We start from the raw sequence: 56,395 nt of genomic DNA, 5'->3' as shown, positions 1-56,395 counted from the left end.
CGCCGCTCACGATCATCATGCTCGCCAACATCGCGAGCGCGCGCCTCGCCGTGCGCCACGGATTCCGCGCGACCGTCATCGTCGGGCTTGCGGTATCGCTCGCGGGCTACGTGTGGCTGTGGCGGACCCTCGGTGCGCATACCCCGTATGCGCTGCTCGCGCCGGGGCTCGCGGCAATGGCGATCGGCGGCGGCATCGCGATTCCCGCGCTGACGTCGACACTGCTCGGCAGCGTCGAGGCCGGCCGCTCGGCCACCGCGTCGGCGATCCTCAATACCGCGCGCCAGGTGGGTGCTGCCGTCGGCGTCGCGGCGCTCGGCGCGCTGGTCGCGGGCCAGGGCGCCGCGATCGTGGCCGGCGCGGCACGCGCATTCGCCGTCGCGGCCGTGCTTGTGGCCGTCTGCATCGTGCTGGCCGTACGCTGGCCCGGCGATGCGCCCGAACCCGGCACGCGGGCCTGAACCCGCACCGGTCGCCTCCTTCAACCGATCCCACAGCCCAGCGAGGAATCCATGCAGCATCGTTTCATCGATACCGTCCTGATCGTCGACGGCGCGTCGACAGCCGCCTATCTGGCGCCCGCGTTTCGCGCCTACGGCATCCGTTGCGCGCACGTGATCAGCGACCCCGACCTGCCGGAGATCTACCGGAACCAGTTCGTTCCGTCCGACTACATCCGCCAGGTCCAGCATCGCGGCGACCTCGACGCGACGCTCGCGCAGCTGGCCGACCTGCGGATCGGCGCGGTGCTGCACGGCCTCGACGCGGCGCTGGAACTGGCCGACACGCTGGCCGAGCGGCTCGACGTGCCGTACCGCAATCCGCTCGCAACGTCGGCCGCGCGCCGCGACAAGTACGCGATGAACGAGCGCATCCGTCAGGCCGGCCTGCGCGCACCGGCCCACTTCCACAGCACGTCGGTCGACGCCACGCTCGAATGGGCGCGCGCGCACGGCAGGCTGCCGCTCGTGGTGAAGCCGGCCCGCAGCGCGGGCGTGGCCGGCGTGAAGATCTGCCGGACGCTCGACCAGGTCGAGGCCGCCGCACGCGACGTGCTCGCCACCCGCTCGCTCTACAACCAGCCGAACGACGACATCGTGATCCAGAGTTATTCGGAGGGGCAGGAATACATCGTCGATTCGGTGTCCTTCGAAGGCCGCCATCGGGTGGTCAGCCTGTGGGAAGTGCACCGCGACCGCACGCATGCACCGCGGCTCGACAAGATGCTGGTGCTGAATCACGCCGACCCGCGTTACGCGCCGCTGCTCGACTACGCGGCCGACGTGCTCGACGCGCTGGAAGTCCGCTTCGGGCCGACCCATCTCGAACTGTTCGATACGGCCGACGGCCCGACGATCGTCGAGCTGAACGCGCGGCTGCACGGCAGCCTCGATCCGCGGCTGACGAGCGCGGTCAGCGGCGAGAACCATGTATCGGCCGCCGTCGAGACCGTGCTGCATCCGGAGCGGCTGTTCGGCGAAGCCGCCGCGGCGACGGATTTCCGCGGCTACTGCGGGCACGTGCTGCTGCTGTCGTCGCGCAACGGCGTGCTCCGGCAGGACTTCACCTGGCAGGCGATACAGGCGCTGCCGTCGTTCGTCGGGCTCAAGCAATGGGCCAAGGTGGGCGACACGCTGCGCGTGACGACCGACCTGCAGACGGCGCTCGGCACGGTCGGCCTCTACAGCCCGACGTTCGAGCGCCTGCTCGAGGATTGCCGGCGCATCCGCGAGATCGAGGCCGATTTCTTCGCGGACGGACGGGCGGTCGAGTCCGCCTAGTGCCTCCGCGTGGTGCGATCGGCGCCGCGCATACGGTGCGGTGCGCTTGCGTTGTACTCCGCTAACGCGCGAGCAGCGCGCCCGCCTGCCGGCCGAGCACCGCGCGCAATGCGTCGAGCTCGGGCAGCGCGGGGGCTTCTTCGGGCGTGACGAGATAGGTCGTCACGTTGTCGAGATCGTCGAACGCGTGCGTCCGCAGCTCCTTGCGCGCCACGTGCTCGGTCGTGATCCGCTTCGGCAGGATCGCGACGCCCATGCCGGCCGCCACGCAGCCGAGGATCGCGCCGAACGTGCCGAACGACGCCACCGACCCGATCGCGATGCCGCGCGCCTTCAGCCAGTGCTCCGCGACCGCGCGATACGGGCAGCCGTCGTGAAACGCGAGCAGCCGTACCGTGTTGTCGGCCAGTACCTGCCGGCGCGTGACGGTGGCCGCGCTCACCAGCACCATCTCTTCGGCGAACGCCGGCTCGTAGCGCAACCCGGGCCGGACGACCGCGCGCGCGGTCAGTGCGGCGTCGATCCGGCCGCGCAGTAGCGCGTCGGCCAGATCCGGCTCGCTGCCGATCTGCACCGTGAGGCCGAGCGCCGGATCGTGCGCCTTCAACGCGGCGGCGAGCGCTGGCAGCCGCGTGGCCGCCGTGCTTTCCATCGAACCGAGCCGGAAGCTGCGCGCGACCGGCGTCTCGCGCACCACCTGCGTCGCTTCGTCGACGAGGCGCAGGATGCGGTCGCAATACGGAATCAGCCGGCGCCCCGCGTCGTTCAGCACCAGCCGCTTGCCGTGCCGGTCGAACAGCGGCGCGTCGAGCGACTCCTCGAGCTGGCGCAGGCGCGCGGTGACGTTCGACTGCGTGCAGCCGAGCCGTTCGGCCGCACGCAGCGCGCTGCCTTCCTGAACGACGGCCCGGAAGGTTTCGAGCAGAGGAATGTTCATATCACTATCTCTTGTTACCGATGCAGTTTATATCATTTTACTTCGCCAATAATCAGGAATAGCCTGACGGATATCCCGTACCGGCCCGCCCCCTTTCGAGGAAACCGCATGCCATCCGCCGCCTGCCCCGGCTTCGCCGCCGTTGACCACCGGCCCGAGGCGCCCCCGTGCGCACGCTGATTGCCGCGCTGGTGCGGCGCGGCCCGACGGTGCTCGCGGGCGGCGTCGGCCTCGGGCTGCTGGTGCCGCCGCTCGCGGACCTCGCGCGGCCGCTGATGCCCGTCACCGTGTTCCTGTTCGTGCTCGGCACGTTGCTGCGCGTCGAGCCGAGCGCCGTGCGCGCGGTCGCGCGGCGGCCGGCCGTGTCACTGCTGCTGCCCGCCGCGACGATGATCCTGTGCCCGGTCGCGCTCGGCATCGCCGCGCGGCTCGCCGGCATGCCGTACGACTGGGTGGTCGCGCTCGTGATCGCGTACTGCGCGCCGCCGTCGAGCGGCACGTCGACGATCGCGCGGATGCTGTCGCTCGACGCCAGCGTCGCGCTCGTCGCGACCCTCGCGTCGATGGTGTTCGTCCCGCTCACCGCGCCGCTGCTGACGGCCTGGTTCAGCCACGATGCGGCCGTGTCGATCTCGCCGTTGAATCTCGCGTTGCGGCTCGCGCTGCTGATCGGCAGCGCCGAGGGCGTTGCGCTGCTCGTGCGGCGGTTCGCGGGGTCCCGGCTCGACCGCTATGCGACGCCGATCGATGCGACCGTCGTCGCCGCGCTGCTGGTGTTCGCGCTCGGCACGATGGCCGGCATGCAGCAATCGATCATCGACGCGCCGCACCGCGCGTTGACGGCCATCGCACTCGCGTTCGCCGTCAACGCGGGCTTCCAGATCATCGCGTACGGGCTCACGCCCGGCGACGTCCGCACACGGCTCAATGTCGCGCTGATCGTCGCCAATCGCAACGTCGGCCTGATGTGGGCCGCGCTCGGGCTCGCCGCGACGCCCACCATGGCGCTCGTGTTCACGTGCGCGCAGCTGCCGATCTACACGCTCCCGCGCGTCGTCCAGCATCTGCTGCCGCGCCTCGAGGCACAGCGCCTGCGCCGGCGCGCACGTTGACCGGCACGCAATGCCCCCTTCTTCACCGATCAAGGATCCAGCATGAAGCGACTCATCGTGATCGGCGCACGCGCCACCGGCAGCAGCCTCGCGCTCGTGCGCGGCGCGCTCGCCCGCCAGGCGGCCGTGACCGTCATCACCGCGCCCGGTCACAGTCTGGACGGCGTCTTTCCGGACGGCGTCGAGACGGTCAATCTCGAACCCGATGCCGCACTGCTCGCCGGCTGGCTGCGCGCGCGTTATCCGGACGAGATCGACACGCTGCGCGTGACGACCGCGCACGACACCTATGCGCGCACCGCCGCATCGGTCGCCTACGCGCTCGGCCTGCCCGGCCCCGATGCGCGCCACGTCGCGCACGCGGTGTCGAAGTCGAACCAGAAGGCACTGCTCGCCGCGCACGGCATCCCGGCCGCGCAATTCGTCACGGGCACGCTGGCCGCGCCGGCGGCACTCGCAGCCGCGGCCGCTCCGCTGCGTTTCCCGGTCGTCGTCAAGCCGTCGGAAGGCTCGGCGAGCGACGGCGTGCGGCGCTGCGAGGACATCGCCGAAGTGCGCGCTCAACTCGACGCGCTCGCCGCCGCGCAAGCCGCCGCTCGAGCCGATGCACAGGCGCTTGCGACCGAGCGCATCGTGATCGAGGAATTCCTGGGCGGCAGCGAATATTGCGTCGAGTATTTCGACGGGCGCTATGTCGGCGCGATGCGCAAGCTAAAGCGGCACGGCGCCGGCTTTCTCGAACGCGGCTATACGTCCGAACTCGATCTCGACACGCCGACGCTGCGCGCGCTGATCGACGTCGGTACGCGCGCAACGGCAGCCGCCGGGCTGACGTGGGGGCCGGTGCACCTCGACTGCATCGTGCACGACGGCGTGCCGCACGTGATCGAACTCAATCCGCGCATCGCCGGCAGCTTCATCTGCGACATCGTGCGCGACGGCTACGGCTTCGACGTGGCCGAAGCGTTGCTCGACAAGCTCGACGGGCGCCCGGTCGCGATTCCCGAGCGGTTCGAACCGCTCGCGTATGCGCGCGCCGAATTCCTGCTCGACAGCGACCCCGGCGCATGGCGTTTCGCGCAGGCGGGCGAGATCCGCGACGGCACGGTCACGATCAGCTACGGGCCGCAGGTGTTGCCCGATCGCGAGCGGCGTGCGTTTCTTTATGTGCGGGTTGCGCTGCCGGTTGCGCACGATGTGCACGAGACGCCCGCGCATCCCGGCTCGTCGGCCCACCGGGCGTCTGTCGCACCACCGGCCGTTTCCGGCTGACCGGCTGACCGGCACGCGCGTTCAAACCGTCATCACACTGGAAACCGGGGGCGGCAAAGCGGAATCGGCCACCCGTCCACATCACGCCGCGCGGAAACGGGCGAATACCACGTGGCGGATTCGGCAAAGCTACACTGCCGACCGGTACCGCAGCCTTTTCACTGGCGGCGCATCGAGCGTCGGCTGATGCGTCGCATGCGAAGCGGCTGACCCGCACCGTTACAGATTGCGCCCCAACAACTGCCCCGGCCACCCGTCCACGTCGAAGGTCGACAGCCGCTCATACCCGCAGGACTCGTAGAAGCGCACCAGCGCGCCAGTCCCGCCCCCATAACAATCCACCCGCAAGCGCTGCACCCCGGCAGCCCGGGCGCGCTCATCCGCAAAGGCCATGAGCCGCCGGCCGACACCGCGCGCCCGCGCGTCGCGCGACGCAACCAGCACCCTCACGTAGATTTCCGGCTCGGTCGCGGGCGGCACGTAGGGCATCGATTCGCCCAGGATCAAGGCGCCCAGGATGCGGCCGTCGGGCGATTCCGCCACCCACGCGTCAGGCAGCGCACAGGCTTCCGTCACGAGCGCAATCCGCTTCGGTTGCGTTGACCAGGGCTCGCGCCCCCATTGCCCGTCGTTGCCGATGTCGACGAACCACGCAATCACTTCATCGAAGATCTCCAGCACGGCCGGCGCATCCAGCGCGCTGGCACGTCGGATCACCCGCTCGTCCGTTCCTGTCACCGTCACGTTCAACACTCCTTCGCCGGATTCGACGACCGGCGCATGGTTGGATGTCACGCCGGGCTACCCGGGGAGGCGCGATGGGAGCCTGGCGATCAAGCCTGCTACGGTACTGAAATTCCACCCTGTTGATCAAGGCGTGACGGCCCACGATCCAACGTGACGGGTTGGCTTCGTCGCACGCCCCGGAGGTCGGCGTCAGGCGAGGGGTCGAGCGACGATGACGCGCATGGAGGTTGCCGACGGACTGCAACGCGTCGCGGCATTGCGGACGGATCGGCACAGTAAAAGCGGTTCGATTCCGTGGCGAGGGTGCCGAAAGATCATGCTGCGGCGCATTACACCTGGCCATCACGTGATGACGGCAGGCCGACGCGCCGCATCGAAACGAAACGATTCCCGCGCGAATGTCGCCCTTCGCGCCAAAAATATACAATCGTCGCGACGCATCGAAGGCATGAAGCGCCGGCCGCCCACTCTCGCTCGCCACCATGAACGCACCCGCTGACCCCACTCCCTCCGCCCCGTCGGTACTCGGCGTCTATCGGCAACTGGCGGACCCGTCCGCCGGGCAATGGATTGTCAGCCGCTCCGAACGCGCGCACATGTACCGCATCCAGCATCATCGTCCCGACGGCAGCACGTCGGTCGATACGGTCGTCGACGCGGACAACCTCGATGCGAAGCTGCACAGGTGGATCCAGGAAGGTTACGTCCGGCGCGAAACGGGCGACCATGCGGCCCCCGTGCATCGCGACCGGTTCATGCGGGACCTCCGACACGCGCACGCATCGCGACCGGCGGCCACCGGCGATGCGGCGCACGTCGTGCAGGTGGGCGGCGTGCCGATGCCGCGCGGCCCGGGCGGGCCGCTCGTGCCGCCCCGGAACCCCGCCTACCTGTTCACCGCGCGCGCGACGGACGTGCTGGAAGACATCGTCGAGAACCGCCGCATCCTGTTGATCGGCCACACCGGCACCGGCAAGACGAGCCTGATCGAGCAGGCCGCCGCGCTGGCCGGCCACGGCGTGCTGCGCTCGAACATGAACGGGCAGACGACGGTCGGCGACTTCGTCGGGTTCTGGACCGTCAAGGGCGGCGAGACCCGCTGGGTCGACGGCGTGCTGCCGACCGCGATGCGCGAAGGGCTGTGGCTCATCGTCGACGAGATCGACTTCGCGGAACCGGCCATCCTCGCGGTGCTCACCGCCGTGCTCGAACCGGCCGGACGCCTGTTGCTGAAGGAGAAAGGCAACGAGATCGTCGTCCCGCATCCGTCGTTCCGGCTGTTCGCGACCGCCAACGCGGCGGGCGCGATGGGGCAGTTCCGCCACCTGTACCAGGGCGCCAACGTGATGAACGAGGCGTTTCTCGACCGCTGGCGCGTGTACCGCCTCGACTACCTGCCGCCGTCCGACGAGGCGCGCGTGCTGCAGCGCACGTTCGGCGCGGCCATGACCGAGGCGATGGCCGGCACGCTCGCGGCGATCGCGGCGGACTGCCGCGCCGCGTTCGTCCGCGAGGATCTGGCCAGCGCGTTCTCGACGCGGCGCCTGATCGACTGGGCCGACCTGATGCTGCGCACCGGCGATCCCGAAGCGGCCGCCGGCCCGACGATCTATGCGAAAGTCGGCGCGGAAGACGCCGACCTGATCCGCAGCATCATTCGCCACTACATCGACGTCGGGGCCTGACGCGATGGACCGCGACGACGATGCGCGCGCGCTCCACCTGACCCGGCTGGCCCGCACGCTCGCGCAACGACACGGCATCGAGGTACGGTTCGCGCGCCACGGCCCGCTCGCGCAGCGCGACCTGCTGGTGCTGCCCGACACGCTGCTCGCGGGCGACGTCGACGACGACGCGATCGTCGGCCTCGTCGATCTCTATGCGGCGCGTGTCCGCTTCGGCGCGATCGATGCCGTTGCCGCGCTGGCGTCGCCCGCGGTGCGCGCGATTGCGCAGGCGATCGACGACCGGCGCGCGGCCGGCCGCCTCGTTGCGCGCTATCCCGGCGCGATGACGTTCCTGCGGCAAATGCGGGTGGCGTCGGCCGCCGATACGCTTCGACGTTGGCCACGGATGGCGTGGCGCGACAGGCTCGTATGGCGCATCGAGCGTGCGCTGTGGGACGAACCGCCAGCCACGATCGAGCGCATCCCGTCGCTCGACGCGACGCTCGCCGCGTCGGACGATCTCGTCGACGAAGCGCGCGCCGCGACTTCGACGGCCGACAGCATCCGCGCCGCGCACCGGATCGTCGAGCGCGTCCGCGCGCTGGCCTCGGCCGGTGCGAACAACATGATGTTCACGGCCGATCCGGGCAGCACGATCGACAGCGACAGCGTCGCCGCCGAATTCGAATCGGACGGACCGGGCGCGCCGGACGATGCACGTGCGCCGGTTTCGGCCGAATCGGGCGCGGGCGCAATCGCCGACACGGAATCGTCCACGGCATCACCGACGCCAGGCGATGCGACACCCGGCACGATCCGCCTGTCCGCGGACCATCGGCCGCTGCTGTCGGTCCCGCTGACCACCGCATTCGACACGGTGACGGACTTCACCGGCAAGGGCGACGCGGCGCGCTGGCACCGCCTGCGAAGCGCGGCCCGCGCGCAGACCGAGCCGCTCAAGCTGCGACTCGAACGCGCGTTGAAAGTGGACGAACAGACGCGCTGGAAGCGCGAACAGGAGCGCGGCAAACTCGACCGGATGGCGCTCGCCCGCCTCGTCACGTCGCCCGGCTACCGCACGCCGTTCCGTGTCCGGCGCGCCGCGCCCGGGCGCGACGCGGCCGTCGGCCTGCTGATCGATTGCAGCGGGTCGATGGCCGGCAGGAAGATCGAGCTCGCCCGCCTGTGCGCGGCGGCGCTGTGCGATGCGCTGATGCAGCTCGGCTTCGCGTGTGAGGCGCTCGGCTACAGCTCCGTCGAAGACGCCGCGATGCGCGCGCACTACCAGCGCTGGATCGACGCCGGCCGCGACACGTTCGGCTATAACCGCTTCGTCGAACGGCTCGACCTGCGCGTCTACAAGCGCTTCGATTCCGACAACCCGAGCGGCCTCGCGTGCATCGAATGCGGCCACGAGAATCCCGACGGCGAGGCGTTGAGCTGGGCCGCCGAACGGCTGCTGGCGCAGCGTGCGCGGCGGCGGATCCTGATGGTGCTGTCGGACGGCTATCCGGCAACCGGCGACGGCAATCCGGCGATCCTGCGCACCGACCTGCGCGCACGCGTCGATGCGCTGCGCGAGCGGCGCGTCGAACTGATCGGCGTCGGGATTCTCGACGATTCGGTCGAAGCGTTCTATCCGGTCAGCAGCGTGGTGGAGCATCTGCACGAGCTGCCGGCCGCGGCGTTCAGTGTCCTGAGCGATACGCTGCTGGACCGGCGCTAACCTCCGCCACGGCCGCAGTCTCGTTCACGCTTTCGTTCGCGTTTCCGCCGGCCCGCCGGATCGGCAGCCGAACGCAGAACGTCGTGCCGCGCCCGGGTTCGCTCGTCACGTCGATGGTGCCGCGATGGCGCTCGACGATCCCGTGCGACACCGACAAGCCGAGCCCCGTGCCCTGCCCGACCGGCTTCGTCGTGAAGAACGGATCGAAGATCCGCCGGACGACATCGGGCGTCATGCCCGTGCCGGTGTCGCTGATCGCAATCGACACCTGCTCGCCGTCGCTCGACGTGCGGATCGTGATCACGCCGCGCTCGGGAATCGCTTGCGCCGCGTTCACCAGCAGGTTCATGAAGACCTGGTTCAATTGCGACGGCAGGCATTCGACCTGCGGCACGTCGCCGTAGTCGCGCACGATCTCGGCCTTGTACTTGAGTTCGTTGTGGACGACGTTGAGCGTGCTTTCCAGCCCTGCACGAAGGTCGACCACGCTCCACTCGTCGCTGGCCGGGCGCGAGAAATCGCGCAGGTCCTGCACGATGCGCCGCACGCGCAACGCGCCGTCGATCGACTCGTCGATCAGCGTCGCGATCTCGCCGCGCACGTAGTCGAGGTCCGCCGCGCGGCCCAGTGCCGTCAGCGCATCGCGCGCGGCCGGATCGAGCTGCGGCAGCGCGGCTTCATGCGCGGCGATCACGTCGAGCAGGCTGCGCACCCACGTCTTCAACGTATTGAGGTTCGCGCTGACGAACCCGATCGGATTGTTGATCTCGTGCGCGACACCGGCCGCGAGCTGACCGATCGACGCGAGCTTTTCCGACTGCAGCAGCTGCACGTGGGTTTCCTCGAGCGCATGCAACAGGCGCCGCTGCTCCTCCTTCTCCTGTTCGAGCCGCGCCTGTGCGGCCTTGCGTTCGTCGATCTCGGTCGCCATGTTCTCGCGTGTCCGTTGCAGCATCGCCGTCGTCTGTTCGTAGCGGTGCAGCGCGCGTTCCAGTTCGACGGTGCGCAAGCGCACGAGCCGCTCGAGCGTATCGGTCATCCCGCGCAGGAAGGTTGTGCGCGCATCGAATCGGCTGAGCAACAGCGTGACGACCAGGGTTCCCGTCGTAAACAGCGCGACGGTCGTCGCGAGCCACGGCGTGTCGACTCCGTTCGCGGCCCCGCATCGCGCGTCCGGCGCGAAATGCGCGGCCGCCATCGCCGTGTAGTGCATGCCGGTAATCGCGACGCCCATGACGACGGCCGCGCCGACGCGCTGGGCGGTCGCATGGCGCGCCTGCCGCGCGCGCAGCGCCTGCGCGATCCACAGCGCGGCGGTCGACGCGATCACCGCGATGCCGATCGACGCGGCGAACAGCACGGCATCGTAGCGAATGCCGGGCGCCATGCGCATCGCGGCCATCCCCGCGTAATGCATGCCGGCGATCCCGCCGCCCATCAGCACGCCGCCCGCGAGCAGCCGCCGCCAGCCCAGCCGCGCGCGCGTGACGACATACAGCGCGAAGTACGACACGAGCACGGCAATCGCCAGCGACGCGCCCGTATCCGGCAACGCGTAGCCGAGCGGAATCGGCAGTGAAAACGCGAGCATGCCGACGAAATGCATCGACCAGATGCCCGTCCCCATCGCCGCCGCGCCGCCACCCAGCCACATGCGCCTGAGCTTCGGGTTGTCGAGCAGCGAAATGAAGGCGGCGAGGTCGAGTGTCGTATAGGAGGCCAGCGTCGCGATCGCGACCGACAGCAGGACGAGCGGAAGATTGTAGGTGCCGTGCATGATCGAGCGCCCGAATCGAGGTGAGTGCGTTGCCGCGGCGCGCGTGCGCACCGCGGCCGTCAGGCCGCGCGTCCGGGCTCAGGCAGGCGCCGCGCCAGCATTCGGCACGCCCTGCGCCGGCTTCGCCGCCTGGCCGGCCAGCACGAGGATGTCGAACGCCGTCCCCTCGCGTGTCTCGAAGCGGCGCACGAGCTCGATCTGGTGTGCGGACATCACGCTGCCCTTGGTCATCAGCAGCACGCCGCGATGCGTGCGCAGATCGTCGGCGAGCTGCATCCCCTCGCGCAGCTGCGCGGACTTGATCTCCGCGACGGACGCCGCGATGCCGAGGCTCGCCGGGTCCCGCATCAGTTCGGCGAGGTTTTCGACGATGCGCGGGTCGTAACGCACGCCGGCCTGCGAACGCATTGCGTCGAGCGCCTGCTCGACCGAATGCGGCGCACCGATGTCGCCATTGCGCAGCCCCTCGAAATCGCGTGCGATCGCGACGATCCGCGAGCCCGGCGGGATCGAGTCGCCGGCCAGCCCGTCCGGCGTGCCGCGCCCGTTGAAGCGCTCGTACTGGTGCAGCACGATCGACGCGACCTTGTGCAATTGCGCGACCGGCGTCAGCACCATCTGCGCGCGCAGCGGATGCTGCTGGAACAGGCCGTGCTCTTCCGCCGTCATCCGCGTGAGCGGCTTGTGCAGCAATTCGTCCGGCAGCGACAGCTTGCCGATGCCATGCAGCAGCCCCGCGAAGTAGACGTCCTGCGCATGCAGCTCGCTCATCCCGGAGGCCAGCGCGAGCCGTCGCGCAATCTCGCCGACCCGCATCGCGTGACCGCTGGCCGACCCGCAACGCATCTCGATCATGCTCGCGCACACCTGGACCATCGCGGTGAAGCTGCTTTTCAGATCGCGTTGTGCGGCTTCGAGGAACATCACGGTCTGCCCGAGTTCCTCGGTGCGCGCGCGAACCTGCGTTTCGAGTTCCGTGTTGAAACGGCGCAGCGCTTCGTTCTGCGCTTCCGTCAGCGCGGCGAGCCGCGCCGCCTCGTGCCGCAAACGGCGCTGCTCCAGCGCCTGTTCGATGGTCAGCAGCAGGTCGTGATCGTCCCACGGCTTGTTCAGGTAGCGATAGACGCCGCCCTCGTTGACGGCCTGCATGACCGACGCGATCTCCGCATAACCGGTCAGCAGGATACGCATCGTGTCCGGGTAGAGCGCCCGGGCACGGGCCAGGAACTCCGCGCCGCTCATGCCGGGCATCCGCATGTCGGACACGATCAGGTCGACTTCGGTCGACGCCAGCACCTCGAGGGCGGCCTCGCCGCTTTCCGCGGTCAGGATCTCGTAGCCGGCGGGCCGGAACACGCGCCGGAGCGCCGACAGCACGCTCGGCTCGTCGTCAACCAGCAGGATCGACGGCACGCCATCCGCGTCGTCGGATGTCGCTGCCGCCCCGGTCGTTTCAGGCGATACCGCATTCGGTCCGTTTGTTGCAGATGTCGTCATGATTGGCCTCGGATCATGTAGTTATATTCTCTCTGCATCATCGGCATGCGCCGCGCATTCGATATCCGGGAAAACGCTGATGCGCTCACCTGGATCACACCCCGCATGCGTCGTCACGACGCGCGGGCATGTGCGATCTACGCCGTCGCCGAACCCGGTTCGCGCACGTAGTAGATGTCCCACTCCGCTTCGTCGGCCTGCATGAAGCCGTGCCGCGCATAGAAACGGTTCGAATCGCTGCCGCGCAGTGCGCCGACACGCACGGGCACGCGCTGCGCGTCGGCCTCGGCAAAGATCCGCTGCAGCACGGCCGCGCCGATGCCCTTTCCCTGGTGCGCGGGCACGATGTACAGATGGTCGAGCAACCAGTGGTCTTCCTGCGGCCGAACCACGAAGAAACCCGCGTTCACGCCATCGGCTTCGATGAAGCGGCATAGCGCCGGGTCGAACGACGCGAGAAAGCGTTCGCGCGCACGCCGCGGATCGAAGCGGCCGATGCGCTCGAGGCTGTCGCGCATCGCGGCGATGCGAATCGCGACCAGCGTTTCGGCATCGGATTGGGCGGCGAGGGGAAAGGTCAGGTTCATGGGCAGGTCGTGCACACGTGGAGAAAACGCCAGAAATCGCATCGCATCGCGGCGCGGCGCGGCCGCCAAAGCCTGCTCGCGATTCCGGCCGCCAGCCGGCACGCACGGCGCGCGTCAGGGCGTCTCGATGCCTTCCGCACGCGTGGCAAGGAATCGCAAGTACCTGGCATCCTCGTCCTCGAACAGCTCCGGCCCGCCCGCCATGTATGCGCGCATCAGTTCGTCGGCCGCGCGGTCGAGATTGCCCAGTTCGAACTGGCACTGGCCGAGCCGCAGGTGCAGGAACGGGTTGCCGATCGCGTTGGGGAAGTGCATCGCCTGGCCGAGATTCTCGCACCCGGCCGCGTAGTCCGCTTGAAGGAAATTCGCGTCGCCGATCGCGGCCATCAACCACGTTCCGGCCTCCCAGTTGGTCTTCGGTTCGGGAAGCAGGTCGAATCCTGCCCGGAATTTCTCCAGTGCGCCTTCGTAGTCGCCGTCTTCCATCAACGCATCGCCCGCGTCGCTCAGCGCGCCGATGCGCTCATACAGCTCGTTGTCCAGTTCCGCCATGTCGAATCCCTGTTCCTGAGTTGAAATCGGCCCGGTGCGGCCGGTGGTTGCGATGCGATCGCGTGTGGTGTGGCGTGCCGTGTTGCGGTCCTGCCCGTTCATCCGCCCGGCATTCGTCCAGCATACCCGAGCCGTATGACGCGCGTGTCGCGACTTGCCGCGCACCTGTCCCGCATCTGCCGAACGATCCGCGTCGGCGTCGTGCGCGTGAATCCGCTACGCTGACGGATACCTCGTGCCACCGTGCCCCGCCCGCCGACGCGGCGATTCGCAGCATCGGTTTCTCATGCGGCACAGTGATCTCGTGCGTGCCGCCCCGGCCGCCAAAGGCGGGGATGGTTGTGCCGCGGCGACCACCGTGGCAGGATGCCGGGTTCGTTTGCACCGTGAAAGGGAGCTGGAAGCGATGTTGTCTTGCCGACTGAGGTGGTACGCACTCGCGACGTCGAACCTGGTGCGCAGGCATTGGCAGGCGCTGCTCCTGCTGGCCATGCTGTTGCTGCCGGCGATGCCGGTGTTTTCGCAGACGCGAATTCTGGGTGCGCCGGTACTCGCGGCGCTGGCGCCGTCGCATGGCATCGAATGGCGGTTCGCGTGGGTGCACCTGCTCGAAGCCGTGGGCATCCTGTGGGTGCTGGCGCAGCGTCGTGCCATCACCGGGGGGCCGTTCGCCACCTTCCTCGCGTCCTTGCCCGTCTCCAGCGGCCGCCGTCGCGCCATCGACACGATCGTCGTGATCGTCGCGAGTACGCCGCTGCTGCTGCCCGTGCTCGCCGCCGCCATCGCGCTCGCCTTCCTGCCGCAAAAGGCGATCAACTACCTGTTCGTTCTCGACCTGTTCCTGATCACGCTCGGATGGCAATTGACCGCGCTGTCGCGCAACCTGCGCAATGCAATCGCGTTGATCGTTGCCAATGTCTTCCTGATCGGCGGCTTTCACGCCGAGGGGGCGTTACGTCCCGCGTGGCTGACCGTGGCATTGTTGCTCGCGGCTTTCACGATTGCGCATACGGCCCCTGCGCGGGCCGCCCGTTCGGAAATGCCGGGGGCATTCTCGCGTCGCATCGCGGATGCGATCCGCGTCCGTGTCCGGAACGGGCTGCCGCCCATCGCGAGGCTGCAGATCGGCATCCTGCGGGATCGCGCCGCGAGCACCGCCGGGCACTGCCTGATGATGGGTGCGGTCACCGCTTCGACATGCTTCCTGCTTGCGCTCTGGGGGTTCGACCACCGCGCCGTTCCGCTGACGCTGATCGCGCAGGCCGTCATCGCGCTGATCGCGGCGACGACGTATCGCGATTTGCAGGCGGCGCACCTGCATGCATCGCACTTCATGCAGTCGTTGCCGCTATCGACCTTCGAGAAGCGCCGGGCCGACTGGCTGACCGTTGCCGCGCTGGCGCTGCCGTTCGCCGCCATCGCCCCGCTGTTGCTGGTGACGCACGGCGTGCTGTCATCGCGGATGGCGGCGGCGCTCGTGTGCTCGGGCGCACCGCTCGTCGCATTACACTATCTGCCGCAACGCTACGCGTCCCGACAATCCGTGTTGCTGGGCATCGCGCTGACCGTGGTCTGGGTCACGCTGGCCTGGCAAGTTTTCGTTTGATTACCCGATCCATGCTCCGCTTCGACAATCTCGGCAAGCGCTTCGACAAGCGCGTCATCTTCCAAGGGCTCAACTTCGCATCCGGCGCCGGGTGCGTGGCGCTGTGCGACGAAAACGGCAGCGGCAAATCGACGTTGCTCGGCATTCTCGCCGGCACGATCGACGCGGACGAAGGCGAAGTCTGGCTCGGCGGCCATTCCCTGCGCACCGCGCCGCTCGCGGCGAAATCCGCGCTGGCGTACGTACCCGACGATTGCCTGACGTATCCGTTCCAGACCGGACGCGCGTTTCTCGATCTCGTGGCGGCCGCCAAGAAAACCGTCGTCGACACCCGCACGCTCGAGCTGGCCGATCGATTCGGGCTCGCCCCGCATATGGACAAGCGCTTCGAGCAGATGTCGCTCGGCACGCGCAAGAAACTGTTCCTGACGGCGACGACACTCGGCGCGCCCACCGTCGTGATCGCCGACGAACCGGGCAACGGGCTCGACGCCGCGTCGCGTGCGGTGCTCGTCGACCTGTTCAGGACGTTGGCGGCGGACCGTGCCGTCTTTTTTTCGAGTCACGACCTGGCGCTGGCGCGCGCATGCGACGCAAGGATCACCGGTTTCGCGGAACTGGGAGCGGCTGGATAGGCGACATCGTCACGCGCAGTCGTGTGGGAACCACCGGCGCGGCTGCGTGACATGCGGAACGGAGAGGAGAGGCGCCGGTACCGTTTGCGGCAAGCTGCGGCATCGACGGCTGGCGAGGATCTGGTGCCTGATTCGTGCGGATAGGCGCGATAGCACGTTCACACGGGACAGCGGTCGACCAGCATCATTCCGGCGGCCGGCCAGGCTTCGGCAATCGTCACGCCGATGATGGAACCGCCGCCCGCTCCAACGGCATCATTCGCATGGTTCGTCGATCCGCGCACCGACGATCGATCGCGCTCTTTTCCCGGAAGTGCGAAACATCCGATCCCGTCTCGCACTTCCGTGATCTTCCCGATACGCATGGCGGGCGCGCCGGGCCCCGATCAACCCGCCGTTCGACACCACGGCCGCTGAGCGCTCGCCCCGAACACGCACCCGCCCGTGCGCCCCGACCGTCAGGCTTTCAACGCCCCGAAAACCTCGTCCAGCATCTTCTTGGCATCGCCGAACAGCATCCGGTTGTTGTCCTTGTAAAACAGCGGATTGTCGACGCCCGCGTAGCCGGACGCCATGCTGCGCTTCATCACGATCGACGTCTTGGCCTTCCACACCTCGAGCACCGGCATGCCGGCGATCGGGCTGGCCGGATCTTCCTGCGCGGCCGGGTTCACGATGTCGTTCGCACCGATCACCATCGACACGTCGGCTTCCGGGAAATCGCCGTTGATCTCGTCCATCTCCATCACGATGTCGTAAGGCACCTTCGCCTCGGCGAGCAGCACGTTCATGTGCCCCGGCATGCGGCCGGCCACCGGATGGATCGCGAAACGCACGTCGACGCCCTTCTCGCGCAGCACCTTCGTGAGTTCATGCACCGTGTGCTGGGCCTGCGCCACCGCCATCCCGTACCCGGGCACGATGATCACGCTCTTGGCATCGCGCAGCAGTTCGGCCGTCTCCAGCGCGCTCACCGCCACCACCTCGCCGGCCGGCTGCGCACCGGCGCCTGCCGCCGCGGGCGCACCGCTGCCGGTGCCGAAGCCGCCCGCGATCACGCTGATGAAGTTGCGGTTCATCGCGCGGCACATGATGTACGACAGGATCGCACCCGACGAGCCCACCAGCGCGCCGATCACGATCAGCAGGTCGTTGCCGAGCATGAAGCCGGTGGCCGCCGCCGCCCAGCCCGAGTAGCTGTTGAGCATCGACACCACGACGGGCATGTCCGCGCCGCCGATCGCCATCACCATGTGCACGCCGAACAGCAGCGACACCACCGTCATCACGATGAGCGGCGTCATGCCGTCCTGGATCGTCTCCGCATGCAGGAACGCACGACCGTAATAGATCACGATCAGCAGCGCGGCGAGGTTGAGCCAGTGCCGCGCCGGCAGCAGCAGCGGCTTGCCGCCGATCTTGCCGGAGAGCTTGCCGAACGCGATGACCGAGCCCGCGAAGGTCACCGCGCCGATCAGGATGCCGACGTAGATCTCCACTTCGTGGATGGCCTTCTCCGCGCCGCTGAACTGCACCGACGTATCGATGTAGCTGGCGAAGCCCACCAGGCAGGCCGCGAGACCGACCAGGCTGTGCATCAGCGCAACCAGCTCGGGCATCTGCGTCATCTGCACCTTCTTCGCGGCGACGAGGCCGACGGCGCCGCCGACGACCAGCGCGGCCACGACATACGGAATGCCTTCGGCCGACACGCGCGGGCCGAGTACGGTGGCGAGCACGGCGATCAGCATCCCGATCATGCCGAGCAGGTTGCCGCGGCGCGCGGTCTCGGGGTTCGCCAGCCCGCCGAGGCTGAGGATGAAGAGGATGGCCGCGCCGATATAGGAGACGGTAGTCAGGTTGGAAGTCATTGTTGTCGTCTCCTTACTTGCGGAACATCGCCAGCATGCGGCGCGTCACCGCGAAGCCGCCGAACATGTTGACGGCCGTGAGCGTCAGCGCACCCACCGCCAGGCCGAGGATCAGCCCCGACGGCCGGTCGCCGGCCGCGGCCTCGCCCAGCGGCGGCGCGACCTGCACCAGCGCGCCGATCGCGATGATCGACGAGATCGCGTTGGTGACGCTCATCAGCGGCGTATGCAGCGACGGCGTGACGTTCCAGATCACCATGTAGCCGACGAAGCAGGCCAGCACGAACACCGTGAAGTGCGACAGGAACGTGGCCGGCGCGAACTGGCCGACCAGCAGGAACGCCAGTGCGCCGACGGCGAACACGATCGCGAGCGACTTCGCCGACATCGGCTCGCCGCTGCCGTGCCCGTGGCCCTTGGACGCGGTTGCCGCAACCGGCGCCGCCGCGGGTTTCGGTACCGCTGCCGGCTGCTGGATCGGCGGCGGCGGCCAGGTCACGTTGCCTTCCTTGATGACCGTGAGGCCGCGGATCGCGTCGTCATTGAAGTCGACGTTGATCGTGCCGTCCTTCGCCTTGCACAGCTCCTCGATCACGCGCAGCAGGTTGGTCGCATACAGCGTCGACGACTGTCGCGCCAGGCGCGACGCGAGATCCGTGTAGCCGACGATGGTCACGCCATGGCGGACCACCGCCTCGCCCGGCACCGTCAGCTCGCAATTGCCGCCCTGCTCGCCGGCCATGTCGACGATCACGCTGCCCGGCTTCATCGATTGCACCATCTCGGCCGTGATGAGCTTCGGTGCCGGCTTGCCGGGAATCAGCGCGGTGGTGATGATGATGTCCGCATCCTTGGCCTGCTGCGCGTACATCGCGCGCTGCGCCTGCTGGAAGCCTTCGCTCATCACCTTCGCATAACCGCCGCCGCCCGAGCCCTCTTCCTCGTAGTCGACCTTGACGAATTCGCCGCCGAGCGACTTGACCTGGTCGGCCACTTCCGCGCGCGTGTCGTTGGCGCGCACGATCGCGCCGAGGCCGGCGGCCGTGCCGATGGCCGCGAGGCCGGCGACGCCCGCGCCGGCGACGAACACCTTGGCCGGCGGCACCTTGCCCGCGGCCGTGATCTGCCCGTTGAAGTAACGGCCGAACGCATGGGCCGCCTCGATGACGGCGCGGTAGCCGCTCACGCCGGCCATCGACGTGAGCGCATCCATCTTCTGCGCGCGCGACAGCGTGCGCGGCAGGGAATCGATCGCCAGCACCGTGGCCCGCTTCGCGGCCAGCTGCTGCATCAGTTCGGGGTTCTGCGCCGGCCAGACGAAGCCGACCAGCGTGCTGCCTTCACGCAACAGCGCGACTTCCTCGCTGCTCGGCGGGCGCACCTTGAGGACGATATCGCTGCGGCCCCACAGATCGGCGGCCGTCGCCACGACTTCGGCCCCGGCCGTGCGGTAGTCGTCGTCGCTGAAGTTCGCGCCGGTGCCGGCACCGCTTTGCACGGCCACCGAGAACCCGAGCTTGATCAGCTTTTCGACCACGTCGGGAACCGTCGCTACGCGCCGTTCCTCGTTGGCCGTCTCCAGAGGGACCCCAATCAGTAATGTCATATCCTGAACTGTCAGTAGTGGCCGTCGCTAGGAGTTACGGCCTGCGTTTCAAGTCACCCAACTCAATCCGTGTACGACGCTGTTCCGCGGGCAGCTTCGCACTGCCGCGCCGAATTCACAAACTGTTCATCCTCTAAACAATCGGCTTGTCAGATCCGGGCGGTTCATGCTCCAGCCTGATTTTTCCGACGAATAGCCGGCGCATGATTCATTCGGATAAGAACTGCGAAGCATATCCCGTGCCAAAGTCTTTCCGAAATTTATATTTTGAATCGGCGCGCATTCAATCCATGAATCCCCTGTCTGGACACGACGGGCCTATAACCTGGCGTTTACCCGCTGGAACCGCTTCGCACGGCCTGTCGGCGCGTGAATCCGCTTGAAATTCGCTTTCAATCCGTTCGAAACATGAAAAACCGGTTATCGGCACGAACACTTCGGAATCGGTTTCATCGCGAATTTTCCGCTTGTCGGCACAATGCGATTTGTCGCGTGCGAACGACATCATCCGCGTGGCCGATGACATTCGGTGCCGGCGAGTTTAAGGGAGAACGCAGCCTGTCCGGATCAAGCGCGACGACGATCACTCGCGCAGCGCGTCGACGTGGGCACGGATGCGGCGCGCGCCCTCTTCCGGCGTGCATGTCGACGTGTCGATGCGCAGCGCGTAAGGCCGCGAATAAGCCGGATGCCCGAACTGGGAGCGGGCCATGCCCTCGCCGCGATCCGGCCTCGCGCGTTCGCGCTGTTCGAGGATATCCAGCGGGCACGTCACGCCGATGACGAAGGTCCGACGCGGCGACAGCGCGGCAATGCATGCGTCGAGCGCGGCCGGATCCCGGAGCACGAGATCCAGCACGATCTCGAAATGGCTGGCCGCGATCCGTGCGAGCGTCGACTGCAGGTTGAGCTGGTGGAGTCTCAGCGCCTGATTCAGCTCCTCGTCCGATCGCATGTCACGCCGGCGCGACATCTCGACGAACGCGTCGAGCGAGACGTGAAACGTCGGCACGTCCGACCCTTGCTGGAGCGCCCTGGCCAGGCTGCTCTTCCCTGCACTGGTCGGGCCGTGCAATACGACGGCAACGGGTTTCATGGCGATGGTCGATGGGCGAGGTGCCCAGTTGCCGCGTTGAATCAGGATGCTAGCCCAATTTTCGCCGCCCATCGACACGCCCGGTCGGCGCTTCGGCGAGCCCGCGCAACGCCGCCGCGTGCTCGGCGCCGTCCGCGATCTCGTCCAGTGCCCGGTTGTTGGTACGCGGCCCGAACACGCCGATCGACACCATCACGATCAGCATGCTGCCGCCGATCAGCACGAACACGGCCGACACCCCGGCGCGTTCGAGCAGCAGCGCGACGATGAAACTGCTCGCGATGCCCGTCAGGCGGCCGATCGAATGCACGAAGCCGAGCGCGCGCCCGCGGATCTCGGTCGGAAACACTTCCGACTGGTACGCGGTGCCGTTGCTCGCGAGCACCGTGTTGGACAGCGTGACGAGCAAGCCGAATGCGATCACGAACGGCGCCTGCGCCGACATCGCGAACGCGGTGCCGAACAGCGCGACGCCGAACGCCGACGCGACGATCAGCCATTTGCGCTCGACCCGGTCGGCGAGCAGGCCGGCGACGAACGGCGACACCGGATACGCGAAGGCGATCACGAACGCATACCAGAGGCTCTTCGTGACGCTCGCGCCCTGCGCGGCGAGCAGCGTCGGCAGCCACTGGCTGAAGCCGAAGAAACCGATGCTCAGGAATGCATTGAACGCGATCAGCATCGTCGTGCGGCCGCGATGCCGCGCATCCCACATCGACGGCGTGCGCGGCGCGGCAGTGGCCGTGGCCGCTGCGACCGGCGTCGGGACCGCGGGCAGCGGCCGGCCGGATTCCCGCTCGACGGCCTGCTCGAGCCGCTGCAGCACGGCTTCGGCCTCGGCCTCACGGCCCGTGTGGGCGAGCCAGCGCGGCGACTCCGGCAACCGCGACTGCAGCCACCAGACGAAAACCGCGCCGCTGCCGCCGAGCAGCACGACCCAGCGCCATCCGGACATGCCGAGCGGATCGTGCGGCACCCATAACCACGACACCAGCGCCAGCACGGGCATCGCGAGATAGCCGACCGCGAAGCACAGCGCGAACGCGCGGCCGCGCACCGCCTTCGGCACCAGCTCGGTCAGGAACGCGCCGATCGTGATCAGTTCCGCGCCGATGCCGCAGCCCGCGATGAAACGGCACACGAGGATGCCGAGCGCATGCGTCTGCACGCACATCGCCAGGCTCGCCGCCGTGTAGAGCAGCAGCGCGCCGGTGAACAGCGCGCGCCGCCCGAAGCGGTCCGCGAGGCGCGACACGAACATCTCGCCGACGAACAGCCCGGCGAACGTCGCCGCGCCGAGCGCGCCCTGGTCCGACATGCCGAGCACGCCGTGCGAGCCCGCGTGAAAGATGCCGTCGCGGATCAACCCGGGCGGCAGGTAGGTCATCTGGAACAGGTCGTAGACCTCGAAAAACCCGCCGACGCTCAGGAACAGCACGAGCGTCCAGATGCTGGCCGTCGCGGGCAGGCGGTCGATGCGGGCGGCGATCGACGCCGCATGGGAATGGGACATGGCGATTCCTCGATGATCCGCCCGCGCGGCCTGCGCAGAGCGGCGAAGCGGCAAACCCGGCACCGGCGCGACATGCGCGCGGCGCCGGCGTTCATACGGTGGCGACCGGATTGACCGGCGACCCGACGAGCCCGCGCAGGTGCAGCGGCGGCGCGGTCAGCAGGAAGCGGTTGCGCCGGTGCGCGTGCAGCCAGTCGGCAAGCGGCGTCAGGTGCCACAGCTCGCCGAGGTGAATGCCGAGCTTGAACAGGCACAGCTCGTGCAACGGCATCAGCGCGCCGGGCCGCTCGCGCGCCCGCGCATCGCGCGGTCGCTCCTCGACCGCGTGGTTGTCCGCCGCGAGCGCGGCGAGCCCCGACGCGTCGATCCATTCGAGCAGGCGCGGGTCGTTGCCGTCGAGCACGCAGCACACGTCCGGCGCGGTAGGTTCGCCGCGCGCGTCGGCGTCGAGCAGGCGATCGGCGAAGCCCGTATGCACGCACACGATGTCGCCGCGCTCGACGATCACGTCGTCCGCGCGCAGCACCGCCATCCACTCCGCGTAGCCGATCTTGCGCCGCTCGTCGCCGAAGTGGCGCCGCAGGTCGACGAGCACGCCGCGCCCCTGCACGCCCGTCTGCGCCATCACCTCGATGCCGAGCGCGCGCGCGCCGCCGCGCGGCGCCCCCGCTTCGGGCACCCGGATGTGCTCGTCCATCCGGTAGCCGTTGTAGAACATGCGGGCCCGCTCGCCGTCGCCCGCCGGATCGAACAGCGAGCCGACGTGCGACAGCGCATCCCACTGCGTCGAGAACTGCGAGTGCATGCAGAACGAATCGTCGCAGACGACATCGGTTGCGTTCGCAACCTGTTCATCCGCCCGATAACCGAAGTACGGCTTGTCGCCGAGCAGCGCCGGCATGATCGCCGGCGGCCGGCGCCGCGCGTTCAACCCGCCGCCGCGCGGCACGTCGAGCGGCAGGCTCAGCGAAAACACGCGGCCTTCGCGCACTTCCGCGACGCCGCGCAGCACCGCGTCGGCGGTCAGCCAGTTCAGGCGCCCTTTCTGATCGTCCGGGCCGAAATCCCCCCAGTTCGAGCCGGGCGGCCGATGGGTCCAGCGTGGTTTCATGGTTGTCTCCTCCATGCAATGTCCAGGGTGCGGCGGCCGTCCTTCGCGGCCGCGTCGCACGTCGCGCCTACCGCGTGCGGATCACGCCCAGCCCCGCGAGCCGCTCGTATTCGCGTTCGCCGAGCAGCGGCAGCAGGATCTCGCGATTGTTCTCGCCGAGCGCGGGCGCGGGCCGGCGGAACGTGCCGGGCGTGGCCGACAGGCGCGGCGTGATGTTGTGCATCGGCAGGCTGCCGACGTCGTCGTCCGGCAGCTCGACGAGCGCCTCGCGCTCGATCACATAGCGGTCCTGAACGATCTGCGCGATATCCTGGATCGGCCCGACCGTCACGCCCGCTTCTTCGAAGAACGCGAGATTGGCATCGAGATCGCGCGCGGCGATAAATTCGCCGACGATCGCATCGAGCGCTTCCGCGTGCTGCACGCGCTGCACGTTGGTCGCGTAGCGCGGATCGTCGATCAGCTCCGAGCGGCCGATCGCGCGGAACAGCCGCTCGGCCATCGCCTGTGTCGAACTCGACAGGCACAGCCACTTGCCGTCGCGGGTCCGATACGCGTTGCGCGGCGCGGTGTTCGACGAGCGGCTGCCGGTGCGTTCCTTGATCTTGCCGGTCATCACATAGTTCGCGGCGGCCGGGCCGAGGATCGACAGCAGCGGCTCGAACAGCGACACGTCGATCACCTGCCCCGCCGCGCCGTGCGCGTCGCGCGCATGCAGCGCGACCAGCACGGCGATCGCGCCGGACAGCCCGGCCGTCATGTCGCCGAGGAACATCGGCGGCAGCACCGGTTCGCGATCGGCGAAGCCGTTGATCGCCGCGAACCCCGCATATCCTTCCGCGAGCGTGCCGAAGCCCGGCTTGTGGCGATACGGCCCGGTCTGCCCCCAGCCGGAGATCCGCGCGATCACCAGCTCGGGGCGAATCGCGAGCAGGTCGTCCGGGCCGAGCCCCATCTTCTCGGCGACGCCGGGCTTGAAGCTTTCGACGAACACGTCCGCGTCGCGCACCAGCCGGCGGACGATGTCGATGCCCTCGGGCGCGCGCAGGTCGACGCACACGCTGCGCTTGTTGCGCCCGTATACCTTCCAGTTCGTGCTGATCCCGCCCGCGCCGACCGCACGCAGCGTATCGCCGCGCTCGCTCTCGACCTTCACGACGTCCGCGCCGAAATCGGCGAGCTGCACGCTCAGCATGTTGCCGGCCATCAGGCGCGACAGGTCGACGACGCGCACGCCCGCGAGCGGCCCCTGCGCGCCGGCGTCGAACGGTTTCGGATGAATCGGGCCGGTGGACGCGCGACGGTGCGCGCCGGCCGCGTGAGCGGCCTGCGGGTCGGGAACGAACATGCTTGTCTCCTGGTTGGTGTATGCGTCGTGCGAGGCGGACTGCAAGGCAGACTTCGAGGCGCGCTCAGCCGCGCGCGGCGCTACTCGAGCAGCGCGCCGAGCTGGTCGGCCGCGCGAAATGCCGCACCTGCGGCGGGCAGATCGCCGCCGAGCGCATGCGTCAGCTCGGCGGCGGCCGCCTGCACGCGCGGCAGGTAGTCGGCCAGCACCTTCTTGTTGAAGCGATACCGCGGCACGCCGAGCGAGATCGCGCCGCTGAGCACGCGGCCGACGCCGAATGCCGGGCACGCGATTGCCGCGCTTTCCGGATCGCGCTCGGCGATCGATACCGCGTAGCCCTGCTCGGCCGTCTTCTCGTAGTCGCCGCCGCGCGTGCCGCTGAACGCAAGCAGCACACGCCCGGCCGCGCCGACGTCGAGCGGGAAGCGGTCGCCCTCGCGCAGGTGCGTGCGCACCGAGCGCTGCGCCTGGATGCGGAACAGGCACACGCGCTGGTCGCCTTCACGCACGTAGAACGCGGCCGTCTCGCCGGTTTCCGCCGACAGTCTCGACAGGATCGGCATCACGTACTCGCGCAGCTGGAACGACTCGCGATACATCATCCCGAGCTGGAACACGGCGGGCCCCAGCACATAGCGCCCGTCCGGCAGGCGCTTGATGAAGCGGAACTGCTCGAGCGACTCGAACATCCGCAACAGCGTGCTCATGTTGAGCCCCGTCTCCTCGCTCACCTGCGCGAGCATCAGCCCGCCGGGCGCGTTGCCGAATGCCAGCAGCGCGGTCAGCGCGCGGTTGACCGCGGCCACGCCGCCCTCTGCCGGATTGCTTGTCTCCACCTTGTTCATGTCCACCTCGTGCGATGCCGGGCTGTTCGTGTCAGGTCGGTGCCACGTTACGCTGGCCGGCATCGAAAAATGAAAGTCACTTTCATTATACGCAGATCATCGATGACATCAACATGAATCCGCAGAGCTTCGCTCGGTCATCATCCTGCAATGTTCCTTGATACTAGGCGTTAACGATAATCTTGACGAATGCGGTCATCCATCACAAAAATGAAAGTGACTTTCATTTTATGAGACCATAGATGAATTCATCATCACAACCCGTCTGGCGCTCGCTGCTGTACGTCCCCGCGCATGTCCCCCGTTTCGTCGCATCGGCCGCCGCGAGCGACGCCGATGCGCTGATCCTCGATCTCGAGGACAGCGTCCCGCCCGCATGCAAGGCGGCCGCCCGCGACGGCCTGGCCGACGCCGTGCCGGCGCTGCGCGCGCCGGGCCACGACTTGCTGGTGCGCGCCAACGGCCCGCTCGACCAGCTCGTGCCCGACTTGCGCGCGGCCGTCCGGGCCGGCGTGGACGGCGTCGTGCTGCCGAAGGTGCGCGGCGGCTCGCACATCGAGGCGATCGACGAACTGCTGGCCGCGCTCGAAGAAGAAGCCGGCGCGCCGCCCGGCCGCACGCGGATCGTCGCGATCGTCGAAACGCCGCGCGCGTTCCAGGCAATGGACCGGATCGCGCAGGCGTCGCCGCGCGTCGTCGCGATGATGCTGGGCGGCGGCGATTTCGCGCTGAACTGCGAAAGCGGCGCGAGCGCCGATGTGCTGCGCGTGCCGAAACAGTTGCTGATCATCGCCGCGCGCGCCGCCGGCATCCTGCCGCTCGGCCTCATCGGCGGCCTCGACGAACTGCGCGATCTCGACGCGTTCGAGCGCATCGCGCGCGCGTCCGCGGAGCTCGGCTATGCAGGCGCGACCTGCATCCACCCGCTGCAGGTCGGCGCGCTCAACCGTGCGTTCCGGCCCGACGACGCCGCGGTGCGCGACGCGCACGCGGTGCTGGCCGCCTACGACGACGCACGTGCGAACGGGCGCGGCGCGCTGCGCGTCGACGGCCGGATGGTCGACGCGCCCGGCGTCGCCCGCGCGAAGCGCGTGCTCGCACGTCACGCGGCGGTACAGGCACGCGCCGACGGCGTGCCCCGGTAATGCGGGCGCCCCCCTTCATCGTCGCGCGTCCATGCGCGCGTCGCGCGGTGCGCGCACGCGCCCCGTCACGATGCCGTCCGTTCGCCACCCGGCCCGGATAGCGCCGCCCCGCAGCACCGCCGCACCGCTCGACCGGCGCGGCGCCGAACTCAAACAAAGAACAAACCCTGGAAGGAGACAAACCATGGGCAAGCGGATGTCCGCACTGTGCGGACTGGGCCTCGTATCGGCCAGCGCCTGCGCGCAGAGCACGATCACGCTGTATGGCGTGGCCGACATCTATACGGAATTCCTCACCCATCAGGCCGCGCCCGGCGACAAGTCGTCGGCATCGCTCGTGCGGATGGCGTCGGGCGGCAAGAGCGGCTCGCGCTGGGGCCTGAAGGGCGTCGAGGAACTCGGCGGCGGCTGGCAGGCCGCGTTCCGGCTCGAAAGCGGCATCAACCTGAACAACGGTACCGGCACCGGCGCGGGCGGCTTCGACCGCTCCGCATGGGTCGGGCTGCAGCACGAGCGCTGGGGCGCGCTGCGGCTCGGCCACCAGTACACGACGCTGTTCGACGTCATGGAGCGCTATTCGCCGACGGGCGCGTACTCGACGCTGTACGAGCCGGCCGGCGCGATCGTCGGCGTCAACTTCCGCGAGAACAACGTCGCCAAGTACCTGGCGAAGATCGGCCCGCTGACGCTCGAAACGCACTATTCGTTCGGCGGCACGCCCGGCGCGTTCCAGTCGAACGCCGCCTATGGCGCCGGCTTCGACTATGCCGGCGGCGCAATCTCGCTCGCCGCCGCGTTCGACAACGTCAACACGCCGCAGCCGGGCGGCTTCGCGCATTTCCGCCGCTACGCCGCCGCCGCGATCGCGTCCGTCGGACGTGCGCAGCTGCTGGCCGGCGTCACGCACGGCCAGAGCGGCGTCGCCGCGCCGTCGGTCGTGACGCGCTACACGTTCTGGTGGGCCGGCGTGCGCTACGCGATCACCCCTTACCTGCAGGCGGTCGGCGCGTTCTATTACGAGGACATCCGCGCGCAGAATGCGCCGAACGCGCAGACACCCACGCCGCACCCGGCCAACCCGCAGCAGGTCACGCTGCAGCTGAACTACTTCCTGTCGAAAGCCGTCACGCTGTACCTGGCGGGCGGCTACGCGCGCCGCGCCGCACTCGATTTCGACAATTACAACTACAACTTCCTCCACTACACGCTGGCCGGCGACCGCGCCAGCAGCGCGGGCCTGGCACTCGGCCTGCGCAAGCTGTTCTGACCTCGCCTCTCCCCAGCCTCAGGAACCTTCGGAGTCTTCGCACAATGAACCGCCGCCACTTCCTTTCCACGCTGACCGGCGCGGCGCTCGCGCTGCCGTTCGCTCACGCCCGCGCGGGCGCACTGCCGGCCGCCGGCGTCAGCCCCGGCCGCCCCGATCTCGCGCAGCAGCTCGCCGACTACGCGGCCGGGCTGCAGTATCGCGACCTCGACGCCGCGACGATCGAAACGATCAAGGCGCACCTGATCGACGCGCTCGGCTGCGCGATCGCCGCGCACGACGAACGTCCGGTGCGGATCGCGCGCGACGCGGCGCTCGCGTCGTCGGGCGGCGTGTCGACGATCGTCGGCACGAACCAGCGCACGAGCCCCGATCTCGCCGCGTTCGCGACCGGCACCGCATTGCGCTACTACGATTTCAACGATGCGTACGCCGGCAAGGAGACCGGCCATCCGAGCGACAACATGTCCGCGTGCCTCGCGGTCGCCGAAGCGCAGCATGCGAACGGCCGCGACCTGATCCTGTCGATCGCGATCGCCTACGAGATCGCGTGCCGGCTGATGGACGCCGCCGCGATCAGCCCGCGCGGCTGGGATCACACGTGCTACAGCCTGCCCGCCGTCGCGCTCGCCGCGGGCAAGCTGATGCGCATGCCCGCGCCGCAGCTGGTGCAGGCGGTGAACCTGTCGATCAACAGCCATCTCGCGCTGAACCAGACGCGCGTCCAGGAATTGTCGAACTGGAAGGCGCTCGCCGATGCGGACGCGGCGCGCAACGCGGTGTTCTCGACGCAGCTCGCGCGGGCCGGGCTGACCGGCCCTGCGCCGATCTTCGAAGGCATGGCGGGATTCTTTCCGCAGGTGTCCGGGCCGTTCGCCGTCGACACGCGCGAATTCGGCGGGCGCGGCGGCGCGTTCCGGATCGGCAAGTGCTTCGTGAAGTTCTATCCCGCGCAAGGGCTCACGCAAACAGCGATTCCGGCGGCGCTCGACGTCGCCGCGCAAGTCGGCGACCTACGCCGCATCCGGCGCATCGAGATCGACACGACCGCAGTTGGTTATGTGACGGCCGGCCGCGACCGCGAAAAATGGGCACCGTCGACGCACGAGACCGCCGATCACAGCCTGCCGTACATCGTCGCGCGCGCGATGCTCGACGGCGACATCACGACCGAGAGCTACCGGCCCGACGCGCTGCACGATCCGGCGCTGCGCGCGTTGATCGAGCGGATCACGGTGCGCGAGGACCCGGCGCTGACTGCCCGCTATCCCGCGCACGCGCCGAACCGGGTAACGGCCGTGTGCGAAGACGGGGCGATCCGCACGAAGCAGGTGGACGACCTGCCCGGCTCGCCGACGCGGCCGATGCGGCGCGACGACTACGAGGCGAAGTTCGCGAAGAACTGCCGGCGGCACTGGAGCCCGGCGCAGATCCGCGCGGCGCTCGATTACCTGTGGCGGCTCGACGAGCAGCCCGACGTCGCGACGCTGCCGCCGCTGCTCGTCGTCGGCTGACCTGCGTGAACGAACCCTAAGCTTCCGCCGCGACGCCGTGCCGCTCGAGCGCTTCCGCGACCTCGACGATGCGGCTGCGCAGCCAAGCGTGCGCGTTGCTGCCGTCGTAGCGCCGGTGCCAGTACAGCGACCACGCGACGGGCTCCATCGCGAGCGGCAGGTCGCGGATCACGAGCCGCGCATCGTCGAGGCTCAGCGCATGCCGCTCCGACATGATCACCGCGTACGGCAGCGCGTCCAGCATGTTCGGCACGACGAGCCAGTGCGGCACGTTGAGCGCGATGCGCCGCGTGCAGTTCATGTTCGCAAGCAGGTTGTCGACCAGGCTGTGGTCGACCGGGTTGATCGTCACGTTGAGGAAGTCGAGCGCGAGGAACCGTTCGAGCGTCAGCGGCGTGCCCGCTTCCGGATGGCTGCGGCTCATCACGCAGACCATCCGGTCATGAAACACGATTTGCGACGACAGCGTGCCCGAATGTTCGAGGCCGGCGCTGATCGCCAGGTCGAGCAGCCCCGACTCGAGTGCGTCGGCGGTCTTGGCGGCACTCATGTGCACGACGTCCATGCCGATATTCGGGCTGGTCAAGCGCATGCAACGCAGCAGAGCCGGCAGCAAAAGCAATTCGGTGAGATCCGACATGCGCAACGTGAAATGGCGCTCGGACGTAAAAGGATTGAATTGATAATCCGATTCAAATAATTCCTCGATTTGTTGCATGATCTGTCGAATCGGCATCGCCAGCGCCTGTGCGCGCGGCGTCAACTCCATGCCGACCGCGGTGCGCGCCAGGATCTCGTCCTTGAACAGGAACCGCAGCCGCGCCAGCGCGTTGCTGACGGCCGGCTGCGTGAGGCCGACCTTCTGGCCGGCCCGTGTGACCTGTTTCTCCGTTAATAGCGCATCGAGTATGACCAGCAGGTTCAGATCGATCGAACGTAGATTCATGTTTGCGACCATCCACTAAACAGGTTAAACACCGCCTCCGATTGCGATCGCGAAATTCCGCAATCGGAGCAATCCCCTGATATTTAGTGCAATGCACAAGAATAGTCCAATCTTGACGTATCTATATTTTTAGGTATCGAGCGGTATTGGTTAATTTTTTAAATTAGTGGGTCCGTTTCGCATCGATTCTTCCGGATACCGTGCCAATCGGCCATTTGATTCGCGATTTTTGAAAAAAGGTCGCATTGCAAAAAAAATGCGAACGACCGCCGCCCCGGCGGCCGCCCGCAAGCTCAAACGGTCGCGACCGGATTCGCCGGTGCGCCGACCAGGCCGCGGATATGCAGCGGCGGCGCGGTCAGCAGAAACCGGTTCCGGCCGTGTGCATGCAGCCAGTTCGCGAGCGGCGTCAGGTGCCACAGCTCGCCGAGGTGAATACCGAGCTTGAACAGGCACAGTTCATGAAGCGGCATCAGCGCGCCCGGTTGCGCGAGCGGCTGCGCATGTTGCGGACGTTCCTCGATCGCATGGTTGTCGGCCACGAGCGCGGCCAGCCCCGATTCGTCGATCCATTGCAGCAGCCGCGCATCGCTGCTGTCCAGCACGCACGCGCTCGCGACCGTCGCCGGCGACCCGCCGTCGTCATGCAGCAGCAGATCCGCGAAGCCGGTGTGAATGCAGACGATGTCGCCGCGCTCGACCTGCACGCGGTCCGCCTCCATCACCTGCATCAGTTGCGCGAAGCCGACCTTCGTGCGCGCGTCGCCGAAGTGACGCCGCAGGTCGATCAGCACGCCGCGCCCCTGCACGCCCGTTTGCGCCATCACCTCGATGCCGAGCGCGTGCGCGCCGCCCGTCGCGTCGCCCTCTTGCGGCACCCGCAGATGCTCGCCCATCCGGAAGCCGTTGTAGAACACGATTTCAGGCACGCCGTCGTCGTCCGCGTCGAACACGCCGCCCACGTGCGACAGGCCGTCCCATTGCGTCGAGAACTGCGAGTGCATGCAGAACGAATCGTCGCAGACCACATCGGTTGCGTTCGCAACCTGTTCGTCCGCGCGATAACCGAAATACGGCTTGTCGCCGAGCAGCGCCGGCATGATCGCCGGTGGCCGCCGCCGCGCGTTCAGCCCGCCGCCGCGCGGCACGTCGAGCGGCAGGCTCAGCGAGAACGACAGCCCTTCCCGCACTTCGGCTGCGCCCTGCCGCACCTTGTCCGGCGTCAGCCAGTTCAGCCGCCCCTTCTGATCGTCGGGACCGAAGTCGCCCCAGTTCGAGCCGGGTGGCCGCTTTTTCCAGCGGGGTGCATTCAAGATCTGTGTCCTCCTTCAGTGCCCGACGTCAGCGCCGCGAGCGCATCGAGCGGCGCATCGTCGGCGAGCGACCGTACCGCGTCGCGCAGCGCGAGCGCGCGCTCCATGCCGAGCGCCGAACTCGCCGCCAGCACGAATTTCGCGGTGAGTTCCTGTTCGGTCAGCGGCCGCGAATTCGTGCCCTTGCTCGACTCGATCCACGCCTCGCGCACTTGCCCGTCGCGCAGCTCGACGCGCAGCACCGCCGGCAGGAAATGCGGGAAGCGCGCATCGCACCACGGATCGGCCACGCAACGCACCTTCGCAGCCAGGGCGCGCCGCGCGGGGTCCCGCGCAAGCGCATCGTCGAAATCGTCGAACCAGACGCCGAGACCGCCGCCGCCGAGCAGCGCCGCCGCGACCGTGTACGGCCCCGAGAACGCCGCCGCATAACCGTTCGGCGGATTCGCCTTCAACTCCGCCGGCTCGCCGATCGTGCGCAGCGTCGACGTCGCGACCCGCAGCTCGGCCGACACCACGTCGTCCGCCGTCACGCCTTGCGCCTTCAGTTGCAGCGCCGCGTCGATGCCCGGGTGCGTGAAGTGGTTGCACGGATACGGCTTGAAGATGATCCGGCTCGTCTCCCATTCGTCGCCCAGGTCGCGCAGCACCGCGTCGACGTCGGCGAGGTCGCCGCACCACGCATGGAAGAAGCCGAAGCGGCCTTCGAGCGCGGTCGGCGGCGCGGTGACGCCCGCGCCCGCCAGTTCCGCCGCGCTCACGCCCGCATGCGCCGCCCAGCCGCAGTGAATCCGCTTCACCGAGCCGCCGGTGCGGTTCGCTTCGAGCAGGCCCGCGCCCATGCTCGCGGCAATGCCGAGCGCCGCCGCGATCTGCGCGGCGTCGAGCCCGAGCAGCATCGCCGCGGCCGCCGCCGCGCCGACCGTGCCGCAGATCGACGTCGCGTGCTGGCCGCGCTCGAAAAACACCGAATTGCCGAGCCCCTCGTTATAGGCGGCGACGCCCAGCCGGATGCACACCTCGGTGCCCACCGTGATCGCATCGAGCAGCGCCGCGCCCGACGCGCCGCTCACCTGCGCGGCGGCGAGCGCGGCCGGAATCACCGACGCACTCGGATGCAGCACCGACAGCATGTGCGAATCGTCGAAATCCATCGCATGCGCGAGCGTGCCGTTGACGAGCGCGGCACTCGCGGCCGGCAGCCGGTCGGGCGCGCCGATCACGCTCGCCGGGCCGGTGCCCGCCCAGCGCCGCGCGACCTGCAGCACCGACTGCACGACCGGTTCGTCGTGCGCGATCAGGCTGTTGCCGACCACGTCGAGCACGCGCGCGGCGGCCTCGACGCGCAGCCGGTATTCCAGCCCTCCGGCGCGCACCTCCGCCGCGAAGCGGCCGAGCGCGCCGACGATGCCGTCGGGCGGCGCGGGCCGGTCCGGTGCGACCGGATCGGCGGTGGCCGCCGGAGCGGAAAGCGTCTCGGGTGTGCTCATGCCAGTGCTCCACTGAGTCGAAGATTGTTCGCGAGCGCGAGCGTCACGCGCGCGTTGGCGATCAGCGGCGGCGCGACCACGCGGCCGTCCGGCAGCACGAAGACCGACGACGCCGAGGCCTTGCCCGCTGCCGCATCGACCGCCTCGAGCACCCGCTCGGCTGCGCGAATCTCGTCTTCCGACGGCGTGAATACCTCGTTGATCACCGCGAGCTGCGACGGATGAATCGCGAAGCGGCCGAGGAACCCCATCGACTTGGCGCGCAGCGTCGATTCCCTCAGCCCGTCGAGATCGGGCAGCGTGTGATAGACGGTCTGGATCGGCCCGGCGAGCCCCGCCGCGCGAGACACCACGACGCAGCGCGCGCGGCACACCTCGAGCGTGAAGTTGTCGACGCCGATCTGCAGGTCCGCGCGCAGGTCGCTCTCGCCGAGCCCGATCCGTTCGAGCCGCGGCGACGCGGTCGCGAGCTGGTAAGCCGTCTCGACACCGTACGCCGACTCGATCAGGATCTGGATGCCCGCGTCGCTGCCGAGTGCGTCGAGCCAGCCCGCCACTTCCTGGATATGCTGCGGCAGGTCGCATTTCGGCAGCCGCAGCGCCTGCAGCGCCGGCTGCGCGATCGCGTCGACGTCGTCGCGGCACCACGGGCTGCCGATCGGGTTGATCCGCACGTAGGTCGGCTTCGGCGGGCCTTCCGCGAGAATCGCGGCGGCCGCCTCGCGGGCTTCGGCCTTGTGGCTGGCCGGCACGGCATCCTCGAGGTCGAGCACGATGGCGTCGGCTTCGCTCGCATACGCCTTGTCCACCACCTGCGTCTTGTGCGCGGGCACGTAGAGGTAACTGCGGTAGGTTGCGCTGGTTTTCATACAATGCCCCGTTCGGTCAAATCGGCGATCTCGTGCCGCTCCAGCCCCAATGCGCCGAATACTTCGTCGTTGTGCGTGCCGCGCGCCGGTCCGCCCCAGCGGATCGCGCCGGGCGTGTCGGACAGCCGGAACGGCACGTTGTGCGTGCGGAACGCGCCGAGCTCCGCGTCGGGCACCGACACGACCGAGCCGAGCGCCGCGTACTGCGGATCGCGGAGCACGTCGGCGACGTCGTAGATCGGCGCGACCGCCGCCTGCGCGCGCTCGAACTCGGCGATCACGTCGTCGCGCGAGCGCTGCCCGATCCAGCTGCCGACCGCCGCATCCAGTTCGTCCGCATGCTTCGCGCGCTCGGCGCCGTTCGCGAACCAGGGTTCGTCGATCAGGTCCGCACGGCCGACGAGGCGCATCACGCGCTCCGCGATGCTGTGCGCTGACGTCGACAGCGCGACCCACTTGCCGTCCGACGTGCGGTACACCCCGCGCGGCGAATTGTTCGGCGAACGATTGCCGGTGCGTTCGGGCACCCGGCCCGTCTGGTCGTAGCTCGCGACCTGCGCGCCCATCGCGGCGAGCATCGTCTCGATGATCGCGAGATCGACGACCTGGCCGCGCCCGGTGTGCTCGCGCGCCTTCAGCGCCGTCATGATCGCGAACGCGGCGTTCAGCCCCGCGACGGTGTCGGCGAGCGGGAAGGACGGCAGCAACGGCGGCCCGTCGGCTTCGCCGGTGACCGACGCGAGCCCGCTCATCGCCTCGGCCAGCGTACCGAAGCCGGGGCGGCTCGCATACGGGCCGAACTGCCCGAAGCCCGTCACCCGCACGAGCACGAGCCGCGGGTTGATCGCGGACAGCACGTCGTAACCGAGCCCCCAGCGTTCGAGCGTGCCGGGCCGGAAATTCTCGACGACCACGTCCGCCTGCGCCGCCATTTCGCGGAAGATCCGCTGGCCGTCGGCCGTGCCGAGATTCAGCGTGACGGCCCGCTTGTTGCGCGCGAGCACCTTCCACCACAACGGCACGTCGTCGCGACGCGCGCCGTACTTGCGCGCCGGATCGCCGTCCGGATGCTCAACCTTGATCACGTCGGCGCCGTAGTCCGCCAGCATCGTCGCCGCGAGCGGGCCCGCGAACAACGTCGCGGCGTCGATCACGCGAATGCCGTCGAGCGGCGCCGGTTTGGACGCGTCCGACCCCGCACCGGCGTCGACGCCCCCCATTTCCACAGTGGCCATGCCGTTCTCCAGTCAGATGGATTGCACGGCGCGCCGCGTACCGACATCATCTGCACGACTAATCGTCTTGCAGCGATGCGGACGCGGCGCGCGACCTGCCGCTCAGACGGCGTTGATCCGGTAGATCGGGAAATACGTCTGGATCTTCCCGTTCAGGTAGTCGGACGCGAGCTTCGGCACCTCGTCGAAATCGAAGATCTCGGTCGGCTCCTCGCCGATCCAGCCGCTCGTTTCCTGGAAATCGCGGATCGTGATGCTGTCGTCGTAGCGCCACGCGTGCGTGTGGATGTGCAGGCGGCGGTTGATGCACTCCGTCGCGCGCAGGTTCCACAGGCGCATCCCGGTCTTCCAGCCGACCGTCGTGACGATACCCGTGCGGCCGACCACGCGCATCGTCGCGCGATACAGTGCGCCGCCGAGGTTGTCGAGGAAGATCGCGACGCCGCGGCCGCCGCTCAGCTCCGCGATCGTCTCCGCGAACACGCGCTCCGACTCGCGATAGCTCGCCTGGTACTCCGGATCGGTCTTGTAGCGCTCGTCGTCATACGCGAGGTTCGGGAACTTGCGGCGATCGACCGGCGTGATGCCGAGCTTCGCGAGCTCCTCGAGGCGCCGGTCGTTGCTCGCCGTCATCGCGACGCGAAAACCCTCGCGCTTCGCGAGCTGCAGTTCGGCGAGCGTCGTGCCGCCGCCCCAGCCGAACACCAGGTAGTCGGCCGGATCGACGTCCGGCAGCTGCGAGCGCCAGCACGTCGACGCCACCTTCCAGTTGTCCCACGCGGTGAAGTAGCGGCCGTACGTCGCCCATTGCAGCAGCGAATGACGGCTGTCCGTCGGCACCGCCACGAGGTTGTCGGCGCGCATCTTGGTCCGCTGCGCCATCACGCCGATCGTGCCCGGCGCGTCGTACGCGTAGACGAGCTCGGCGAACCCGTATTCGTCGCGCTTGCCGAACGGCATCACCATGCAGATCTCGCCTTCCTTCAGCGTCTTCACGCCGCTGCCGCGCTCGACGATGCGCACCAGCGCACCGTTGCCGAGCACGATCTTGTCCTCGCGGCGCTGCCGGCAGATGTCGACCGGATTGCGCGACAGCGCGTGGTCGAGGTTCGCCTCCCACGATCCGTACAGCGGCTCGACCAGCACCTCGTCGGCTTCCAGATCGGAGAATTCGAAGGTCTCGCGACGCAGCTCGCCCGCCACGGGCGCCTGCTTCCTGCTCGGTTCCGGTCCTGCGTAGAGAACCCATGCATCGGTCTTGATCATCGTCATGCCTCGGTAAATGACTCTGTTTGAATGGTGCACGCCGAACACGCCGCTTCGTTCAGCGCGAATACGCCTGCTTCAGTGCCGCCTCCACGTCGGCCGTCGCGGCGACCTGCCCGAGCTTCGGGAAGATCTGCGTCAGCGCGAAGGTCTGCGCGTCGGTGGACGACGTGCTGACCGCGTCGCTGACGACGACGACGTTGTAGTTGTTCTCGTATGCCTGGCGCGCCGTCGATTCGACGCCGATGTTGGTTGCGATCCCGGTCAGCACGATGTCCGTGATGCCGCGCCGGCGCAGCTGCACGTCGAGGTCGGTGCCGGTGAACGCGCCCCACTGGTGCTTCGTCACGACGATGTCGGACGGCCCGACGCCGAGCGCCGGCGCAAACGCGCTCCATTCGGGGTCGAGATTCGGCGGCGCCGACGGCGCATCCGTCCTGACCTTCAGCGCAACGCCGCCGTCCGGCTGGTAGCTCGTGTGCACGTAGATCACGGGAAGCTTCAACGCGCGGAACGCGGTCGCGAGCTCGACCGTCTTCGCCACGACCTGCGCGCCGGTGTAGGGCACGACCGGCAGCGACACGATGCCGTTCTGCAGATCGATGGCGACCAGGGCGACCGTGCGATTGAGCGTCGGAGTGGACATGTCAAAACCTCACTTCTGTTGGGGGATGGAAGAAGCAGCGGTATCCAGGTGCCGGCTCGACGCTGCGTTGAGCAGCAGCAGCACGCTGATGACCGCCAGGACGATGGCCAGCTCGCGCAGGCCGCGATCGCTCGCCGGATGGCCGAGCGCCAGCCCGACGAGCGCAAACGACAGGCTGCCGCCGACATACTGCGCAGTGCGGTACAGCCCCGAAGCCGTGCCGATCCGGTCGTGCGGCGCGCTCTGGTAGAGCGCGGCCTGGTTGCCGAGATTGTTGAAGCCGTTCGGCACGCCGAACACGATCGATAGCAGTACGATCGACCAGACCGGCATCGCGCTGGTGAGCAGGCTCATCACGACGCTGCCGACGCACAGCATCGCGGAGCCGATGATCAGCACCGGCCGCGAACCGTGACGGTGTGCGAGGCGGGTCGCGAGCATCGTCGCCACGGTGCCGATCCCGGCGACCGGCAGCATCACGAGGCCGGCATCGGCGGCGGACAGGTGCTTGGCCTCCTGCAGCCACATCGGCAACGCATAGAAGATCGCGTAGAACACCGCGTAGGTGCCGACGCAACGCAGGTACGTACTCGTGAGCGCACGGTTGTCGCCGAGCATGCGGATGTCGATCAGCGGCGTCGCGGCCCGCCGCTCGTGCCCGACCAGCACCGGGCACAGCACCAGCGTCGCGACGAGCAGCAGCCAGTCGGGATCGTGCGTGACCGATTGCAGGAACAGCAGCAGGCTCGCGAGCGTCAGGACGAACAGCACGACGCCCGGCAGGTCCAGCTCCTTCAGCGTGCCCCGCAGCGTGCGGCGTTGCTGCGCGCCGCGCGGGACGACGTCGGCCGGAATCCACAGCCATGCCAGCGCGAACGCCAGCAGCACGATCGGCACGTTGATCCAGAAGATCGCACGCCAGCCGGCGAACTGCACGAGCGCGCCGCCGAGCGGCGGCCCGAACGCGACGGCCACCTGTGCCGCAACCGAGATCGCGCCGAGTCCGCCCGTCGGCGTCGCGCCGTTCGCGTGCCGCTGCGACCACATGCGGATCATCGCCATGCCGGCCGGATACGCGGCCGACGTGCCGATGCCGAGCGCGACGCGCGACGCGATCAGCCACCCGAGCGACGGCGCGAACGGCGCGAGCGCGGACGCGATCAATACGATCGCGAGGCCGATGCAGAAGATCCGCTTCGCGCCGAACCGGTCGGCGAGCCGCCCCATCGTCGGCTGGCCGACGGCCGTCGCGAGATAAAGGCCCGACACGAGCCACATGGTGTCGATGCGTTCCTGCCCGTGCGGGTTGAACGCCTGCTGGATGCTGACGAGCGCGACCGCGATCATCGACGAGTTCAGCGCGTTGAGCAGCGTGCCGAGCACGATGGGGCCCACCAGCCTGGCCGGCAGGCGCGGGCCCGCCGCCCGCGCATTGCCGCCTGCCGGCGTGACACCGGAAGGCGGGGCTGGCACTTTGGCAGGTCGATCGCGGTTCGTTGTCATGGCATCGTCACAGGGTGGTTTCGCATCGCTCGATCAAATTCGAACGTGCGTTCACCTTACCGTTACGATTGCCGTGAATGAAATGGATTGTTGCGATGCACACATTCGTCGCTTGAATGCGGATCGCGAATCTGACGATCGAGCGCGTCCCCTGCGAGCCGGGATTGAAATCGTCAAACGCCCGGCATTCCTTGCTGGACGGTCATACTCCCGGATCGCGATGAATTTTTTAGATGGAGTACGAAGCGATTTTCTCCGTGCACTCCCTGCGGATGACGATCGTTTTATGCGGCAGCGCAACGGGAATCCAGAGCGGTGGCTCTAGACCGGCACCACACTCGCGAGTGCGGGGTAATCGACGCCGTTGCGCCCTGCGCCCGCAGGATGAGATCCTGACGCGTTCGAGACTGACGCGCCGCATGGCCGATTACCGTCGCGACAGCGCGCCGACGCCTCCGGAACGGTTCCGCGATGAAGCGCGTATCGACCGCACCGAAGCACGGATAAGCCACGCCCTGGTGACCGTTATCGGCGACGCGCTGAAGAAATCGCCCGATGCGCGGCGATCCGCCCGATCGCGCCCGGATCGCGGCAGGCGCGACGCCGGACATGCCTGCGTCGCGCGATGCCGCGCTTGCTCCCTGTCATCGATTACACGCCTTGATTCTTCAACCGGTTCGCGTGCGTGCGGATTACCGCAACCGGATCCTCCACATTCGCGCCGAGCACGCCGAGGATCTGGTTGATCGCATCGGTGTGATTCCAGTGATACGTGCCGAGCACCTGGCCAAACCGCGCGCTGCATTGCGACACGACGCCGTCGTTCGGACCGGCGCTGCGATTGATCATCACCGTGCCGCTGCCGAGGAGTGCCAGCGTCGACGGATCGAGCGCGTTCGCCGGATCGATGGCCCCGCTCACGCTCGTATCGACGGCCCCTGTCACGCCGGCCACCGTCGCTGTCGGCTGGATCGCCGTGCCGCCCCACGAATAAAGCAGGTGCGTATTGCCGCCGACAGTCTCGGTCGACGCGCCGGTTTGACACGATCCCGGCGCACCGAGCCCTGCGCTCGGGAATTTCTGGTTGTATGCGGCGGCCTTTGCCGTCGTCAGCACCGACAACGCCTGAATCGCATTCTGGTTCGTATTGAAGTTGCTGCTCGTCAACGTGCCGAGCGCATTCGCGAATGCACCGAGCACGGTCGACGACAGGCCGGTCGGGTCCGTCTGCAACAGTTGCTGGACGAAGTCCGCGAATTGCGAGCCCCAGTGCGGCGTACTGATCGTCGTCACCGACGCGACCAGTTCCGGCGCAACGGACGCAACATAACGCGATGTCAGGCCGCCCTGGCTATGGCCGATCAGATTCACTTTCTGCGCGCCCGTCGCCGCGAGCACCTGCTTCACGAATGCAAGCAATTGCTCGCCACGCCCGTTCGGGCCATCGTCGCTCTGGAAGCCGGACAGATTGGCAACGTACACCGCCGCGCCGTGCGCCCGCAGGTCCTCCGGAATGCGATACCAGTACTCGACGACGCCACCGTACTTGTCGGTGCCGGTCAGCCCGTGCACGAGAATGATCGGGTACCGGGTCGCCGCATAGTCGTCAACGGCGGTCGTCGCGGCGGTAGCAGCCTGCGCGCCGGCCAGCGACAGAACGGTTCCAACACTCGCGGCCGGGGCCGCATTCATTGCGATTGCCACCACGGTCGCCACTGCTTTCGCTCGTATCGATCTGCTCATCTTGCTCTCCATTTTTTACGTACATGTCAGTTGCTCGAGGATGAGGATGCGGAAATCGCTGATGCAGCGACGCTTCCGGCACTGAAGCGTCGCCCGCGCGCGGGATGTCGGCCGTACCGACTCGACGGCTTGGCGCGACGGTTTGGCCCGACGTACTCCGACGCCGGAAAACGAATAAAAACGAACACAAACGAACGTTTTCGCACCAGCACGCGAAGTGAATCACGTTCAACAACGCTGTGCAGGCAGTTAGACAGGGCCCTCCAGTCAGTTGACAACGGGTGCATCAACCACTAAATCCACCGATCTTCCTCGACGTCTTGTGATCCCGCCGTGACGGCTTTGCACCGGCACGTCGCCCCGCCCGACGTGCCTTATCGCGTTGCCCTCATGGAGCAATGGTCATCAAGGATGCAAAGGAGACCAAACGATCATGTGGAAGAACCCGCATTGCGCGGGTGGAACCGGTTTTCAGTGCCGGCAGCACGGTTGGTCTTGGGGCTTTGCAGGCCCGTCGGTTGAGCGCATACGCGCGACTGACGGGCGCATTCGGCAGGCAGTGTCTCGCCGAGCGAGCGCACCCGATCGCGGCCTGCGTGCGGCGAATCAACGTGGAGAGGAAGCGCCGCGCTGACGTCTGCTTCGCGGTGTGCGTCGCGCGCTGCCGTGCGGTGCCAGACCCGGGGCGTCATTCAGCATCCACGTCGCGAAAGCCTGCAACGGCCCCTGGGCCAGTTCGATCGATTCGGGCAGGACGAGGCAGAAGTTTTTCGTGACGGACTTGCCCGCCGGCCAGGGTGCGACCAGCCGCCCCTGCTCGAGCTCCGCGTCGACGTAAAGACGCGGCACCAGCGCGACACCCAGGCTCGCGAGCGCCGCTTCGATCAGCATCGAATGGAGATCGTAGCGCGCGCCAACCGCCGAATTGCCCAGCACGATGCCGGACTCCTCCGCATAGGCCTGCCACGCGTCCGGATTCTGCCGCCGGTGAAGGCGTGGCAGTGCATCCAGCGACGGGTTCGCCCCGGCACCCGCCAGCAACGCCGGACTGCACACAGGCACCAGCACTTCCTCCAGCAGCGGATGCAGATGCATCCCCGCCCATGCCGGATGCTCGAAATGAATGGCGGCATCGAAACCGCTCCCGGCCAGCAGGAACGGTTCCATGCGCTCGGCGATATGCACCGTGACGTTCGGATGCCGGTCCTGAAAGTGTTTCAGCCGGGGGATCAGCCAGCGCGTGGCGAAGGTCGGAATGGCGGCGATATCGATGCTCGCGCCTTCGACGGGTTGCCCCATCAGGTACAGGCTGTCCCGTTCCAGCCGATCCAGAATCTCGCGAACCTGCACGGCGTACCGCGCACCGTTCGGTGCCAGCCGTACCCGGTTGCCGATCCGCTCGAACAGCGTGACACCCAGGAACGCCTCCAGCCGGGCGATCTGACGGCTGACGGCGCCCTCGGTTCGGGCGAGTTCATCAGCGGCTCGGGCAAAGCTGCCGTGTCGGGCCGCGGCTTCGAACGCCTGCAGCGCGGAATTGCTCGGGATCTTGCGGGGCATGCGTGGCTCGCCGGTCAGGGTGGGTTCGACGTCAGCTTGAGCAAATATCACTGAAGGCTGACTTTATTTCGTTTTATGGGCTGCAAATGCGAGCTTAGCATTACGTTACCGCACTGACCATCAAGCGCTCGCTGACGGAAGTGCACCCTGTTCAAAGGACGATCCGATGATCTACACCGTGGAATGCAGCTTCGCCGACGTCGACAGCGAAGCCGAATGGAACGACTTCTACAGCCTTGAAAAGCTGCCTGCCCTGATCTCGGTGACGGGGTTTCACACGTCGCAGCGGTTCAAGGCGATCGGCAGCGGTTGCCCCGTCTATCTGGCGATTCACACGATCGACGGTCTCGATGTCCTGACCGGCGACGAATATCGCCGGAAAGGCGGCGGCAATTTTGCGAAGTGGCAGCAGCACATCACCGACTGGCATCGCAATCTCTATGGCGCTATCGGATTGGCCCCGGCGGTGGAGGAAGGCGAACACCTCGCGCTGTGCGCTGGCGGCCCTGATCCGCTGATCCGGTTGGGCCTCGACCCGCTGGCCATGCAAGCCGTCGCGCTGGAGCAGTTTCCGGCACGACGCTGGCTCGCCGTCGTGCCGCGCAACAACACGCTGCTTGTCGACGAACGCGCGGAAGGCGTTCACCTTTACGCGCCGATGACGGAGCAACTGACGAGCGCACGCGCCCTTTCAACTGCCCAGGAGTAAGCCCACGATGCCGAACGTCACTTTCTCGATCGATGCACAGCGGATGCCCGCTGACGAAAATCTTGCCGAGCTGTCGCGCGACTGCGTCGAGCTCTGTACGCATGTACTCGGCGCGGAACTCAAGAACGTCCACATCATTTTTCAGCCGGTTCTGCACGGGCACGGGCATCCTGTCTACGCGGACATTCGGTATCGCGCCGGGGCGCCCCGCACGTCGGCGGTCATGGACCGGTTCATGGAAGCGCTGGATCGTGCGATCGTTCAGCGCACCGGCCTCACCGCGCGCATCCGGTGTTTTGGTTACACCGCGTCGAACATTCACGCCCGCAACTAGCCCACCATTCGCCGATCCGGAGAAGCACGATGGCCACGCTTACCTTTCCCGGCCAGAAAGTCGGGGATTTCACGATTACCGCCATCAGCGATGGCTACCTCACCGCGAGTCTCGACTTTCTGTCGAATATCGATCCGGCCGACGCGTCGAACATGCAACGTGACGCCGGGCAGAAAGAGCCAGAAGCCGTACACATCAATTGCTACGTCGTACGCGGCGCGGGCCGCACCGTGCTCATCGATGCCGGGGCGGGCGGGTTCAGGCAATGGGGCGGCCAACTCAGGACGAACCTGGCGCGGGCCGGTATCGAGCCCGCCGCGATCGACACCATCCTGCTGACCCACGCGCATCCCGATCATGTCGGGGGGCTCGTGAACGGTGCAGGAGAGATCGCGTTCCCGAACGCGGAACTGGTCGTGCATCAACGCGAGGTCGGGTTCTGGCAGGACGACGCGAATCTGAGTCGCGCCAGCGAACGCGCACGCGGAAATTTCCTGGTGGCGCGTCGCGTATTCGATGCTTATGGCGACCGGCTTCGTCTTTTCGACGACGGACAAGTGCTCCCCGGCATCGACGCACTGCCGATACCGGGGCACACCGATGGACACACCGGATATGTGCTTGAATCCCGCGATCAGGGGCTTCTTGTGTGGGGAGACGTGGTTCATTTCCCGCATATCCAGATTCAGCGACCGGAGGTGTCGATTGCCTTCGATCACGATGCGTCGTTGGCCGCCGCTACGCGGTCACGGCTTCTGGATCAGGTCAGTTCGGAGGGACTGTTGATCGCCGGCATGCATCTGGGGGAACGCGGGTTCGCACGCATCGAGCGAACGAATGGGGGATACCGTTTGCGTTATGAGCGCGAGGAATGAAGCAGACGGCATCCAGATACCGGCCACTCGTTGCGATCGCGCGGACATCCGCATCGCGACCGCTGCGCGTCCGACCTTCGCGCACGCCTGCTTCACATGTCACTCGCCGCCAGCGAGACCACACATGACGCGTGCGAACGGGCATTGCCCCCGCCAAACGCCGAGCCGCGTTATTCCCCCCGTTTGAACCGAGTGGCGCTTTTTGAGGGTTATACGACCTTTGCGCCATACGCCTCGCGTTCCATACTGCACGTGGAAGATCGAGCCGGAAAAGGCACACAAACGCAATTGCGTTTGAAGCCTTCGGCCCGATCAATCACGACGTAAAAATGGAGCAGAAGATGAGGCTTAAAGACAAGTCAGCGTTAATCACCGGTGGTACCAGCGGCATCGGCCTCGCAACCGCGAAGCTGTTCATTGCGGAAGGCGCCCGCGTAGCGGTGACGGGCCGCGATGAGACGGTGTTCGAGCGCGTGAAGGCCGAGCTTGGCGAGCATGCGCTCGTTCTCAAGGGCGACGTCCGTTCGCTCGACGACATGCGGGCGATTGCCGCAGAGGTCAAGGAGACGTTCGGCGGCCTGGATGTCGTGTTCGCGAACGCGGGCTGGGCGTTCCCGTCCGCGGTCAACGACATCGACGACGCGCTCTATGGCGAGATCATGGACATCAACGTCAAGGGCGTGGTGTTCACGCTTCAGGCGGTGCTGCCGGACCTGCGGCCAGGCGCCTCGTTCATTCTCAATACATCGTTCGTCGCGCAGACCGGCAAGCATGGCATCTCGTTGACCGCGGCAGCGAAAGCCGCCGTACGATCGCTCGCCCGCAGCTGGTCCTACGAGTTTCTCGACCGCAAGATCCGCTTCAACGCGATCGCGCCCGGTGTGATCGACACTCCGCTGCTCACCAAATGGGGCATGCCCGACGAATGGGTTCGCGACCGCAAGGCCGAATTCGCCGAAACCATTCCGGTGGGCCGCATGGGCAACGCCACGGACATCGCGTACGCGGCGCTCTATCTCGCCAGCGACGAATCGTCGTATGTCGTCGGCACCGAACTGGTCGTCGATGGCGGCGCGTCGCAGCTTTAAGCCTGCGGCGCGCGATGCCTGAGCCCTGCAAATCATGCGGGCTCATCCCCATCCCGATCTCACGTCCGCCACGCCGTTCGTCGCGGCGGCCATTCAATCCGGCCCAATCTGGTTGCGCTCGCAGAGGGGCCGAAGTGCAAGGAGAAACGATCTTGACCGACCGTAGCGAAGACAATGCTTCCGGACCACCGCTCACGAGAGCGGGCCGTTCGCGCCGCGATGCCCTCAAGCTGGGGGGCGCCGCCACCCTCGGCGCCATCCTGGGCGGCAGCGCGTTGCTCGCGCACACCACCCCTGCTCTTGCGCAGGCCGGCAGCAAGGGCGAACTTGCTCCGAATGAACCGCTCAACATCCTGATCGTCAATTACGACGGCGGGACGCTGCTCGACTTCGCCGGCCCCAGCGAGATCTTCCATCGGCTGCCGAATACGAACGTTCGCTACGCGAGCCTCGATGGCGGCAACGTGACGCTCGAATTCGGCGTCGTGTACGGCAAGACCGAGCGGCTGGCCGACATCGAGAAGACGGACGTGATTCTGGTCCCCGGCGGGTCCGATTTGACGGCGCCGATGCGACCCGCGTACCAGGCGCAGATTCGGCGCCTGGCGGAAAGCGCCAGGCACGTTACGTCGGTCTGCAACGGATCGCTCGTGCTCGCTGCAACGGGCGTGCTCAAGGGCAAGCGAAGCGCGTGCCATTGGGCCTTCGTCAACAAGCTGGCCGAATATGGCGCGATTCCCGTTCCCGACCGCTTCGTGGAAGACGACAACGGCCGGTTCATGAGCGGCGGCGGCGTGACGGCGGGCATCGACTTCGCGCTTCGCGTGGCGGAGAAGCTGCGCGGCCGACAGGCGGCCGAATTCACGCAACTCGTGATCGAATACGATCCCGCGCCGCCGTTCCACTCCGGCCATCCGAGGGACGCGCGGCCGGAAGTCGTCGCGATGGTCGACAAGGAATTGCCCGGCGCCTCCAGGGGGCTCGCACGCATTCCAGGCGTTCGGTGAAACATGGCTAGGCAATGCGCGCGGGCCGTTTGCAGGCCTCGATGATCGCCGGCTCCGACATTGCCTGCCCGCCCTGCCAATTTTCGCAGTCCTCTCAATTCGATCTATAACCGGAAATCACCCGATGCAACAGAATCGTACTTTCGCTACCGCACTTGCAGCAGCCTGCGTCACCTTTTTCGCGTTTGCAACGCCGGCATCTGCCGGTGGTTCGCAACATCCGCCCGAAGCGGCCATCAAAGCCGAGAATGCACGATGGGCGGATGCCTTCGCGCGAGGAGACTACGAATCAATCGGTCGCCTCTATACCCGCGACGGCACACTCTTGCCGCCCGGCGGCGACAAGGTAACGGGGAGCCGCGCGATCACCGAATACCTCACCAAAGGGTATGGCGGATCGAAGCCTGTCACCGTATCGTTCAGCAACTACGAGTTCTACGGCAACGACCGGGTCGTGACCGAGGTTTCGGATACGGAGATCCATGACCACGACGGAAAGCTCAAATACCGCGGCAAGCAGACGCTCATCTTCCTGAAGCAGGGCGGCGCGTGGAAGCTGCATCGCGACATGTGGAACGATTACGGTCCGCTGCCGACGAATGACCAATGAGCATCCGGCGAAACGGATCATGACCTGCCCGCAGCACGACTAATCCGTTAGACGGACATTCATGGGCAGTGCGCTGATCGGCCGGCAGCCGATCAGCGCGCGCCGTTCGATCGGCTCTCGCGTCGAATCGCTTGCGGCGGGTGCCCATGCAGTTTGATGAAGGCCCTGCGCATCCGCTCCGGATCGGTGAACCCCACCGCCAGCGCAATCTGTTCGATCGGTTCGCTACCACTCTGCAGGCGCAGCCGCGCCGCCTCGACTCGCAGGCGCTCGACCGCCTTCGCAGGTGTTTCACCGGTTTCCCGGCGAAATGCGCGTCCGAACTGCCGCACACTCAATCGTGCTGCATCGGCGAGCCGTTCGACGGGCAACGCTTCGGCCAGGTGCTCCCGGGCAAAATTCAGCGCGATGCGGATCCGGTCCGATTCCGGCTCCATCTGCGACATCGCCGAGAATTGGGACTGGCCGCCCGGTCGGCGATACGGAACGACCAGATACCTGGAGACAGCACGCGCAATCTCCGCACCCATATCCCGTTCAATCATGCCGAGCGCCAGGTCGATTCCGGAGGCGATGCCCGCCGACGTCCAGATGCGACCCTCCTCGATATAGATACTGTCGCCTTCGACCCGGGTGCGCGGGAAGCGCGACTGCAACTGAGCCGCGTACAGCCAGTGCGTCGTGGCTCTCACGCCGTCCAGCAAGCCGGTTTCCGCCAGCAGAAACGCCCCCGTACACACGCTTGCCACCCGTGAGGCCCGGGCGCCGAGTTTCCTGGCAGCGGCGATGTTCTCCGGAGCCCGCATCGGCTCGATCTCCCCGCCCACGAAAATGACTGTGTCGAACGTGCGCCGTCCGATCGGCCGCGTTTCGATCGAAACGCCCGTATTGCCGGGAACCGGGCCGCCGGACTGCGAGATGACCTGGAGGTCGTACGGCGTGTGGCCCGCCACGGTGGCCACCTGATTGAAGGCCGACAGCGGCCCACCCAGATCGAGCACATCGTAGCCACGGCAGACGAAGAATCCGATTCGATGCATGACGAAGTCGTTAACTGAAAACCCGGAAAGTCTCATTTTATCCGGAACCCTCAAATAACGACATTCCGCCTGAAACGAGGGAAAAACGTCCTTTACGCGCTGATCGATTATCCGTATGTCCAATCGCCGACTCGACCCGGCCGGGACAGGAGCGCGGCTCACGTCACGCCGTATTCACGCTCCGCCACTACATCGGCGCCACACGACGCACGCCAGCCAAATTTTGCTTTGATATACTTCGCCGCCCCATTCTTCACGTTCCCGCGGACTTATGACTGCCGCACAGTCGGACAACGCATCATCTGATTTCATGCCGGCCGACCTCAGGCAAAGCGTCGTCACGCAGACGTTGCCGCACTCACAGGTCAGCATCAGTCGGCTGAAGACATCTCGCAGGGATATCGGCCGAACCGCGCCATACGAACTTGAAGACGCCGATCTCGTCGTGTTGCAATTGCGCGCGTTCGGCGAACAGGAATTGTGGCTTGACGGACGTGTCGCTCGTTTCGTCCCCTATCAAGCAGGAACCGTCACGATCCATGACCTCGATCGCAGATGGGTTTCCGACCTGAAGGGAACGTTCGACTGCATCCATTTTCACCTCCCCCGCCGAACGCTGGAGGAGACAGTCGATGAACTCGGGGGCAGGCAGCGGCCACAGCTTTACCTGCCACCGCATTTGAGCAAGGTGGACCCGATCATTCATCGCCTGGGCCAGGCCCTGCTCCCCGCTTTGGCGCAGCCCGGGCATGCCTCCCGGCTCTTCGTCGACCACGTCGCGCTCGCCTTTCAGACGCATGTCGCGCGCCAGTACGGCGGCGTCAGCGAGCGGCGGGAGAAGTCGACGGGCAAGCTCACGGCGTGGCAGGAGCGAATGGCGAAAGGATTTCTTCTCGAGCACCTGACCGGGAACATCTCGATTGCCGATGTCGCAAAAGCGTGCGGCCTGTCTCGCGGCTACTTTGTCAAAGCCTTTCATCAGACGGCCGGGTTGCCGCCCCATCGCTGGCTGATCAATCAGCGCATCGAGCGCGCAATCATGTACATGCGCACGTCATCCATGCCGCTGCACATGATCTCGGATATCTGCGGCTTCGCGGATCAGAGCCACTTCACCAGAACATTTACGCGCGTCACCGGCGTGTCACCGCGTCGTTGGCGCGCGGACAACATCTGAGGCCTCCGCGATACTCATCGCATCCCCGCCCGGGCATCCTGCCCGGCACGCACGCTGCCCGTTCGGGCAAAATCGGAAACCTTCAGCGAAACCGTATCGGCTTTCGCATTCGAGCGCGTCTTCCGGGCGACTGCCAGGATCGAGGCCAGATGCTCGTAAAAGCATTCGAGCTGTCGCGCATCGGATGCCAGTCGCTCGAGGTCGCATGCCTTCTCGAGAATCAACCGGGAAACATGAAAGCGCTGAAGCCCGCGGCCGACCCGAGCCTGGAACACGACGCCATCGCTGCTATGCGGTACCCCCGCCCACACAAGCGAACTGCGGTCCATGAAGCCTCCGAACATTCTTAATCGTCACATCAATATGCCAGCCATCGACGACGCTGCATATTTGTATTTCAAAATTGTGGCGCGCGACACATCGGCACGTTCGCGTCATCCGGATATTGCGCTGCAGCAAAAGTGCCCGTAGACTGGGTTCGCGCATCCGATGTAGTTGCCCTGCAGTCGCCCCATGACGGGAGAGCACGCCATGACGACTTTTTCATCAGCACTGAATCAGGCCCCCCCTGCCCTCCACGTGTTCCAGCAGGACGGTGGCTGGCACTGGGGTATCACCGTCCCTCGTCCCACGGGGTCCGGCTTCAAACTGATCGCATTCAGTCACCACATCTTTTCCACTGAAGACACGGCCCAGCACGACGGCGCTCGAGCGTTGGCGTCCATCGTCGCAAATGACGTGCATTGAACCTCGCGGATCTGGACCCCATCACGCGTCCCGATTCGGTGGTATCCGACATCCGCAAGCAAGGGAAAACGAAAGTCACGGCTGCCGCCGGCAAGGCGATTGCGAACCGAGGGCGCCGAAGAAGCCGCCATCGCGAACACCGCATGACCCGCGATGAACGCAGTGCGATTTTTTATCGCATTACGGCAGATAAGGCGTGATGTTCGACAGCGCACGGGAAACGTACTCATCCTTCTCCCCGACCGGCGCAACGTAATGAAGTGCGCTGCGCGCGGCTTCCTCGCCCTCGAGGCGCGCGATGATCCACGCGGCCAGGTATTGCGAAGCAAAACAGCCGCCTGCCGTTGCGACGTTACCCCGAGCGAAGAACGGCTGATTGAGGACTTCGACGCCCGCCTCGAGTACCCACGGTTTGGTCGTGAGGTCCGTACAGGCCGGGACGTTGTCGAGGAAGCCGAGCTTGGCCAGAACCAGCGTGCCCGAACACTGGGCACCGATCAGTTGCCGGGCGGGATCGAGTTTCAACTGCTCCATCAGCGTCGCGTCGTTGACGACATCCCGGGTTCGAATGCCGCTCCCGACGATGACGGCATCCGCCGTGCATGCGTCGGCCAATGTCGACTGCGCCTGCACGGTCACCCCGTTCATCGATGTGACGAAATGCTCCGGGCATGAAAGCGTGACCCGCCAGTCGGGCTTCTTGATGCGATTGAGCACGCCCAGTGCGATGAGGGAATCGAGTTCGTTGAAGCCCTGAAAGGTCAGAATGGCGATGTGCATGAGGTGCCCGTGTCCGAAGTCCGTCGATGCATATTGCCAGATCGCCGACGCGAACGGCCTGGCGTTACGCCGGATTCATCCCGTCGATGCAACCTCCTTGAAGCTGCCGGCGGGCCCCGAACCGCCCGCCATGTTCAATGACCGGCGTGACTCGTCCCGACACGTCAAGGCTGCCGCTTGCCACGGCCACCGGCGGGTTTGCCGGCCGGCTTGCGCGATCCCGCAGCCGGCTTGCCCGCCGGTTTGCCGCGCGGTTTCTGCACGCTGAACGGGCTGCCGATCGTGTAATCCGGTTCGTTACCGGCCGGCTTTGCGTGCGCCGCCGCAGGCTTGTGCCTGCTTTCTCCACCTTGCGCTTGCGGGCGCGGCTTTTTACCGGGCACCTGTCTGGCAGCGGGCACCGCTTGCTGCACTTTCGGCTTCTTCGGCTTTTTGGGTTTCTTGATGATCTGACCCGTCGCGCTGGTTTCCGGCACGCGGTGTTCGGCCTCGAAACCCGGCTCTTCTTCACGGCGCAGCGTTTGCCGGATCAGCGCTTCGATCGCGGCCAGTTGCGGCGCTTCGTCGGCACACACCAGGGACACCGCGACACCGCTGGCGCCCGCGCGCCCGGTACGGCCGATCCGGTGCACATAGTCTTGCGCGACGATCGGCAGATCGACGTTGATCACCAGCGGCAGATCGTCGATATCGAGCCCGCGCGCCGCCACGTCGGTGGCGACCAGCATCTGGACTTCACCCGTCTTGAAGCGCTCCAGCGCGCGCAAGCGCGCGGGTTGCGGCTTGTCGCCGTGGATGGTGTCGACCGCATAACCGGCTTCGTCCAGCATGGCCGCCAGGTAATCCACGCCGTTGCGCGTCTTGACGAACACCAGCGCATGCTCCCACTTGTTCTCGGCCACGAGGTGCATGAAGAGGTCGGGCTTGTTCCGCTTGTCCACCGGCACCACCCACTGCTTGATCTTGCTGGCCGTGGCGTTGGGCGGGCTGACGCTGATGTTGACCGGGCCGCGCAGAATGCTCGCCGCCATCGTGCGGATCTCGTCGCTAAACGTGGCCGAGAACAGCAGCGTCTGGCGCTGGGCGGGCAACGCGGCAAAAACGGCGTTCAGTTCGCGCGCGAAGCCGAGATCCAGCATGCGGTCGGCTTCGTCCAGCACCAGCGTTTGAACCTGATCGAACTGCACCGCGTTCTGGCGATTCAGATCCAGCAACCGGCCCGGCGTGGCCACGAGCACATCCACGCCCTTGCGCAACTTCATCATCTGCGGGTTGATGCTCACGCCGCCGTACGCGGCCAGGAATCGCAGGTCGAGGCCCTTGCCGTAAGCGATGAAGCTTTGCAGCACCTGTTCGGCGAGTTCTCGCGTGGGCACCAGCACCAGGACGCGCGCGCGGTTGCTGGACACCGCCGGGCCGTGCTGCACCAGCCGCTGCAACAGCGGCAGCGCGAAACCCGCCGTCTTGCCGGTGCCCGTCTGGGCCCCGGCCATCACGTCCTTGCCGCCGAGCACGGCAGGAATCGCCTTGGCCTGCACCGGCGTAGGAGCCTGGTAATTGAGGTCCTGCAGGTTACGCAGCAAAGGATCGATCAGGCCGAGCGAGGCAAAAGACATGGACGTATTCCGGGCTAAAACCGCAATTCTAGCGGTTGCCGGACGGATCAAGGCCCGCCGCGCCCGGCCGGACGCCCGCGACGTGGAACGGCACGGCAAACCGGAAGCCGCCATGGGCGTAAAGCAAAAAGCGATTCCAGCCTTGACCTGCGGCGGGATTCTGTAGCCAATCAGGCAGTGAGTCTCGCGTCGATATTATCGGAATCCAGCCAGGCTCGACGGACCGTGGCCGGAGGTTGGTAGCGATGAGCGCTGTGGGGCCGGCGTTCGGAAAAGAAAAGCGTGCTTTCGAACCTCTAGGAACAGGTAAAGCAACTGGGAATTACGCAGCAAAAAATCCTCAGCGCGTTGGGCTACATCGGCAGCCAGAAGAAAAAGCACAGGGCGCCGGCAAAGTATTGCGACCCGAAGTCGGGCAAATCGTGGCCCGGCTACGGCCCCAAGCCGAAGTGGATCGAAGGCAAGGGTCTCGACTCGCTGCTGGTCGATCGTGGACAACCGCAGCCCTGGTGGCCGGAACGCGAGTCGCAATCCTGAGAGATTGTCCGAGCTGGCCAGCGTATCCCGTCGAGATCCCGTTTCCCTGTTCTACACGTCGATATACGACGTCGATTGCGACGCCACGAGTTTCGGCGGCGTCGGGCATGCGCACACGCATAGATCGTCGCTTAACGCTGCCTGCCGACCATCCGGTCCGGTCGTGGAAATCCGCGGGCCATCGGTTGAAATCTTTCCGACCGTCTTGCAGACGGGACACCAAACCGGATCGTGCTCGTAGGCTTGTTCTCGGCCGCCGATCATATCCGTATGGTCGCCGCCCTGGACGATGCCGCCCACTGTCGTCGTGTCGCCTTTCAGGATGTCGAAGCGTCGCATGGCGGCCCCGTTTAGACCGCGCCCGGCCGCAGATGCAGACTGTTCAACAACGTCTCCCAGGTTTGCAGCGCGCCCGCCTCGTCGACCGGCGAGGTCGCCTCTTCAGGCGACAAGTTCGGGCTGCTCGCGCCGAGCAGCAATTGAATGGCCGTATGCGGCTTCGCCAAGGTACTCGGATCGCCCGGCGCAAGCAGGTAGAACCGATAAGATGTAACTTCGCCTTCCTTCAACGCGAACAGCACTTCCTCGGCGTCCATACCGGCCACTGTGCGCTTCCCTTGTCGCAAGATCCGGTAGCTCCCGCTCGATACCTGGTCCATCTTCGCGCGTAGGTCCGGAAGCGTCTTGGTTAGCGGGCGCCCCTGATCCGAACTGACAGAATCTCGCATTTCGATGACAAGTAGCGCAGGCCTTCCAGGCAGCAAGGCAAGCGATTGTGTTACTTCTTCGCTATAGGTCGATGCCCCCGTGACCAGTCCTCCGTCAAAGCAAAATCCCGATTCGGTCGGAACCGTCCAGTTTTCCCGCGCTTTGATTCGCCGATACGTGTCGTTATAAATATCTTCGGCACGTCCAATCGCAGCTGAACCAATTCGACCTACCGTATGAAACAACGTCGAATTCTCGTAGATGTATCCTTCCGTATCGAACGGTAATTTTGCTACCTTTGCCACGCCCTTTTGGTAGACGAACACCATCGAATCTTTTTTTGGAGAGATCGCTTTTTCGAGCCAAGCATGCCCCATCTTGTTATTCGGATCTGACGGATCGAATCTCTTTTTCGTTCGATACTCTTTTTCCAACGCGTCGATCTTGGCTTGATAACTGATCATCGACGCGTTGTGTTGTGTCTCCAGTTTTTCTCCGCGAAATTTGTACTCTTGATTTGTCAACTCGCTGGAAATTGGTCGGTCGAACACGAAGCGCCCGATGCACCAGGGTCGCGACTTGGACAATAAGGGATTCGTCATGATGAGTTCATTCGCAAAGGTCAATGAGCAGGCCGAGAGGCCTGCTACCAGAAGTACAAGATGGCGAATTCGGTTCAATTCTTCGGCTCCGGTGCGTCCTGCGCAATCTGGACAATACTATAAAGTAACGCCCAACGTGCCCACGGATGGTTGTAGCTTTCCTGGTGCACATAGCCCCCTTGATCGAATATCATTTGTACACCCTTAGCCGCTCCGCCACTTGCACTATGTGCAGGCGATTCGGCAGACCAAACCGGCACAGTTCCGTCTCCCGGCACGATACCGTTCTTTTCCGGATCCGGGACTTTGCTTCCGTCCGGCAATACAGGTTTTTTCTGTACCTCAAACTCGATGGTAACGTTGCGAGTGTCCAGATGCACGCGTACCGTCCCTCGGTGCGAGTCGCTCAAAAATCGGGCGGATTTCAACTCCTCTTCTGTCACACCCGGCGGCACATTACCCTTCCAGATCACAGTACCCCACGCCAGCAAGTCATCTAGTTTTTTGCTTTTCTCCGTCTTGCTTTTATCTCCGTCCTCGCTCGAGTCCACCGCCCCCTTTGCTACCAGGGCGCCGTCCCCATATGAGAGATACGTCTTTCGGTGATACGAATCCTTGATTTCTAGCTGATTGTTCACGACGGAAAACATTGTCGCCGTAAAATTTTCGAAGACGTCGTTATCTTTGGCGTCTGCGCCAAGCCGCTCTTTTATGATGCCTGCTGGATCAAGTAGCCCAGTAGACTGCCTTGGAACCAACCCGTACCAGTTTGGATTTGTAAAGATGTCGTTATAGGCGTCACCATTCTTGGGCAACGTCATTACCGGGGTACCGTTCAGCTGCGAGAATATCCACCACGCCTTTCCGTTGTGGTAGTCCGGCATCGGCAGCAGTTCCAGCGGGCCAGGCGCATTCGCCGCCACTGCAACAAATTCGTCCGCGTTGCTGCCGAGCAGCGCGCCGTTGATGAACCCGTTCAGCAACCCTTCATTGCCGCCACCCGTGCGAAATCGTTTTGCCGCGATCGGTGCGCCGGTCGCCGGCAGCACGTTGTGGAATACGCCATGCATCAAACCCTCGGCACCGTGCATCGCAACCGCCATACGGGCAACCAGGCCGCCCATCGAGTGGGTGAGAATGATCGCCTTGCCGCTGTCGTTCTCAGCGATGATCTCGTTGATCCCCATCAGCCGCGCCTTCTTGCCGCTCTTCTTGTCCGTGAACGTCAATCCTTCGATCACGTCCTTCGCCGACTGTTCATTCGACTGCAGCCAGTTGTAGCCGATCGCATACACCCGGTAGCGGTACTTCAAGAATCGTTTGAATACTTCCGAGTCTTCGGTGATCGCCTGCCCCCGGCCTTGCTCACCCACGCCCGTCGCACCATAGTCGGCGGGCTCGGTGCCCAACAAGGGCTTGAGCGTCCAGTCCTTGCCGTCAGGATCGGTCTCGACCCACGCGCCTTTGTTCTTCCCCATGCATCGGGGCTCGTTGAGCTGCTCCTCGAGCCAAGCCAGCATCGGCTGGTAGCTCGACCGGTAGACCGAGCCCCAGCCACGTCGGAGTGCCTCGGCTTCGTCGACATACTGGTCTTCGCTATCGTCCTTCTGGACCTTGCCCGCACGAACAGGTCCGAGCGGTGTCACGATTGCCTTGGTCGGGTCGTATCGCGTCTCTCGCGTGGATGCGCCCTTGAACCACATGCCGAGCAGCGCCGGCAGTGCCCCAAAGTCACCCAACATGCCGTCCGTATTCGGTGGGAAAAAGATCGGGTCCCCGGTCTCCTTGTTGACCAATGGGGAGCCCATTACGCCCGGCAGGAAGATCACCGGAATGATCGGACGGACGTCGCACAGCAACTCCTTTTTCCGCGTATCGCTCGCCGGCGTCAACGTGAAGTGCCCGACCGATGCGCCGTCCTTGTCCGTGCGGCTGGTCACCCGCACGACATCCTGTTCTGCACTATCGCTGAACGGCGAACCGCCGGCGGAATCGTTCGTGTTGTCAGTCATCGTCGTTGTTCTATTTCGCGTGTCGGTTGTCGAATTCACTCAGCAGGACCGCTCGGCCGGTGCCGTAATGCGCGTACCGCCAGCTTCTCGATATCCTCGCTCTTCTGCTCGGTGATCTGCCCCAACTCGTCCGTCGTCCCGGACAACTTTGTCCCGTCGCCACGAATCAGCTCGTACGGATGGTTTTTCAGCACCTCGCCGGTGATGCGATCACGCAGTACGTACGGGTCGTTGAACTTGGCCGTTGGCATACTGTTCATTCGCTGGGCCACCGAGCTCGGCCCCTGCCGACTGAAGGACGCCGACTTGATCGTGCGGCCGGCTTGCGTGCCGTCCTCGATCCCGGACGCCGACCACTGCGTGTACGATCCGCCGGCCTTGATCCAGATCTCGTCGGCATCGAGCACGATGCGCTTGGCTTTCACGTTCACTTCTTTCCCGGCGTTCACGCGCACGTCGTCGGTGTGGGCCGAGATCTCGACCTTCCCTTTCGCAGCAAACAGCTTCATGCCGGCCTTGTGAACGAACAGGCTGATCTTTTCTGCGGCCGCAACGATCAGTGACTTCCCGCTTCCCAGATGCGTGTTCTCGCCACTGATCACGTTGACTTCCTTCTCGGCCACCACGTGGGCCGAATGATCGGCGATAGCGGCAAAGTCCGCGGGTGTCGCGATGACGATCACCGGTTTCGCGAATCCGTTGGCGTTGCCGGTACCGCCGCCGGCAGTGACCCCGCCCGAATTTTGGCCCGACACCGCCTGCTCCGC

At 66.4% G+C, this 56,395-nt stretch carries 53 protein-coding genes and 1 pseudogene (2 of these 54 only partly in view); 22 read left to right on the top strand and 32 right to left on the bottom strand.

The features are described 5' to 3' along the window. On the top strand, positions 1–461 hold the end of the coding sequence (locus ABIC51_RS14255) for an MFS transporter (protein WP_354006523.1). 973 nt of this gene lie to the left of the window's left edge; only the last 461 of its 1,434 coding nucleotides appear in the window; the start codon falls outside the window, past its left edge; the stop codon is at positions 459–461. A 51-nt stretch (positions 462–512) separates the two neighbouring features. Then, positions 513–1,781: an ATP-grasp domain-containing protein gene (locus ABIC51_RS14250; RefSeq protein ID WP_175899562.1), complete on the top strand. Its 1,269-nt coding sequence runs from the start codon at positions 513–515 to the stop codon at positions 1,779–1,781. A 61-nt stretch (positions 1,782–1,842) separates the two neighbouring features. On the opposite strand, the gene ABIC51_RS14245 is transcribed toward ABIC51_RS14250, so the two are convergent. Further along, complete coding sequence (locus tag ABIC51_RS14245; RefSeq protein ID WP_059675392.1) at positions 1,843–2,718, bottom strand: LysR family transcriptional regulator; 876 nt, start codon at positions 2,716–2,718, stop codon at positions 1,843–1,845. 167 nt (positions 2,719–2,885) lie between these two features. Between ABIC51_RS14245 and ABIC51_RS14240 the strand changes: the two genes are divergently transcribed. Together ABIC51_RS14240 and ABIC51_RS14235 are read left to right on the top strand one after the other, a co-directional pair. Next, positions 2,886–3,830, top strand: a complete 945-nt coding sequence (locus ABIC51_RS14240; protein ID WP_059699399.1) for a hypothetical protein — start codon at positions 2,886–2,888, stop codon at positions 3,828–3,830. Positions 3,831–3,872: 42 nt separating this feature from the next. Continuing rightward, the gene (locus ABIC51_RS14235) at positions 3,873–5,102 is read left to right on the top strand and encodes an ATP-grasp domain-containing protein (protein WP_080981944.1); all 1,230 of its coding nucleotides are present in this window, start codon (positions 3,873–3,875) and stop codon (positions 5,100–5,102) included. Between the two features lie 219 nt (positions 5,103–5,321). Here ABIC51_RS14235 and ABIC51_RS14230 read toward each other — a convergent pair whose 3' ends face one another. Then, entirely contained in the window at positions 5,322–5,897 is a 576-nt protein-coding gene (locus ABIC51_RS14230; RefSeq protein WP_226128558.1) for a GNAT family N-acetyltransferase, read from the bottom strand. A 434-nt stretch (positions 5,898–6,331) separates the two neighbouring features. On the opposite strand from ABIC51_RS14230, the gene ABIC51_RS14225 reads away from it, so the two are divergent. Both ABIC51_RS14225 and ABIC51_RS14220 read left to right on the top strand, forming a co-directional pair. Continuing rightward, a complete protein-coding gene (locus tag ABIC51_RS14225; protein ID WP_354006522.1) occupies positions 6,332–7,534 on the top strand; it encodes an ATP-binding protein in 1,203 nt (400 codons plus the stop codon). Between the two features lie 4 nt (positions 7,535–7,538). Beyond that, positions 7,539–9,242: a cobaltochelatase CobT-related protein gene (locus tag ABIC51_RS14220; protein ID WP_226128554.1), complete on the top strand. Its 1,704-nt coding sequence runs from the start codon at positions 7,539–7,541 to the stop codon at positions 9,240–9,242. Here ABIC51_RS14220 and ABIC51_RS14215 read toward each other — a convergent pair. From ABIC51_RS14215 to ABIC51_RS14200, 4 genes are all read right to left on the bottom strand, one after another. Then, complete coding sequence (locus ABIC51_RS14215; RefSeq protein WP_060316803.1) at positions 9,205–11,019, bottom strand: histidine kinase; 1,815 nt, start codon at positions 11,017–11,019, stop codon at positions 9,205–9,207. The two genes, ABIC51_RS14220 and ABIC51_RS14215, sit on opposite strands and share 38 nt — an antisense overlap. A 78-nt stretch (positions 11,020–11,097) precedes the next feature. Then, a complete protein-coding gene (gene nosR / locus ABIC51_RS14210) occupies positions 11,098–12,516 on the bottom strand; it encodes a response regulator c-di-GMP phosphodiesterase, NosR family (protein WP_027792744.1) in 1,419 nt (472 codons plus the stop codon). A 137-nt stretch (positions 12,517–12,653) separates the two neighbouring features. Then, on the bottom strand, positions 12,654–13,103 hold the full coding sequence (locus tag ABIC51_RS14205) for a GNAT family N-acetyltransferase (protein WP_027792745.1): 450 nt from the start codon (positions 13,101–13,103) through the stop codon (positions 12,654–12,656). Between the two features lie 114 nt (positions 13,104–13,217). Next, positions 13,218–13,655 carry a tetratricopeptide repeat protein gene (locus tag ABIC51_RS14200; protein WP_027792746.1) on the bottom strand — a complete coding sequence of 146 codons (438 nt, stop codon included), beginning with the start codon at positions 13,653–13,655 and terminating at the stop codon, positions 13,218–13,220. A gap of 286 nt (positions 13,656–13,941) precedes the next feature. Here ABIC51_RS14200 and ABIC51_RS14195 point away from each other — a divergent pair, with 286 nt between their 5' ends. Further along, complete coding sequence (locus ABIC51_RS14195; protein WP_175899570.1) at positions 13,942–15,261, top strand: DUF6136 family protein; 1,320 nt, start codon at positions 13,942–13,944, stop codon at positions 15,259–15,261. Between the two features lie 11 nt (positions 15,262–15,272). Next, complete coding sequence (locus ABIC51_RS14190; RefSeq protein ID WP_060174407.1) at positions 15,273–15,896, top strand: ABC transporter ATP-binding protein; 624 nt, start codon at positions 15,273–15,275, stop codon at positions 15,894–15,896. A 158-nt stretch (positions 15,897–16,054) separates the two neighbouring features. On the opposite strand, the gene ABIC51_RS14185 is transcribed toward ABIC51_RS14190, so the two are convergent. The 8 genes from ABIC51_RS14185 to ABIC51_RS14150 all read right to left on the bottom strand — a co-directional run bounded on the left by ABIC51_RS14185 (position 16,055) and on the right by ABIC51_RS14150 (position 25,289). Continuing rightward, the gene (locus ABIC51_RS14185; protein ID WP_060196925.1) at positions 16,055–16,261 is read right to left on the bottom strand and encodes a hypothetical protein; all 207 of its coding nucleotides are present in this window, start codon (positions 16,259–16,261) and stop codon (positions 16,055–16,057) included. Between the two features lie 93 nt (positions 16,262–16,354). Next, positions 16,355–17,767, bottom strand: a complete 1,413-nt coding sequence (gene pntB, locus ABIC51_RS14180; RefSeq protein ID WP_060084629.1) for a Re/Si-specific NAD(P)(+) transhydrogenase subunit beta — start codon at positions 17,765–17,767, stop codon at positions 16,355–16,357. Between the two features lie 13 nt (positions 17,768–17,780). Continuing rightward, on the bottom strand, positions 17,781–19,373 hold the full coding sequence (locus tag ABIC51_RS14175) for a Re/Si-specific NAD(P)(+) transhydrogenase subunit alpha (RefSeq protein WP_175899572.1): 1,593 nt from the start codon (positions 19,371–19,373) through the stop codon (positions 17,781–17,783). Positions 19,374–19,956: 583 nt separating this feature from the next. Beyond that, positions 19,957–20,541 carry a chloramphenicol phosphotransferase CPT family protein gene (locus tag ABIC51_RS14170; RefSeq protein WP_146253106.1) on the bottom strand — a complete coding sequence of 195 codons (585 nt, stop codon included), beginning with the start codon at positions 20,539–20,541 and terminating at the stop codon, positions 19,957–19,959. Continuing rightward, a complete protein-coding gene (locus ABIC51_RS14165; protein ID WP_063812515.1) occupies positions 20,519–21,985 on the bottom strand; it encodes an MFS transporter in 1,467 nt (488 codons plus the stop codon). Before ABIC51_RS14165 ends, ABIC51_RS14170 begins: the two co-directional genes overlap by 23 nt. Positions 21,986–22,076: 91 nt before the next feature. After that, on the bottom strand, positions 22,077–23,096 hold the full coding sequence (locus ABIC51_RS14160; RefSeq protein ID WP_124535313.1) for a cyclase family protein: 1,020 nt from the start codon (positions 23,094–23,096) through the stop codon (positions 22,077–22,079). 67 nt (positions 23,097–23,163) lie between these two features. Next, on the bottom strand, positions 23,164–24,444 hold the full coding sequence (locus ABIC51_RS14155; protein ID WP_124918882.1) for a CaiB/BaiF CoA transferase family protein: 1,281 nt from the start codon (positions 24,442–24,444) through the stop codon (positions 23,164–23,166). Between the two features lie 80 nt (positions 24,445–24,524). Continuing rightward, positions 24,525–25,289 carry an IclR family transcriptional regulator gene (locus tag ABIC51_RS14150; protein ID WP_060196933.1) on the bottom strand — a complete coding sequence of 255 codons (765 nt, stop codon included), beginning with the start codon at positions 25,287–25,289 and terminating at the stop codon, positions 24,525–24,527. Between the two features lie 242 nt (positions 25,290–25,531). Between ABIC51_RS14150 and ABIC51_RS14145 the strand changes: the two genes are divergently transcribed. The 3 genes from ABIC51_RS14145 (at position 25,532) to ABIC51_RS14135 (ending at position 29,215) form a co-directional block, all read left to right on the top strand. Next, positions 25,532–26,434, top strand: coding sequence for an HpcH/HpaI aldolase/citrate lyase family protein (locus ABIC51_RS14145; protein ID WP_175861734.1), 903 nt, complete (start codon positions 25,532–25,534; stop codon positions 26,432–26,434). Positions 26,435–26,618: 184 nt separating this feature from the next. Next, positions 26,619–27,701: a porin gene (locus tag ABIC51_RS14140; protein ID WP_175853947.1), complete on the top strand. Its 1,083-nt coding sequence runs from the start codon at positions 26,619–26,621 to the stop codon at positions 27,699–27,701. A gap of 44 nt (positions 27,702–27,745) precedes the next feature. Continuing rightward, on the top strand, positions 27,746–29,215 hold the full coding sequence (locus ABIC51_RS14135) for an MmgE/PrpD family protein (protein ID WP_175899574.1): 1,470 nt from the start codon (positions 27,746–27,748) through the stop codon (positions 29,213–29,215). Positions 29,216–29,231: 16 nt separating this feature from the next. Here ABIC51_RS14135 and ABIC51_RS14130 read toward each other — a convergent pair whose 3' ends face one another. The 10 genes from ABIC51_RS14130 to ABIC51_RS14085 all read right to left on the bottom strand — a co-directional run bounded on the left by ABIC51_RS14130 (position 29,232) and on the right by ABIC51_RS14085 (position 41,786). Then, on the bottom strand, positions 29,232–30,161 hold the full coding sequence (locus ABIC51_RS14130) for a LysR family transcriptional regulator (RefSeq protein WP_059699660.1): 930 nt from the start codon (positions 30,159–30,161) through the stop codon (positions 29,232–29,234). Positions 30,162–30,454: 293 nt separating this feature from the next. Beyond that, on the bottom strand, positions 30,455–31,474 hold the full coding sequence (locus ABIC51_RS14125; RefSeq protein ID WP_060196938.1) for a cyclase family protein: 1,020 nt from the start codon (positions 31,472–31,474) through the stop codon (positions 30,455–30,457). Next, positions 31,471–32,964 (bottom strand): MmgE/PrpD family protein, encoded by a 1,494-nt coding sequence (locus ABIC51_RS14120; RefSeq protein ID WP_226128552.1) that lies wholly within the window; start codon positions 32,962–32,964, stop codon positions 31,471–31,473. Before ABIC51_RS14120 ends, ABIC51_RS14125 begins: the two co-directional genes overlap by 4 nt. After that, positions 32,961–33,833, bottom strand: a complete 873-nt coding sequence (locus ABIC51_RS14115) for an HpcH/HpaI aldolase/citrate lyase family protein (RefSeq protein WP_354006521.1) — start codon at positions 33,831–33,833, stop codon at positions 32,961–32,963. The genes ABIC51_RS14120 and ABIC51_RS14115 overlap by 4 nt, the downstream gene beginning before the upstream one ends. Beyond that, positions 33,830–35,068, bottom strand: a complete 1,239-nt coding sequence (locus ABIC51_RS14110) for a CaiB/BaiF CoA transferase family protein (protein ID WP_404842213.1) — start codon at positions 35,066–35,068, stop codon at positions 33,830–33,832. The genes ABIC51_RS14115 and ABIC51_RS14110 overlap by 4 nt, the downstream gene beginning before the upstream one ends. Positions 35,069–35,170: 102 nt before the next feature. Further along, positions 35,171–36,334, bottom strand: a complete 1,164-nt coding sequence (locus tag ABIC51_RS14105) for a quinone oxidoreductase family protein (protein WP_027792762.1) — start codon at positions 36,332–36,334, stop codon at positions 35,171–35,173. A 58-nt stretch (positions 36,335–36,392) separates the two neighbouring features. Further along, positions 36,393–36,980, bottom strand: coding sequence for a hydrolase (locus ABIC51_RS14100; RefSeq protein ID WP_027792763.1), 588 nt, complete (start codon positions 36,978–36,980; stop codon positions 36,393–36,395). 9 nt (positions 36,981–36,989) lie between these two features. Next, positions 36,990–38,483: an MFS transporter gene (locus tag ABIC51_RS14095; protein ID WP_060174417.1), complete on the bottom strand. Its 1,494-nt coding sequence runs from the start codon at positions 38,481–38,483 to the stop codon at positions 36,990–36,992. A gap of 651 nt (positions 38,484–39,134) precedes the next feature. Beyond that, entirely contained in the window at positions 39,135–40,226 is a 1,092-nt protein-coding gene (locus tag ABIC51_RS14090; protein ID WP_091922153.1) for a triacylglycerol lipase, read from the bottom strand. A 606-nt stretch (positions 40,227–40,832) separates the two neighbouring features. After that, entirely contained in the window at positions 40,833–41,786 is a 954-nt protein-coding gene (locus ABIC51_RS14085) for a LysR substrate-binding domain-containing protein (RefSeq protein ID WP_354006520.1), read from the bottom strand. Positions 41,787–41,952: 166 nt separating this feature from the next. Here ABIC51_RS14085 and ABIC51_RS14080 point away from each other — a divergent pair, with 166 nt between their 5' ends. The 6 genes from ABIC51_RS14080 to ABIC51_RS14055 all read left to right on the top strand — a co-directional run bounded on the left by ABIC51_RS14080 (position 41,953) and on the right by ABIC51_RS14055 (position 46,409). Continuing rightward, complete coding sequence (locus ABIC51_RS14080; protein WP_027792767.1) at positions 41,953–42,495, top strand: hypothetical protein; 543 nt, start codon at positions 41,953–41,955, stop codon at positions 42,493–42,495. A 7-nt stretch (positions 42,496–42,502) separates the two neighbouring features. Further along, on the top strand, positions 42,503–42,829 hold the full coding sequence (locus ABIC51_RS14075; RefSeq protein WP_027792768.1) for a hypothetical protein: 327 nt from the start codon (positions 42,503–42,505) through the stop codon (positions 42,827–42,829). A 29-nt stretch (positions 42,830–42,858) separates the two neighbouring features. Then, a complete protein-coding gene (locus tag ABIC51_RS14070; RefSeq protein WP_175861726.1) occupies positions 42,859–43,704 on the top strand; it encodes an MBL fold metallo-hydrolase in 846 nt (281 codons plus the stop codon). A 341-nt stretch (positions 43,705–44,045) separates the two neighbouring features. Beyond that, positions 44,046–44,792, top strand: coding sequence for an SDR family oxidoreductase (locus ABIC51_RS14065; RefSeq protein WP_027792770.1), 747 nt, complete (start codon positions 44,046–44,048; stop codon positions 44,790–44,792). A gap of 134 nt (positions 44,793–44,926) precedes the next feature. Then, a complete protein-coding gene (locus tag ABIC51_RS14060) occupies positions 44,927–45,799 on the top strand; it encodes a DJ-1/PfpI family protein (protein WP_404842212.1) in 873 nt (290 codons plus the stop codon). Positions 45,800–45,923: 124 nt separating this feature from the next. Beyond that, entirely contained in the window at positions 45,924–46,409 is a 486-nt protein-coding gene (locus ABIC51_RS14055; protein WP_175853931.1) for a YybH family protein, read from the top strand. Positions 46,410–46,501: 92 nt separating this feature from the next. Here the strand turns inward: ABIC51_RS14055 and ABIC51_RS14050 are convergent, their stop codons facing one another. Continuing rightward, entirely contained in the window at positions 46,502–47,449 is a 948-nt protein-coding gene (locus tag ABIC51_RS14050) for a GlxA family transcriptional regulator (protein WP_027792773.1), read from the bottom strand. Positions 47,450–47,720: 271 nt separating this feature from the next. On the opposite strand from ABIC51_RS14050, the gene ABIC51_RS14045 reads away from it, so the two are divergent. Then, positions 47,721–48,626 carry a helix-turn-helix transcriptional regulator gene (locus ABIC51_RS14045; protein ID WP_175853929.1) on the top strand — a complete coding sequence of 302 codons (906 nt, stop codon included), beginning with the start codon at positions 47,721–47,723 and terminating at the stop codon, positions 48,624–48,626. 14 nt (positions 48,627–48,640) lie between these two features. On the opposite strand, the gene ABIC51_RS14040 is transcribed toward ABIC51_RS14045, so the two are convergent. Next, complete coding sequence (locus ABIC51_RS14040) at positions 48,641–48,955, bottom strand: hypothetical protein (RefSeq protein WP_027792775.1); 315 nt, start codon at positions 48,953–48,955, stop codon at positions 48,641–48,643. A 202-nt stretch (positions 48,956–49,157) separates the two neighbouring features. Here ABIC51_RS14040 and ABIC51_RS14035 point away from each other — a divergent pair, with 202 nt between their 5' ends. Both ABIC51_RS14035 and ABIC51_RS14030 read left to right on the top strand, forming a co-directional pair. Further along, positions 49,158–49,373, top strand: a complete 216-nt coding sequence (locus ABIC51_RS14035; RefSeq protein ID WP_034196292.1) for a hypothetical protein — start codon at positions 49,158–49,160, stop codon at positions 49,371–49,373. Continuing rightward, positions 49,370–49,573 (top strand): hypothetical protein, encoded by a 204-nt coding sequence (locus tag ABIC51_RS14030; protein ID WP_138143351.1) that lies wholly within the window; start codon positions 49,370–49,372, stop codon positions 49,571–49,573. The genes ABIC51_RS14035 and ABIC51_RS14030 overlap by 4 nt, the downstream gene beginning before the upstream one ends. Here the strand turns inward: ABIC51_RS14030 and ABIC51_RS14025 are convergent. Both ABIC51_RS14025 and ABIC51_RS14020 read right to left on the bottom strand, forming a co-directional pair. Continuing rightward, positions 49,554–50,153 (bottom strand): DJ-1/PfpI family protein, encoded by a 600-nt coding sequence (locus ABIC51_RS14025; RefSeq protein WP_060084611.1) that lies wholly within the window; start codon positions 50,151–50,153, stop codon positions 49,554–49,556. The two genes, ABIC51_RS14030 and ABIC51_RS14025, sit on opposite strands and share 20 nt — an antisense overlap. Before the next feature lie 164 nt (positions 50,154–50,317). After that, on the bottom strand, positions 50,318–51,769 hold the full coding sequence (locus tag ABIC51_RS14020; RefSeq protein ID WP_060174426.1) for a DEAD/DEAH box helicase: 1,452 nt from the start codon (positions 51,767–51,769) through the stop codon (positions 50,318–50,320). On the opposite strand from ABIC51_RS14020, the gene ABIC51_RS14015 reads away from it, so the two are divergent. Both ABIC51_RS14015 and ABIC51_RS14010 read left to right on the top strand, forming a co-directional pair. After that, positions 51,768–51,935 (top strand): hypothetical protein, encoded by a 168-nt coding sequence (locus tag ABIC51_RS14015; RefSeq protein WP_175853927.1) that lies wholly within the window; start codon positions 51,768–51,770, stop codon positions 51,933–51,935. The genes ABIC51_RS14020 and ABIC51_RS14015 overlap by 2 nt on opposite strands. A 134-nt stretch (positions 51,936–52,069) precedes the next feature. Further along, positions 52,070–52,306 (top strand): annotated as a pseudogene (locus tag ABIC51_RS14010) (H-NS family nucleoid-associated regulatory protein); the annotation flags it as partial. A gap of 51 nt (positions 52,307–52,357) precedes the next feature. Here the strand turns inward: ABIC51_RS14010 and ABIC51_RS14005 are convergent. The 4 genes from ABIC51_RS14005 to ABIC51_RS13990 form a co-directional block, all read right to left on the bottom strand. Then, a complete protein-coding gene (locus ABIC51_RS14005; protein WP_124544484.1) occupies positions 52,358–52,645 on the bottom strand; it encodes a PAAR domain-containing protein in 288 nt (95 codons plus the stop codon). A gap of 11 nt (positions 52,646–52,656) precedes the next feature. Continuing rightward, entirely contained in the window at positions 52,657–53,616 is a 960-nt protein-coding gene (locus tag ABIC51_RS14000; RefSeq protein WP_175899579.1) for a T6SS immunity protein Tli4 family protein, read from the bottom strand. Between the two features lie 74 nt (positions 53,617–53,690). Continuing rightward, positions 53,691–55,628, bottom strand: coding sequence for an esterase/lipase family protein (locus ABIC51_RS13995; RefSeq protein ID WP_146253096.1), 1,938 nt, complete (start codon positions 55,626–55,628; stop codon positions 53,691–53,693). A gap of 35 nt (positions 55,629–55,663) precedes the next feature. Continuing rightward, positions 55,664–56,395: the final stretch of a type VI secretion system Vgr family protein gene (locus ABIC51_RS13990; RefSeq protein ID WP_404842211.1), read on the bottom strand. The gene runs 1,959 nt beyond the window's last position; the window shows 732 of its 2,691 coding nt (coding positions 1,960–2,691); its start codon lies off the right edge, out of view — the gene reads right to left on this strand; it ends in the stop codon at positions 55,664–55,666.

Origin of the sequence: Burkholderia sp. 572 (assembly GCF_040545135.1) — a bacterium.
Classification (GTDB): Bacteria; Pseudomonadota; Gammaproteobacteria; order Burkholderiales; family Burkholderiaceae; genus Burkholderia; species Burkholderia cepacia.
The sequence above is the reverse complement of the archived record's forward strand: the minus strand, read 5'-3'. Positions and strand labels throughout refer to the sequence as shown.

What these genes read in the sequence shown, in the direction of transcription:
- ABIC51_RS14250 (WP_175899562.1), top strand. Translation starts at nt 513, where the DNA reads ATGCAGCATCGTTTCATCGATACCGTCCTGATCGTCGACGGCGCGTCG.
- ABIC51_RS14245 (WP_059675392.1), bottom strand. Translation starts at nt 2,718, where the DNA reads ATGAACATTCCTCTGCTCGAAACCTTCCGGGCCGTCGTTCAGGAAGGC.
- ABIC51_RS14235 (WP_080981944.1), top strand. Translation starts at nt 3,873, where the DNA reads ATGAAGCGACTCATCGTGATCGGCGCACGCGCCACCGGCAGCAGCCTC.
- ABIC51_RS14225 (WP_354006522.1), top strand. Translation starts at nt 6,332, where the DNA reads ATGAACGCACCCGCTGACCCCACTCCCTCCGCCCCGTCGGTACTCGGC.
- ABIC51_RS14220 (WP_226128554.1), top strand. Translation starts at nt 7,539, where the DNA reads ATGGACCGCGACGACGATGCGCGCGCGCTCCACCTGACCCGGCTGGCC.
- ABIC51_RS14215 (WP_060316803.1), bottom strand. Translation starts at nt 11,019, where the DNA reads ATGCACGGCACCTACAATCTTCCGCTCGTCCTGCTGTCGGTCGCGATC.
- nosR (WP_027792744.1), bottom strand. Translation starts at nt 12,516, where the DNA reads ATGACGACATCTGCAACAAACGGACCGAATGCGGTATCGCCTGAAACG.
- ABIC51_RS14205 (WP_027792745.1), bottom strand. Translation starts at nt 13,103, where the DNA reads ATGAACCTGACCTTTCCCCTCGCCGCCCAATCCGATGCCGAAACGCTG.
- ABIC51_RS14200 (WP_027792746.1), bottom strand. Translation starts at nt 13,655, where the DNA reads ATGGCGGAACTGGACAACGAGCTGTATGAGCGCATCGGCGCGCTGAGC.
- ABIC51_RS14195 (WP_175899570.1), top strand. Translation starts at nt 13,942, where the DNA reads ATGCGGCACAGTGATCTCGTGCGTGCCGCCCCGGCCGCCAAAGGCGGG.
- ABIC51_RS14190 (WP_060174407.1), top strand. Translation starts at nt 15,273, where the DNA reads ATGCTCCGCTTCGACAATCTCGGCAAGCGCTTCGACAAGCGCGTCATC.
- ABIC51_RS14185 (WP_060196925.1), bottom strand. Translation starts at nt 16,261, where the DNA reads ATGCGTATCGGGAAGATCACGGAAGTGCGAGACGGGATCGGATGTTTC.
- pntB (WP_060084629.1), bottom strand. Translation starts at nt 17,767, where the DNA reads ATGACTTCCAACCTGACTACCGTCTCCTATATCGGCGCGGCCATCCTC.
- ABIC51_RS14175 (WP_175899572.1), bottom strand. Translation starts at nt 19,373, where the DNA reads ATGACATTACTGATTGGGGTCCCTCTGGAGACGGCCAACGAGGAACGG.
- ABIC51_RS14170 (WP_146253106.1), bottom strand. Translation starts at nt 20,541, where the DNA reads ATGGGCGGCGAAAATTGGGCTAGCATCCTGATTCAACGCGGCAACTGG.
- ABIC51_RS14165 (WP_063812515.1), bottom strand. Translation starts at nt 21,985, where the DNA reads ATGTCCCATTCCCATGCGGCGTCGATCGCCGCCCGCATCGACCGCCTG.
- ABIC51_RS14160 (WP_124535313.1), bottom strand. Translation starts at nt 23,096, where the DNA reads ATGAAACCACGCTGGACCCATCGGCCGCCCGGCTCGAACTGGGGGGAT.
- ABIC51_RS14155 (WP_124918882.1), bottom strand. Translation starts at nt 24,444, where the DNA reads ATGTTCGTTCCCGACCCGCAGGCCGCTCACGCGGCCGGCGCGCACCGT.
- ABIC51_RS14150 (WP_060196933.1), bottom strand. Translation starts at nt 25,289, where the DNA reads ATGAACAAGGTGGAGACAAGCAATCCGGCAGAGGGCGGCGTGGCCGCG.
- ABIC51_RS14145 (WP_175861734.1), top strand. Translation starts at nt 25,532, where the DNA reads ATGAATTCATCATCACAACCCGTCTGGCGCTCGCTGCTGTACGTCCCC.
- ABIC51_RS14140 (WP_175853947.1), top strand. Translation starts at nt 26,619, where the DNA reads ATGGGCAAGCGGATGTCCGCACTGTGCGGACTGGGCCTCGTATCGGCC.
- ABIC51_RS14135 (WP_175899574.1), top strand. Translation starts at nt 27,746, where the DNA reads ATGAACCGCCGCCACTTCCTTTCCACGCTGACCGGCGCGGCGCTCGCG.
- ABIC51_RS14130 (WP_059699660.1), bottom strand. Translation starts at nt 30,161, where the DNA reads ATGAATCTACGTTCGATCGATCTGAACCTGCTGGTCATACTCGATGCG.
- ABIC51_RS14120 (WP_226128552.1), bottom strand. Translation starts at nt 32,964, where the DNA reads ATGAGCACACCCGAGACGCTTTCCGCTCCGGCGGCCACCGCCGATCCG.
- ABIC51_RS14115 (WP_354006521.1), bottom strand. Translation starts at nt 33,833, where the DNA reads ATGAAAACCAGCGCAACCTACCGCAGTTACCTCTACGTGCCCGCGCAC.
- ABIC51_RS14110 (WP_404842213.1), bottom strand. Translation starts at nt 35,068, where the DNA reads ATGGCCACTGTGGAAATGGGGGGCGTCGACGCCGGTGCGGGGTCGGAC.
- ABIC51_RS14105 (WP_027792762.1), bottom strand. Translation starts at nt 36,334, where the DNA reads ATGATCAAGACCGATGCATGGGTTCTCTACGCAGGACCGGAACCGAGC.
- ABIC51_RS14100 (WP_027792763.1), bottom strand. Translation starts at nt 36,980, where the DNA reads ATGTCCACTCCGACGCTCAATCGCACGGTCGCCCTGGTCGCCATCGAT.
- ABIC51_RS14095 (WP_060174417.1), bottom strand. Translation starts at nt 38,483, where the DNA reads ATGACAACGAACCGCGATCGACCTGCCAAAGTGCCAGCCCCGCCTTCC.
- ABIC51_RS14090 (WP_091922153.1), bottom strand. Translation starts at nt 40,226, where the DNA reads ATGAGCAGATCGATACGAGCGAAAGCAGTGGCGACCGTGGTGGCAATC.
- ABIC51_RS14085 (WP_354006520.1), bottom strand. Translation starts at nt 41,786, where the DNA reads ATGCCCCGCAAGATCCCGAGCAATTCCGCGCTGCAGGCGTTCGAAGCC.
- ABIC51_RS14080 (WP_027792767.1), top strand. Translation starts at nt 41,953, where the DNA reads ATGATCTACACCGTGGAATGCAGCTTCGCCGACGTCGACAGCGAAGCC.
- ABIC51_RS14075 (WP_027792768.1), top strand. Translation starts at nt 42,503, where the DNA reads ATGCCGAACGTCACTTTCTCGATCGATGCACAGCGGATGCCCGCTGAC.
- ABIC51_RS14070 (WP_175861726.1), top strand. Translation starts at nt 42,859, where the DNA reads ATGGCCACGCTTACCTTTCCCGGCCAGAAAGTCGGGGATTTCACGATT.
- ABIC51_RS14065 (WP_027792770.1), top strand. Translation starts at nt 44,046, where the DNA reads ATGAGGCTTAAAGACAAGTCAGCGTTAATCACCGGTGGTACCAGCGGC.
- ABIC51_RS14055 (WP_175853931.1), top strand. Translation starts at nt 45,924, where the DNA reads ATGCAACAGAATCGTACTTTCGCTACCGCACTTGCAGCAGCCTGCGTC.
- ABIC51_RS14050 (WP_027792773.1), bottom strand. Translation starts at nt 47,449, where the DNA reads ATGCATCGAATCGGATTCTTCGTCTGCCGTGGCTACGATGTGCTCGAT.
- ABIC51_RS14045 (WP_175853929.1), top strand. Translation starts at nt 47,721, where the DNA reads ATGACTGCCGCACAGTCGGACAACGCATCATCTGATTTCATGCCGGCC.
- ABIC51_RS14040 (WP_027792775.1), bottom strand. Translation starts at nt 48,955, where the DNA reads ATGGACCGCAGTTCGCTTGTGTGGGCGGGGGTACCGCATAGCAGCGAT.
- ABIC51_RS14035 (WP_034196292.1), top strand. Translation starts at nt 49,158, where the DNA reads ATGACGACTTTTTCATCAGCACTGAATCAGGCCCCCCCTGCCCTCCAC.
- ABIC51_RS14025 (WP_060084611.1), bottom strand. Translation starts at nt 50,153, where the DNA reads ATGCACATCGCCATTCTGACCTTTCAGGGCTTCAACGAACTCGATTCC.
- ABIC51_RS14015 (WP_175853927.1), top strand. Translation starts at nt 51,768, where the DNA reads ATGGACGTATTCCGGGCTAAAACCGCAATTCTAGCGGTTGCCGGACGG.
- ABIC51_RS14020 (WP_060174426.1), bottom strand. Translation starts at nt 51,769, where the DNA reads ATGTCTTTTGCCTCGCTCGGCCTGATCGATCCTTTGCTGCGTAACCTG.
- ABIC51_RS14005 (WP_124544484.1), bottom strand. Translation starts at nt 52,645, where the DNA reads ATGCGACGCTTCGACATCCTGAAAGGCGACACGACGACAGTGGGCGGC.
- ABIC51_RS14000 (WP_175899579.1), bottom strand. Translation starts at nt 53,616, where the DNA reads ATGACGAATCCCTTATTGTCCAAGTCGCGACCCTGGTGCATCGGGCGC.
- ABIC51_RS13995 (WP_146253096.1), bottom strand. Translation starts at nt 55,628, where the DNA reads ATGACTGACAACACGAACGATTCCGCCGGCGGTTCGCCGTTCAGCGAT.